This is a genomic window from Moraxella sp. CTOTU47724 (assembly GCF_032014955.1).
GTDB lineage: Bacteria > Pseudomonadota > Gammaproteobacteria > Pseudomonadales > Moraxellaceae > Faucicola > Faucicola tetraodonis.
On the sequence record NZ_DALZSV010000009.1, the window covers coordinates 8,952 to 62,637 of the forward strand.

Here is a 53,686-nt window from a genome sequence, read left to right on the forward strand (position 1 = left end):
GGGATTAACGGACTTGGCTCTTTCAGTAAACCATTTATTAATGTCTTGAGACATACCAAATTGACTAAGCTTATAATCATTAACACCTAAAAAAAATTCGCCTATTAGCTTTGAAAAAATCTGTTTTCGTTGATTAACTTCTCCAAATGGTTCTTGAGAATAGCGATTTTTATGTACGTCAGAACGGCTATTAGCACCTAAATAGGCTATGGCTAGAAATTCTTTATTAGAAATTTTATCAAATAAATCATTTGTTAGATGATCGGTAAGATTCATAATATCGTTATTAAAATAAATATTTTCAAATAACTTTTTATGAAATTTCGAGTAAAAAGGTGTTGAAAAGTCTTTAACTTTTCCTAGTAAAAATAAAAACAAAGCTTCTAACGTTTTAGTTTTCCCAACACCATTGGACCCAAAAAAAACAAAAACTCGCTTAGTATCGTCAAGATTTAGCTCAACGTCACCCACCCCTCGCAAGTCTTTGATTTTAATTTCGGTCATATAAATCTCAAATTTTATCTTTAAAAAAGTGCAATTAATGCACTTTAAAATTAACCTTTCGCCTTTACCATCATAGCTGCGAATTTATCAAATAATGGCGCACAGTCATGGGGTCCTGGGCTTGCCTCTGGATGTCCTTGAAAACTAAACGCAGGCTTGTTAGTGAGCTCAATGCCTTGATTTGAGCCATCAAATAACGAACGATGCGTCACTTTCACATTGCTAGGAAGCGTACTTTCATCCACCGCAAAACCGTGGTTTTGTGAGGTAATCATCACCGTACCTTGCTCGATATCTTGTACAGGATGGTTGGCACCGTGGTGACCAAATTTCATTTTGACAGTTTGCGCGCCGCTAGCCAGTGCCAATAGCTGATGACCTAGACAAATCCCAAACAGCGGAATATCAGTTTGGGTAATGATGTGTTTGATCGCATCAATGGCATAAGTACAAGGTTCAGGGTCGCCAGGACCATTGGACAAGAAAATACCATCTGGGTTGTGTTTGAGTACCTCGTTGATAGGCGTTTGGGCTGGCACAACGGTGACATGACAGCCGCGGTCAACGAGCATGCGCAAAATGTTGGTTTTGACGCCAAAGTCATACGCCACGATGTTAAATTTTTGCTCAATGTCAGTGCCCAATTCTTTAAAGTGACCACAAGTTGGGCTCACTTCTGGACTCACCAATTGCCATGAGCCTTGCGTCCAGGTAAAACCCGCTTGGTCACAGCAGACTTTCGCCAAGTCCATGCCTTTGATACCGGCAAAGCTTTTGGCAAGTTCGATTGCTTTGGCTTCATCCAGATGACCGTCGCTATCGGCGGTCATAATACAACCGTTTTGTGCGCCTTTTTCACGTAGTAGGCGAGTGAGTTTACGGGTGTCGATATCAGCGATGGCAACGGTGTTATGGTTAATCAGATACTCATTGAGTGATTGGCTTGAGCGAAAGTTACTGGTCGCCATGGTCAAATCACGGATAATCAATCCATTTGCCCACACTTTGTGAATACGACCTGACTCTGTGTCTTCATCGTTGGTACCAGTATTACCGATATGCGGGTAGGTTAAGGTGACGATTTGCTGGGCATAGCTTGGGTCAGTCAAGATTTCTTGGTAACCTGTCATCGCTGTATTAAACACGACTTCACCAACGGTGTGTCCGCTAGCACCGATGCTGCGACCATAAAAAACCGTACCATCTGCCAATGCCAAAATTGCTTTTGCGTAATTCGTGTTCACCTAGTGCCTCCGCTCGTATCCTGTGTTCTACCCATGTGTGCGACGGTAAATTATGCCCAGTCAATGCACATACCGTAAAAAGTATCGCCCACAAAAAAGCGAGAAGACATTGATTTTAAAGAAAATAGCTAACTGGTTTTAATGCGTTACCAGTCTGTGCCATTAACTTTATCATGCCAACTCGCTAAGGTTTGATTTTGCCTATTTTAACAGAACCTCACAAAAAAAGGTAGCCAAAATTTTTGTCGAAGTCAGTCTAAAAAGTACGTAAACTTGGTTGAAACAAACCGACCACAAACCAAATCGTTTCAACAATCCAAATGATCAGTACATACAAGCGGATTTGCTCAGCGGTCCAATCTAGCGAAAACCAGCCAATTAGCCACCAAGATAGCCAGCCTTCTAGCCATTTTGCGCCATTTCCCAGCAGCACCCAACTATAAAATATACTGCTAAGCAAAAACAGCAATAACCACTGTAATAGCGACATTTTGCTTAGTCCTTTAACATTTGCTTTATGGATTTTACCCAATTGCCGCCACAAAGCGCGTAAGGATTTGTGCTAAACTGGTAAAAAATTCTGATAAGGTGCGATTTAACCGCCCTTTAAAAAAGAGAACAATCATGAATATTCTTACCCCCCAAACTGTGGTGATTATCGGTGGCGGCAATGTTGGTTTATCCTTTGCTTTACTGCTTGCCGACAAAGGCATCTCAAGTACGTTACTAGAAAAAGCCAACTATCCGACCATCAGCCCTGATGATGACTTAGACCGCGCGCAATTTGACAGCCGTAACATCGCGCTGTCACGCCGTACGGTACAAATTTATCGTGGTATCACCTTTAATGGCAAAGCGCTATGGGATGATTTACAAAGCCATGCCTGCCGCATCGATGAAGTTAACATCAGTGAAGAAGGTAGTTTTGGTAAAGCGACGCTCAACAAACACGCTGAAGGGGTGGAAAGTTTTGGACAAGTGATGGAAAACGCATGGCTTGGCAAAAAATTACTGCTCGCCGTGCAAAACAATCCGCTGATAACCTTGCTAGACGGTGCCACTTTGACCGATATACAACAGACGGCAACCGATGTCACCATTCGCTTTGACCAAGCCCACCAAGCTCGCCAAACCTTAACAGCTGATTTATTGGTGGCTTGTGATGGTCAGCACTCGCCAAGCCGGCAACTACTGGGCATTGGCGCAACTGCACACGATTATCACCAAGTAGGTGTCGTGGGCGTGGTCATGACGGACAAACCGCACCAGCATCAAGCGATTGAACGCTTTAATAAAATGGGCGCAGTTGCTGTGTTGCCTTTGGTTGATGCGTTTGATATCAGTCAAGGGGATGGACGACAAGCCCAGCAAGGCTACCGCCGCTCTGTGGTGTGGGTGTGCCCAAAAGGCGAAGAACAGCGCTATTTGGACGACGACCAATACTTTCTTGACACCATTCAACAAGCCTTTGGCAGCTTAGCAGGCAAGTTTGTCAAAGCCGGTAAACGCGGCGCGTATCCACTGGTCAAAATATTGGCAGATAGCCAAGTCAAAGGTCGCTGCGTTATCATGGGCAATGCCGCCCACACCTTGCACCCTGTGGCAGGACAAGGCTTTAACCTATGTATGCGCGATGCTGATACGCTCGCCAAAATGCTGGCACAGCAAGTGATGCGCGGCGAAGATATTGGCGATAGTCGCATGCTACAAACTTATGCCAAACGCCGTAAAGCCGACCAAAAACGGGTAGAAATTTTCTGCGATACAGTAGTGTATGGTTTTATGCACCAAAATCCCTTGCTCAAAATTGCGCGTAATGTCGGACTCATTGCCTTTGATAAAGTGCCGTTTGTGAAGCCAGCTGTGGCTACCTTTGCGATGGGACTGAAGAGTTGATTTTTGTAGATAGAATTTCTTGCCAAAATGTTACTGTTGAGTGATAATTGTTTAACAAGGTAGGTTGTGTTAGCCCTTCTTTTTGGGTGTAACACGACTTATAAAATCATGATGGCAAAGGGTAATTGGTATGAAAAAATTAGGCGTGGTCTTATTAGCGGTCATGGCAGTTAATTCGGCAGTTGGGGCGAATTGGGTGAATTTGGGTGAAACAGACAATAAAGAGTTTATACACTCACTCGATTTCGATTCTGTGCGAAAGCTAAACACTTATAGCAAACAAATCTCTTATTTTACCAAGACAGATTATAGCAAAGCCCAAAAAACCACCGATGGTAAATATTATAATTACGAGAAAGTGCAATGGAAAGGCGATTGCGAAAATAATCGAACTTCATTAATGGGTGCTATTGCAAATACCAAAAACGGCTCAGCTGTTTATTCATACAATATCCCCTATGATAATTGGCAGCCTGCCTTTCCTGATACGGTTGCGGAAATCCGATTAAAAATAGCTTGCTATCTGGCAGGTTATCGGGATACGCTTTAATCAATTTTAACGAGCTGTGTATAAATAAGCCGTGTTTTAACGAACATGGCTTTTTTGCTATAAACCCACCACTATCTAGCGTATAATTTTGCCATACCAATTTCAAAATTATACGCAAAAAATGAAAAATAATACTCTCATCATCGGCGGTGGTGTTGTTGGCGCGACATTGGCATTAAAGCTCGCCCAAGCGCGCCATCCTGTCACCTTAATCGATGCTCGCCCAAAACTTTTAGCAGCCGATTGGCGCGACAAACTCACCGAGCGTGATGCTCGTGTCTATGCCCTAAGCGTTGCCAGTATCAACCTACTCAAAGAGGTTGGCGCATGGCAGCGTATCGAACAAAGCAAACGCAAAGCCGACTATACCCAAATGCAGGTATGGCAAACCAATGGCGTGGGCGAGCTAAATTTTGGTGATGCTCAAACACCGCAATTATTGGGTAGTATGGTTGAGCCCTTTATCATCGAAAAAGCGCTGTATGACGGTTTTGACGATGAGCGGCTTGTCCATCAGGGTCAATCCTATTTGCGCCATATTGCAGGGCATAAGGTCACTGATATTGCTTGGCAAGGTGAAGATTTGGGGTATCAAGTTAGCTTAGATAATGGCACCACGCATCAAGGTAAGCTATTAATCGGTGCTGATGGGCGCGGCTCTATGGTACGCCAAACGGCAGGGATTGGGTTAGATACGTTGGCGTATCAGCAAACGGCAATCTGCTGCGCCATCAAAACCGAGCAGCCACACAAGGCGACAGCCAGACAAGTGTTTTTGCCGACAGGGCCTTTGGCACTATTACCGCTGGCAGATGTGACCGCTGACGATCAGGCAAATCCGCAACATTGGCAATCGGTGGTATGGACATTGCCGACCAATGCTGCCCTTGATTTACTCACGCTCACGCCAAACGAGCTTGGCAAAGAACTCGCCTTTGCCAGTGGCTATGCTTTAGGGGATATCACTGAAATTGAATCAATCGCCAGTTTCCCACTGGGTGCCCAACATGCCAAAAATTATGTCAAAGCCAACTTGGCGTTGATTGGCGATGCCGCGCATGGGGTGCATCCTTTGGCGGGACAAGGCTTAAATTTGGGTATGCTCGATGTCATTGCCTTGAGCGATATTTTACAAAAAGATTATCAGCGGTCAGGCAACAAGCTGTGGGCAAGTTTTGCCACCTTACAGCATTATGAGCGTCAACGCTATGCTAATAACGCTATGATGATGCACAGTTTTTCAGGGATTAATTGGCTTTTTGGCACACAGTTGCGTCCGATTCAGCAGCTACGCAGTGAAGGCGTGAGCATGGTTAGCAAAATCACACCCTTGATGAAATTTTTTACCCAAAAAGCCAGTGGCATTTAAAAATTTTTAACAGCAAAAAAAATCCTCGATAACTTATCAAGGATTTTTAACGATGAATCAACCGTAAAAGGTGATTTATTTCGCTGGGCTTGCAACGGTTGTAACAGTTGTGGTGCCAGTGGCAGGAACAGCATTGTCATCAACAATGTATGCATCGACACGGCGACCTTCTTGGTCTTTACCCGCAGCACCTGTCGTGTCTTGTGGTTTGATCAATTCAAGTTGTGATTGTGGCACACCATTGGCTACCAAGAATGATCTAACTGCTTGGGCACGCTCTTTTGCTAACTTCTCATTGGCAGCAGCATTACCTGTGCTGTCAGTATAACCACTGATACCGATTTTTTTGCCTTGTTTAGCGGCTTCAAGGATATCATTGGCTTTTTCTTTAGCATTACCAGCAACTTGTGCTTTACCCGTAGCAAAGTAGAAGCTTAAGCGACCATTTTCAAATACCACTGAAGGCTCAGTGCTAGAGATAGTTGTTGCCGTGGTTTCAGTGGTAGTCATCGTGGTGCCAGATGCCATTGGCATGCTTGCTACCGCCATGTCAGTGGTTGATGCTACAGGCATTGCCATGCTATTGGTTGCACTTGCCGCAGAGACTTCAGTTGTGGTAGTGGTTGTCGTTGTTGAAGCAGTGGTAGAAGCCACAACTGGCGTCGCGACTGGCTCAGTTTTATTACATGATTTTAACAATGCCCAAGCAAGTGCGCCTAAAATTAATAAACCAATGATTGGCAGTAACATTTTCATCAAGCCGCCTTCATCGCGTTTAGGCGTAGCAACCAAATGCTCCTCTGTACGAGTGGTCGTTTGGACAGTAGGCGTGGTGGCTGCATGCGCAGGCGACAAATTCAACATGGTCAAAATGCCCGCTGGGATAAATGCATATGCCCAAGCAGGAATCACAGAAGCCACAGACGCAATATTGTTTGATAAGAAAGTATTGAGCGGTGTCGTACCTGCAAGTGAGCGTAATTCACGCAGTACCAGCGGCGCAGCACGGCTTACCAACGAACTAGTTTCTTGCTCTGGTACACTGTAATGACGTGAAAGCTGTTGGACTAGCTCTGTACGGTGGGTAGTATCTGGTAGTACACGATCAAAAAAGCCATGGTCATCATCAGCGATGGTTGCATTAGCAAAGCTGTTGGAGATGGTACCGTCAGCAAGACGGGCAACCATAATAGCGTATAATTTTTCTAATAAAGATGAGCGGTTTTCGTCAGTTGCATTATTTAAAAGAACGGGTGTTACTGTACGGGTTAAATGTTCAATGATATTCATAATTCAATCCTCAAAAAAATAAAGGGTTATCAACCACCATAAAACCAATGTATTATTGTTATATCCAGCACACTAGCCAATAATTCTATTATATGTTTTCAAAAATTATTATTTATGGTTGTTGGGTTTGTTATTGCATTGCTATTTAGTTTACGCTTAACAATACTGAGAAAGACTGCCGCAATTCAACAGATTTTGTTAAGTCTTTTGCAGTATTACTCAAATATAGCTAATAAATTAAAGCAAAATCGGCACGCCTTCAGTTATGTTAAGGTAACTATTGCGTAAATATTGTGTTAAAAATTCAAATCTTCCCCATTTTGGGTAAACTTGGGTAAAGGTGTGTTGCTAAAATTTGAAGGGTTTGTCATTAGTTTCATACGGCAAATTGAACGTTATACTGCAAGGCAGATTTATGTATTACCTATCATCAATAAATTCACATTTGGCTTATTGAGATAATACGCTATCTTTATCATAATCCTACTTATCATTATTTATTGCTATTTTGAGGTGCTATGTCACTTTTTTCTAACCATACTTTATTTATCATTATCATTACGGTGGTTGTCAGTTTATTAGCTTGGCAATCACCCCAACTGATGCAAAGGTTAATTTTTTATCCGCCTGCGGTGAAGCGAGGGCAAGTCGATCGCTTTGTCACCCATGGTTTTATCCATGCCGATGGGATGCACTTATTTTTTAATATGTTTACCCTGTATTCGTTTGGACAAGCGGTGCAGGGATTGTTCATGTCCAAACTCGGCAGTCTAGGATTTGTGCTGTTTTATCTTGCCGCTTTGGTGGTGGCGATTGTGCCAACCTATCTAAAACAAAAGAACAATCCTCGCTATAGCAGTCTAGGCGCATCGGGCGCTGTTTCAGCAGTAATTTTTAGCTATATCTTGATGAATCCGTGGTCGACATTGTTGCTGTTTGTGATTCCTGTACCTGCGATTGTGTTCGCGGTGGCGTATGTGGCGTATAGTGTGTGGGCGGATGGGCAAGGTCGCGGTAGTATCAATCATTCGGCACATTTGGTGGGTGGTATTTTTGGTATGTTAGCCACCATTGCCATTGAGCCCGGTATTGTGGCGCATTTCTTTAACCAATTAATGCACCCTAGATTTTTAGGCTTTGGTGGCTAACATTTAGGGGCAAAAAATTGCGTGGCGCCGCTTGCCTGATTACAGCTTGCCCATTCATAGGTTGTACAGCCACAGGTTGCCTAGTTAACAGTCGCTTGGCTGGTTAACGGTAAAGTCGTAAAAAGCAGTAAAAGGTAAAAAATATGATTTATGATGTGATTGGTGATGTGCATGGTCAGGCAGATAAACTCATTGGGTTACTGACGCAGTTGGGCTATCAACATGATGGTCAGTGTTTTCAAGCGCCTCCTAATCACCAAGCGATTTTTATAGGCGACTTGATTGATAGGGGCAGTCAACAGCTGCAAACCTTATCTATCGTATTTGCGATGATTGACCACGGGCAAGCGCTCGCGGTCATGGGTAATCACGAGTATAATGCGTTAGCTTACGCAACACCCGATGCCCGCGATGCAAGCCAATATTTACGACAACATAATGATAAAAATACCTCGCAGCATCAAGCGTTCCTTGATGAAGTAGGGTTTGGTAGTGAGTTGCACCAGTTTTGGCTCAAGCGGTTTTATGAATTACCGCTGTGGCTAGCATTGGATGATGCGTGTTTTGTGCATGCTTGTTGGGACAGTGATGCGATGGCGATTTTAAAACCGTTATTAACGACCGACAATCGCTTGACGCCCGTTGCGCTACAAAAAACCAGTGAGGAAGGCACGCCACCTTTTGAGGCACTGGAAAGAGTGCTTAAAGGTGTGGAAGCACCGCTACCTGAAGGCATTCATTTGGTCGATAAAGAAGGTCATCAACGTAAAAATGTACGCGTGCAGTGGTGGCAGCCTAGTTTGTCGTTTCAGCCGATTCACCAGATTGCGCGCGCCAGTCAAGAGGATTTGATTCATATCCCTAAAGACACGCTGAGCGCTGAGATTTTGTTTGGTCTTGACCACGACAAACCTATTTTTGTCGGGCATTATTGGCTCAATGGCACGCCTGAGCTACTTAGTCATCAAGTGGTCTGTGTGGATTATTCTGCTGCCAAAGATGGGTTTTTGACGGCTTATCAATTTGATACCGATCATCCGGCTTTGAGCTCAGCGAATTTTATTCAATATCAGCATTAACCCAAGGCTAAAATGGGTGTAACATAAATTAAAATATTTGTTTAAAGCTTACGGCTAATAATGATAGCCAGTGAGCAAACGATTAAGATGGGTTAGGTATGATTCGACGTCCGATTGAGCCGCTAAAGATGCTATTTGTGCTGCAAGGCTCGTACTTTAAACGGCTGATTGTGCCACAAGTTTTGTTGTTTATTTTCTCCTTTTTCATCTATTTTTATCAAACCCATATCGCCACCGAGCCTGTACCGCTCAATCCTTCGGTGTTTGCGATACTCGGTATCTCACTTGCGATTTTCCACGGGTTTTGTAATAACGCAGCGTATGATCGATTTTGGGAAGGGCGCAAGCTGTGGGGCACGCTGGTTTGGCTAAGTCGCAACATCGCCCGTCAAGTGATGACACTGCCGAATGTCAGTATGGCGGAAAAACAAGCCTTTATCCGTCATCAAATCGCTTTTGTCCACAGTCTACGCCAACAGCTGCGGAGTGAGGATAATACAGCAAACCTGCAGCGGCTATTAACGGTTGAAGAACAGCAAGCCGTGGTTGGGCAAAACTTTATTGCCTTACGCTTGACCCAAATCATGGGGCAGATGCTCGCCAACTGGCAAGCCGAGCAAAAAATCGATGTTTGGCAGTGGCAAAGCTTAGATAACACCTTGGGTGAAATTGCCCATATCCAAGCGGGCTGTGAACGCATTAATAACACACCGATTCCGTATGCCTATTTTGTGCTGCTGCATCGCACTGTGTATCTGTATTGCTTTATGCTGCCATTTGGACTGGGCAATGCGATTGGCTGGGTAACGCCATTTGTAGTCAGCTTTGTTGGCTACACCTTTATGGCGCTCAATGAAATCGTCGATGAAATCAGCGAGCCGTTTGGTACGGGGGAAAACGAATTGCCCTTAGGGATGATGTGCGATACGATTGAGACGCAGCTGGCCATGCTTAGTCATCAACAATTTGCCCCTGAGCAAAAGCCGCGAGTACCCGCCAATGTGGTGATATAGTTGCCGCATAGATTTTGATTTTCAAGGGTAAAAAATCATGCTATATTAAGTTTTAACCGTGCATTTCATGCACGTTTTTTTATTTTAAGTCCGTCAATTTTTTGGCAAAAGGAATTTTCCATGTCAGCAAGTCAGCCAAACGCCCAAACACACCAGCTACCACCTCCCATCCCATCGCCACAAGGTCAAGTCAAAGTCGGTATCATCATGGGTAGTCAATCTGACTGGGAAACCATGCAAAACGCCGCGCAAATGTTAGCGGATTTTGGGGTGCCATTTGAGTGTGAAGTGGTATCGGCACATCGCACCCCTGATAGATTGTTTGACTATGCCAAAACTGCCAAAGCTCGCGGCCTGTCTGTGATTATCGCAGGGGCAGGCGGCGCGGCGCATCTGCCCGGGATGTGTGCGTCTCAGACGGATTTGCCTGTGCTTGGTGTACCTGTCAAGTCCTCCATCCTAAGCGGTTGGGACAGTTTGCTATCCATCGTGCAAATGCCCAAAGGGGTGGCGGTGGGTACGCTTGCCATCGGGGCAGCGGGTGCGGCAAATGCAGGGCTACTGGCAGCGCAAATTTTGGCGATTGGTGATAGCACCCTTGCGCAAAAAATCAGTGATTTTCGCGCCAAACAAACCCAAACAATTTTGGATAATCCTGTGCCTGGTAAAATGGATTGATTTTAATAAAAACCGCCCTTTAAAATGGCGGTTTTTTGCTTTATCCAAATGTGGTAATAAGCCAGTTTTTAAAATTTTGGTAGGTAGCGGTGTTTGGGTCAGCTAGTGCCAAGGCTTTTGATAAATCTTGGGTGGGTTTTGATTGGGTGGCAAGCCATGTATAAATCCGTGCTTTATCCAGTGATGTGGTAGGATTTTTAAAATGGCTTGTTCCAAGGCTATGGATAAAGTTTTCGATTTGTCCAAAATGATTTTGTTCATTCGTTGGCATCGTCATTTTTATCCAAGTTTCGAGATAGCCTTCATCTTGATTATTTGGCATTAGCCAAACGCCAATTGGGTTATCGTAATCTAAATTTTCAAAATAAATACCTAATTCATCATTTTGTTGTGGGAATTGATAAAATCCTAATGGGTTTAATCGCTCGCTAATTTGCCGTAGATTTTGGGTTTTAATATCGGTTTTATCAGTAAAATCCATGTCAACCAAAATACCAATATGGCTTACTTGTCCTGTTTCTAAAAGTTTTACTAACCTTGGCAGCTGTTGCAATACTGCTTGTTTTGTCGTGTAGGCGGTTGGCTCAAGGTCTTGGGGTGTTGCTACGTCAATGTTTAATTGAAGGTTTAGATTTTCATGACGCAAAAAAGTTTGGATAAATAATTTATCTGATTCTGCTTCAACAATAAGGTGCTTTATCATTATCTAACCTCAATATTCATTTTGGTTAGATTGTATAAGTCATCTTCATCAAATACGGTGGCGATAAGTTTGCCTTTATCAGATTTGCGGACGCTGTGACCCATGCGAAATAGTACGCCTTCCATGTCGGTGCGGTCTTTGGCGACTTGGGAAAAACTTTCGATACAGTCCCAACTGTGGGTAGTGGCAAATACTTGGATGTTAAAGCGGTGGGCGAGTTCAAAGATAAGTTCCCAAACTTTGGGCTGAACGCTGTAATGTAGTCCGTTTTCAAATTCATCTATTAAAAGGATACTATTTTTTGACTTTGGAATTTCTAAAATAATCTGTAATAGTCTGAAAATTCCATCACCCATTTGATGTAATGGTATTCTTCTTTCAATATTTTTAAGTCTAACAAATGGTATTCTTGTTTCAGAATCCACCAAACTTAGAAAAGCCAAGTTAGTTATATCGCTATCAATCAACTTAAGCATTTCCAAAACTAAATTTTCATCATCTGTTAATGCAATTTTATCCCATGAAGAAGCAAACAAATTTAAGTCAATGTTATTAGTAGTGATATAACCAAAATTAAAAGCTTTCTTTTTCATATGATGTGAATTTTCGGACATATCCATAAATAAAGCTCTATTACTTATAGCTTTGACTTCAAAGTTCATAAAATTTCTATCATCAATAAAATAGGTAAATGAATATCCTTTTTCTCTATCTATGTCCAAATTATTATTTTTACCATTCTTAACATAACCAAAAGTTAAATAATGGCTTTGATTTCCAATATAAGTCCAATTCAAAAAGGGGTCTTCATTAGATTTACTTATAATATTTTCAATTGAAAATACCTTAGATTCTATGTCTTTTGTATTTAGATGACGATATACATTTCTATTATTTGAAATAAATAGCATTACTTCAGGATTAAACCCACTTGCTAATAAAGCTAAGGCTTCAAGAACAGTACTTTTCCCCGAATTATTTTTTCCCACAATCAAATTCACATGACCCAATTTCTCAATCGTCACATCTTCCAAAATCCGAAAGTTCTTAATCGTTAGAGAGTCTAAGTGCATAACGCAAACCTTACGAGTTATTAACCCATTTATTATTTTATCAACCGCTATCTTACCCACAAAATACTCTACAATCTAGGCAATTTACGGTAAAATCCGTTAATTATCTTTTTGACATTCCTTCCTTTTTTATTGCAAAAGTTGAACATCTATGAGCACGCAACATCAAATCGCCCAAGCCTTAACGTCTTTAGAAAACGCTTACAACCCAAGCGACGTCGAAAACGGCATGTACCAAGTGTGGGAAGACAAAGGCTACTTTCAGCCAAGCTATGATAAACAACAATCGTTTTCTATTGCCCTGCCACCGCCGAATGTCACAGGCTCACTGCACATGGGGCACGGCTTTAACAATGCCATCATGGACACGCTCACCCGCTATCACCGAATGCTGGGCGAAAATACCCTCTGGCAACCAGGCACCGACCACGCAGGGATCGCCACGCAAATGGTCGTTGAGCGTCAATTAAATGCCCAAGGCATCAAACGCCATGATTTAGGTCGTGAAAAATTCCTTGAAAAGATTTGGGAGTGGAAAGCCGAGAGCGGTGGCAACATCACCCGCCAAATCCGCCGTCTAGGAAGCTCGGTGGACTGGAGCCGTGAGCGTTTTACCATGGATGATGGCTTGTCCAATGCCGTCAAAGAAGTGTTCGTGCGTCTGTACGAAGATGGGCTGATTTATCGCGGTAAACGTCTAGTCAACTGGGATACCAAGCTACAAACTGCGTTATCCGACCTTGAAGTAGAAAATCATGACGAGAAAGGCTCACTGTGGCATTTTCGCTATTATTTGACCGATAAAAATGCTAAAACCCAAGACGGTAAAAATTACCTTGTCGTTGCCACCACCCGCCCAGAGACCTTGCTCGGTGATACCGCCGTTGCCGTGAACCCAGAAGACGCACGCTACCAGCACCTTATCGGGCAAACCGTGACGCTACCGATTACAGGTCGCATTGTGCCGATTGTGGGCGATGACAAAGCAGTGGACATGGAATTTGGCACAGGCTGTGTCAAAATCACGCCTGCCCATGACTTTAATGACTACGAAACAGGCAAACGCCACAATTTGCCGATGATTAATATCTTTGATAATTCAGCGCATATCTTGCCAGAGATGCAGATTTTTACTGATTTGCAAACCAAAGAGCCACAGCTTGAGCCCACGCCTAGCGAGTATGCAGGACTTGAGCGGTTTGCCGCGCGTAAGAAAATGGTTGAGCAAAGCGAGGCTGAAGGCTGGCTTGAAGAAATCAAACCGCATGATTTAAAAGTGCCCAAAGGCGACCGCAGTAACACCATCGTTGAGCCGTGGCTCACTGACCAATGGTATGTATCCATCGAAAAACTGGCAAAACCTGCCATCGAGGCGGTGGAAGACGGGCGCACCGAGTTTGTCCCTGCCCAGTACAAAAATATGTATATGGCGTGGATGCGCGATATCCAAGACTGGTGTATCAGCCGTCAGCTTTGGTGGGGACACCGTATCCCTGCGTGGTACGATGACGAGGGCAATATCTATGTCGGGCGTGATGAAGCGGAAGTCCGCCAAAAATACCACCTTGCTGATAGCCTAGCGCTGCGCCAAGATAGTGACGTACTAGACACTTGGTTTAGCTCGGCATTGTGGACGTTTAGCACCCTTGATTGGACAGGCGAGCTAAACTTTGACGACTATAGCCAAGCACTCAAAACCTTCCACCCAACCAGCGTATTGGTCACTGGTTTTGACATCATTTTCTTCTGGGTTGCCCGTATGATGATGATGACCCTATACTTTATCAAAGACAAAGACGGCAACCCGCAAGTGCCGTTTAAGACGGTGTATGTCCATGGCTTGGTGCGTGATGGACAAGGGCAAAAAATGTCCAAATCTAAAGGCAACGTACTTGACCCGATTGACCTGATTGACGGCATTGATTTAGAAACCCTAGTCGCCAAACGCACCACAGGTCTTATGAACCCGAAAGACGCGCAAAAAATCGAAAAAGCCACGCGCAAAGAATTTGCCGACGGTATCCCTGCGTTTGGCACGGACGCGCTGCGCTTTACTTTCACGTCGCTTGCCAGTACGGGACGCGATATCAATTTTGACCTCAAGCGCATTGAAGGCAACCGCAATTTTTGTAACAAAATTTGGAACGCCACCCGTTTTGTGCTGATGAACTGTGTCGATAAAGACGGCAATGCGCTAAACATTGATAAAACCGTCAATACCGCACTGTGGGAATTGCCAGAGCAGTGGATTATGAGCCGTCTAAACTCCACGGTGAAAGCCATCCATGAGCACATGAGCCAGTACCGTTTTGACTTGGTGAGCCAAGATATCTATGAGTTTATCTGGAATGAATACTGCGACTGGTATGTCGAGCTTGCCAAATCGAGCCTAAACGATGAGTCGGTGAGTGCGGAGCGTAAAGCCCAAATCCGCTATGTGCTGCTCAACTGTCTTGAAGTCGCCATGCGCTTTACCCATCCGATTATGCCGTATATCACCGAGAGCATTTGGCAAACCATTGCCCCTATCATCGATAAAAAAGCGACTGACAGTATCATGACGGCTGCCTTCCCAACAGCGGATGACAGCCTAATCAGCCTACAGACCGAGCATGACATGACGTGGCTACAAGCGCTGATTGGGGCGATTCGTAACATCCGCGGTGAGATGAAGCTTGGCAATGCGGTGCGTCTGCCTGTGCTACTTGATAACATCAGCGATGAGGAAACCGCCCGTCTTAGCCGTATTGAAAATCAGTTCAAATCGCTTGCCAAAGTCGATACGCTGACTATTGTGAATGCGGGTGACGGCTCTGATAAAGAGTTACCGTTGTCGTCATCGAGTATGGTCGGGCAGTTAAAAGTGCTCGTGCCGATGAAAGGCTTGATTGACCCAACGGCGGAGCTTAATCGCCTTGCCAAAGCGCAAGAAAAACTTACCAGACAAGCTGAAAGTCTGCGTAGTAAGTTGTCGAATGAAGCATTTGTGAGTAAAGCCCCTGCCAATGTGGTGGAAAGCGAGAAAGCGAAATTGGCAGAGATGGATACGCAACTGGCGGAAATGCATAAGCAAATTGAGCAGTTAAAGGCGATTTGATTTTAACAAAGATAATAAATGAAAAGCATATCCGAAAGGATATGCTTTTTATTTGTTAAAAAGTTTAAAATCCATTTTCCATATTTTTTATTTCAAAGAGATTTATTTGGTCAATTTTACTCTCATGAATGATAATAGATAGTTTGGCAGGATGTTTAAATCTAGTTTCACTAATTCGAAATGTCCAAAGCATGATTTTCAATAATTCTTCATCTGAAATAGTCTTATGCTCTTTAATTCTAGTAATACCAGAACCTATTATTGGAACACTAACACTTCTTTGAGCATAAACACTATTAATTTCATCCCATAATTTTACTAAAAAGCTAACATATTCAGGCATAGTAAGAACTGCTTCATTATGCTTATTAAATCTTGAGAAAGCTGTTAATAAGTACTCATTATTCCAAACGCAGATAGTACCTAATAAATACCTTTGTTTTTTTCCCACGGGACGAGAATGATTCTCTGAAGAAACATTCTCTGGCTTAAAACTATATGATTTAATAAAGTCATCAAGTGTATTTACATTATTTGGAAAAAAATTATTAATAAATTTTCCATTTAATGAATTTTTAGCAATAATAATGTCATCTACTTGAGTATCAAAATATTCATTAAAAGCAATAACTTTCAACCCGCTTTGAGAAAAAATATCACCCGTTATTATATCAACAGAAGTTTTATCTATATCAAGACTAACTTTCGTTAAAGTACACGCTACGTACCAACATATACAATATAAAATTATCAGATATATTACCGCATAAAGCAGATACCACCAGTTTTTAAACACTTCATCATCAATAAAAATAATCAACAATGAAATTAAAGTTAGCAATCCAGATACTACAATTACATATTGTTTTATTATATTTTTATCAAAGAAACTAACTTTAGGCATTTTTAAGTTATCCGATTTTTAAAAAATAGGCAATTAATTAAAATTTGTTTAAATATTAGACTTTGTAAAAATACCGACCTCTGGTACTTCCTTTCCCATTAATTGTAAACCTTATGTCATTAAGTGACTGTGCTATCAAATTTTTATTCATTGGAATATGTATAGTCGGAACTTTATCCATATTGTCTTTTAAAGTAGGCAGTTTATTCCATAAAGATTGAATGCTTTGATTAAAAGTAGTTCCTGTGCTATCTAATAATTGAGCTTTTTCATTATAATCTGGGTAAACTATAATAATTGGCAAACCACTATTAATCCCGTATTCAATTTCTTCATTCACTGCTCTTGAGTTAGCAGTCTTACTGCTTAAAAAAAGTATAATATTCTTGGAAACATCTAACCTTGCACGTAGTCGGGCTTTAAGTGTCTCCCATGTACTACCGTCTCTAACGCTATATGTTTTACTATGAGAGTCGATAAATGGAAAACGCAGATCTTTTCCTTTCCACATCCTCAAAGTATTGTAATAAACAAAATCATGAGTTGCATTTGCATTTAAATTTGACTCACTAAAAGGCTCAGCCACATAAAATGCACAATAATTACCAGTTCTATTAACTGCCATTCTAAAATCCCTAAATGTAGTAATGATTTAGTTACATATGGTTATTAGTTTAGAAATTTTCAAGTAACATTTAGATATTTTTTAAATTTTTGAGTTTAATTAAAAACCCACAAAATCTGTGGGTTTTATTTTTATCACCAAAAGTTTATTGGTATAAATTTCTTTTTATAAGAATATTTATTTAAGTCAGCTATAATCCTTTAAATTATAAATGCTTAAACCACTAGTTAAAGGACTAGCAATGAAAAAAACAGCCTATACATTCTTATCGACCTTATCAATGGTATCGCTATCACTTAGCACTACAAGTTATGCTGATACAGCCCTAAATTCAGTAGCACCCGTCGGCGTCAAAGACACACTATCCCAAGTCATGACAACCAAAAAACTACGCGTCTGTTCACCAGGCGATTACAAGCCATTTAGCTATGATAATAACGGCAAATTCGAAGGGATTGATAATGACTTGGTAAATGGCTTAGCAAAAAGTCTTGGCACAGATGTGGTGATGGTAAAGACCAGTTGGTCGAATTTATTAAGTGATTTTAACGCGGATAAATGCGATATTGCCGTTGGTGGTATTTCTATCTCACTACCACGCCAACAGCAGGCATTATTTACTGAGCCTTATTTCGTCAATGGTAAAACGCCCCTAGTACGCTGTCCCGATGTTAAAAAATACCAAACCATCGACCAAATCAACCGTCCTAACGTACGTATCGTTGCCAATCCAGGCGGTAGTAATGAAAACTTTGCAAAAACAGCATTGAGTAATGCCAATTTAACAATGCAAAAAGACAATCTCGTTATCTTTGATGAAGTCGCGCAAAGACGTGCTGACGTATTCGTGACAGAAGCGGCAGAAGCGAGAGTCAAACAACATGAATACAAAGGCGTACTCTGCGCCGTTAATCCTGATAAACCATTAAAATCAGCATTAAACGGTTGGCTTATCCCAAATAATGATTTTCGCTTCAAAGCCTATGTTGACCAATATCTCAATCTAGAAAAATTATCGGGCAATCTCGATACAACCATCAATAAATGGATACCAAAAGATTAATTAAATTTTTAAAATGCTAAAAAACCCACAAAATTTGTGGGTTTTCTTTTACGCTTTAACAATCAATGCGCCTCATCCCAATTATCACCAATGCCTACTTCAACGACGAGCGGCACCGCAAAATCCACATCCCAGCCTTTATCTTTGGCTGTCTTAGATAGCACCTCTTGCATGGCGTTCTTAATCAACTCGGCAATCGCCTCGGCTTTATCCTCATCGGCTTCAAACACTAGCTCATCATGCACTTGCAAGAGCATTTTAGCGTTTTCTTTTGGCAATACCTCATTCACCGCAATCATAGCAAGTTTGATGATATCGGCAGCACTGCCTTGTAGTGGCGCATTAATCGCCGCGCGTTCTGCCGCTTGGCGCACGCCGCGATTGGGATGCTGCATATCGGGGGTAAATAGCTTACGCCCCAAAATCGTGGTGATATAGCCTTGGTTTTGGGCAGCCGTGCGGGTGGCTTGCATATAGGCACGCACCGTAGGGTAGCGGGCAAAGTATAGCTTGATATAGTCTTGCGCTTGCTGGCGAGTGAAGCCCAACTGCTTGGCAAGCCCAAATTCACTCATGCCATAGAGTAGCCCAAAGTTGACCGCTTTGGCTTGGCGGCGTTCTTCGCTCGTCACATCATCAAACGCCTTGCCCAAAATCTCAGCGGCGGTGGCGCGGTGAATGTCATGCCCTTCCTGAAACGCGCGGATGAGCACAGGATCATTGGCAAAGTGTGCCATTAGCCGAAGCTCGATTTGCGAATAGTCCGCCGATAGCACTTTGCGACCTTTTGGGGCAATAAACGCGCCACGAATGAGCCGCCCAGTATCGGTGCGAATCGGGATGTTTTGCAAATTCGGCTCAGTCGATGACAATCGTCCTGTGGTCGTCAACGCTTGATGATAACTGGTATGCACACGGTCGTTGCTGTCCGCCACGTTTGCCAACGCGTCTGTGTAGGTGCTTTTAAGCTTAGACAGACTGCGATGCTCAAGCACGGTTTCAATTAGCGGATGGTCGATGGTGGCAAGCACCGCTTCACTGGTGGAGTATTGCCCGGTTTTGGTTTTTTTACCGCCTGTGATGCCTAAGCGGTCAAACAGCACTTCACCCAACTGCTTTGGACTGGCAAGGTTAAAGGTTTCGCCGGCTTGCGCAAAGGCGACTGTTTCAAGTGCTTGGATTTTTTCATCAAAGCGCGCGGATAGTTCCCCCAAAAACCCTTTATTGAGCAAAATCCCGTCATGCTCCATTTGGCACAGGATTTGGGCAACAGGGATTTCTAGTTCATGCAGCAGCTTGGCGTTGTTCGGTTCGGCTTTGAGTTTTTCGCTAAACAGTTCAAATAGCTGATAGGTGATATCAGCGTCTTCACAGGCGTAGTCACTTGCCACATTTAAAGGGACTTTTTCAAAGGTGATTTGCTTGGCGCCTTTGCCTGCCACATCTTCAAAGGTGATGGTTTGGGTGTGTAGATAGTGGCGTGCCAAGTCGTCCATACCGTGACGGGTGGCAACAGCATTAATCACATAACTGGCAAGCATGGTGTCCATTGCCCAGTTGCTCGGCTCGTTGATTAAGTCGATATGGTAATTTGCCAAAATATGCGCGTCGTATTTTAAGTGCTGACCGATTTTGCCGATTTGTGGATTTTGCAAAATCGGTTTTAACTGGGCTAAAACATCCTCGCGGGTAAGTTGTTCAATCCGATTGCCCAACTCATCAACGTGGGCAACAGGCACATAATAGGCTTCATGCGATTGCAGCGCAAATGACAAGCCGACAAGCTTGGCATGTTGCCAATTCACATCGGTGGTTTCGGTATCAATGACAAAATGCTTTGATGCGCCAAGGCGCTGGATTAACGTATCAAAATCGGCTTGGGTGGTGACAGTATGCCACTGCTTTTTGGCAGTATTTTTGCTATCTTGGCTAGCTTTAATCGCTTCGACCACAGCATTTTGAGCAGGCTCAGCAGCTTTAAAATTGCCGTTATTTGATGGGTGAAACGGATGGTTGAGCGACGCGATTTCGCTTTTAAATTCTAATTCGGTAAAAATTGCGCGTTTTTCTTCTATGTTAAAACTTGGGTCAGTCGGTAGTCGCAACGTCTCCCAGTCAGGCACGATATCAAGGTCGGTGATAATGGTTGCCAAGCGTTTATCCAGCGCAATGCTGTCGGTGCTTTGCAAAAAAGTTTGTTGTTGCTTGCCTTTTAACTGGTCGACATTGGCAAGGATATTGTCAATGCTGTCGTATTGCTCAAGCAGTTTTTGCGCGGTTTTTGCGCCGATGCCTGCGACACCTTTGATACCATCCGACGCGTCGCCCATGAGGGTGAGATAGTCGATGATTTGACGGGGCTCAACGCCAAATTTGTCTTTGACCCCTGCGATGTCGTAACGCTTGTCATCAAAGCTGTTTTCCACGATGACGCAAGGATTGACCAATTGGCACATATCTTTGTCGCCTGTGGAGATGATGACATGATGACCTTCTAGGCAAGCACGGTGGGCGAGTGTACCGATGATGTCGTCAGCCTCTACGCCTTCAATGGCGAGGAGGGGTATGCCCATCGCTTGTATCATCTTGTGAATGTAAGGGATTTGTTCGGCAAGCTCGGCGGGCATTTCTGGGCGGTCGCCTTTATAAATGGGGGAAAGCTTGTGGCGAAAGGTCGGCGCTTTGGTGTCAAACGCCACCGCCATGTGCGTCGGGCGGTATTTTTCCATCAGTTTTTTGAGTGCGTTGAGCGTGCCGCGGATGGAGTTGGTGTGCAAGCCTTGGGTAGTTTGCATGGTGACAGGCAAGGCATGAAAATTGCGGAACATATAATACGAGCCGTCCACCAAGATAAACGGCGGCTTGTCGGTGTTGATGTGATCGGTATCAAGTAAGGCAGTTGCAGTCATAGGATTACTTATCTTTATGTTGTTAAAATATGCTGTCAAAATACAGGCGAGTATCAAAATATAAGATAGTGTCAAAATACAGGAAAAAATTTTATATTATCCGCATATTATACTGGCTTTTTGCGGCTAATCGTTAAGCATTTCAAACTCATCGATTGGCAGAAGGTGAATAGATTTTGGCGGATGCAAATCGGGTGTATGCTAAGCGCGTGCGAAGTTTGGCGGGTTGTCATGGCGGCAACTTTGCAAAAATTCCACCAATAGCCGATAGCCAATGTGCTACAATTTTTTAGCAATTTTAGGCACTTTACCAATTTTTAGGCACAACCAATTTCTATGGATAAGCAATTTTTAGTCACAAAAGGGAACTTTATGGGCAATACCTATTACACACTGCTTGACCGCACCATGACCGATGATATCACCACATCAAACTACCGCTGCAATATCCACTGCCAAGGCGCATGGAATGACAACGAACAACACATGGCGGCAGCGACCGGACTGTTGGCTTACGAGCTTGAACAATTCAAACCGCGCAGTGATATGCGTATCGGGCGCATCAGTCTGGATATTTTTGGGCTGATTCATTTTGGCGATGTTAGCGTGACCACCCACATCATCCGTCCGGGTCGCACTATCGAACTGATCGAAACCACCATGGCGGCCAATGGCAAAACCTGTATCGTTGCCCGCGCGTGGCGTATGCAAACCAGCGACACATCAGAGATTGCTGGGCTGGAAGATGAGCGAATCGGTCATCCAGAAAGCTATCCGAACTGGGACGGCATGAAGCATTGGGGTGGTGGCTATATCGACAGTATTTATCTTAAAGCTGACCCCGACAACCGCCAAGGCGACGGCATCGTGTGGATCAATACCGATATCGACATGGTCGAAGAAAACGGTCAAGTACCGCCCACATCCGACTTTGTGCATTTGATGGGTATGGTCGATACCGCCAATGGCGTGGTACCGCGTATTCACCAACCCAATACCATTGAATGGTTTTTCCCCAATTTAGATTTGCAAATCCATCTGCACCGTATGCCCGTTGGGCGTTGGCTGGGGCTTGAGACCGTGCAACAATTTGGGGGCGATGGCGTAGGTCTGACCAGTAGCGTGCTGCATGACGCACACGGCGCATTTGGTCGAAGCGAGCAAATTTTAACCATTCGAAAAGCCTAAAAAACTATCAGGAGCAGCAATCATGGAAGATAACAACACGCTAACTGAACACTCGGTCAACGACGCCGAATTTTGGCAAAAACGCTATGATAATGGCTATACTGGGTGGGACATCGGTAAAATTTCGCCACCCCTGCAAGCCTATATCGAGCATTTACTCGACAACGGCGTGAGTAAATCGGTGCAGATTTTAATCCCTGGGGCGGGCAATGCTTACGAGGCAGGCTATCTTCATGAACAAGGTTTTAGCCATGTTTATGTGGTGGATTTTGCCAAGCTCCCTTTGGATAATTTTGCCAAGCGTTATCCCAGTTTTCCCAAAGCGCACCTGCTACAAGCGGATTTTTTTGGCTTAGACCCTGCGCAGTATCAGTTTGATTATATTATTGAGCAGACGTTTTTTTGCGCGATTGACCCTAGTAGACGCAGCGATTATGCCAAGCAAATGCAAAAGCTCCTCAAACCTACGGGTAAATTGGTGGGCGTGTTGCTAGATAAGCATTTTGAAAGCAGTCCACCGTTTGGTGGGGATAAGCAAGAATATGAAACATTATTTCAGCAGTTTTTCACCATTGATAAACTGGCGCCTTGCTATAATTCAATTAAGCCCAGACAGGGTAGCGAATTGTTTTTTATCCTAAGCCAAAAGAAGGTAGAGAACGCAGGTGTCCTCTAAGAACCTGTATTCATAAATAAAAATAATATATTTCATTAAATATATTAACTTGTTATGTTAAAATCTACGGATGACAAATAAGAGCTATCCAACCGACCTAACAGACGAACAATGGCAACTCATCGCACCACATTTTAGCAACCAAAGACGCTACAAATGGGAAAAACGAGAGCTTATCAATGCCGTGCTTTATATTACCAAAACAGGCTGTCAATGGCGAATGTTACCCAATGATTTTCCACCATACGCGACAGTCTGGAGTTTCTATCGCAGAGCCAATCAAGCAGGGCTTTGGGATGAAATACTACAAACATTGGTTAAAAAAAACGATTGAGCGTTGGTAAAGAAGCAACACCCACGTATGCCATCATTGACTCTCAAAGTGTTAAAACCACCAGTAAATCAGAGCAAAAGGGCTTTGACGGTGGTAAAAAGGTTAAAGGTCGAAAACGACATATCCTTGTTGATACTATCGGTAATCTACTAGGCGTTGTTGTTCATGCGGCTAACATTCATGACACTAGAGCGGGTATTATGGTTGTTGATAAGGCATTAAAAACCTATCCAACCATTGAAGCTATTTCAGCAGATGCAGGTTATCGCAAAACCTTTGAGCAAGATGTTATGAACAATCATAATATCCCTGTTGATATTTCTACAAAAATCAATGGTGAGTGGAGAATCATTGCTAAACGTTGGGTGGTCGAGCGTAATTTCGCTTGGTTAAATAATGCTCGTCGTCTCGCTAAAGATTTTGAAATTACGGTTTTATCTGCTGAATCTTTTATTAAAATTGCTCATATCACTCAATTGTTGAGAAATATGTGCTTGTGAATACAGCTTCTAAGGGTTTATACTACTAATCGTTAAACCACTAATTTTTCAACTGCTAATCGTTATACTAGCATTTTTTTGGCGATACACACTGGTACACATTGAGGCAATCAAAATGATGTTTCTTGAACTTCATGAAGGCACGATTGGTTTGGACGATATAAAGCGTATCGTCCACAAGTTACTTGAGAACAAGGCGGTGTTTAGACAGTTAAGTCCACAACTTTACAATGATTTGGCTTATATCATCACCCCGACGCTCGCAAGCGACCACAATGAAGCCAATATCCGTGCCAAATTTCACGAAGTTGTGCAAAATTTTGTGATTCAAGGCGACAGTGGTCAGCCCATGCGGTTTTATCGTGATGAACAATTTAATCGCTTGTACTTTGCTGATGAAGCAGGCTGGAAAGAAGCGCAGGGTTTTGAAGCGCGGGAAATGGATGCAAGCTTACTGAAAAAACAATTACCTAAGCTTTAAAATCAGCTTTAAAAAAAGCTGTTAACAAGAGATTAGCAAAAGGACGGGCAAAGTGCCAAAACACTTCACATCCGTCCTTTCGTTTGCTACGGTCAACTAAGTACGCTCTCGCACAATGAAGGGACGAGTCAGCAAGTCTTCATACGTGCCTTTGATGAGGATATCTTTGCTCACCTGTTGGATATTGGTATAGCCACCAAATGCCATACTGATGTCCATCTCGTTGTAGATAATTTCAAGCGCGCGGCGCACACCGTCCTCGCCATATGCCCCCAAGCCATACAAAAATGCCCGACCAATCATGGTGGCTTTTGCACCAAGGGCAATGGCTTTGAGCACCTCTTGACCTGAGCGTACGCCACTGCCCAAGAAAATCTCGCAGCTAGTGGCATGGCGTTGATGATAAAAAAATCTGCCAAGACATAATGAATTAAATTTTTAATAGTATGCCAATAATCTATATGGGCTTTTCAGCTTAACGCCATAACATCCATGATGGAAAAAGGATAATATAACGTCTTGGTAGCGGTGACCAACACAGGTATTTTATCAGCAAATTCCAGCATCTCTTGTTCTGGCAGCTCGGCAATATCAATCGACTGCCAGCGTATATCGGCAACGGCTTGTGCTTGCAGCAATAAGCTTTCAGCGATTTCACACAGATGACACCCGACTGTGCCATATAATCGCCAAGTAGTTGGGTCAGCCATCATGTGATCGTGCGGATTTGTCATGTGTTGCGCGTCGAAGTCGGACATATTCTGCCTTAGCATGTAGCCAAAAATGCCATAATACGTTATATTTTTAGCTTAAGCCATCGCTGCTTTTGCCCCCGCCGTTAGGAATACACCGTGACCAAACCCGCTACCAAAATGTCGTTAAAGCCCAAACCTGTCAACACAGCTTTACCACCCACCAACCGCGGTATCGGGTTTGGCGGCTGGTTCAAGCGTATTTTGCTCATAGTCATTGCCTGTTTTGTTGCGTTTCATGTAATAGTTGCAGCCTTATTGGTTGTCTGGAAAACCCAGCCTATCAATAACAGTATGTTCATGATACTGTATCGCTTGGGCAATTTTGCCCCTGTCAGCCAGACGTGGGTGGATGATAATCAAATTTCGGTGAATGTAAAACGCGCGGCGATTGCCAGTGAAGATGCCAACTTTGTCAATCATGCTGGCTTTGATGTGCAGGGCATTGAGAATGCGATTAAGAAAAATGAAAAAGCGGGGGCTATCAGCGCGGGCGGCTCAACCATTAGCCAACAGCTTGCCAAGAATTTATTTTTATACCCCAATCGCTCGTATTTTCGCAAAGGCGAAGAAGCGTTAATTACCTTGATGATTGAAAATATGTGGACCAAAGAGCGGATTTTGCTTGCTTATCTCAATGTCGCAGAGTTTGGCAAAGGCGTGTATGGCATTGAAGCAGCCGCTCAGCACTACTACCATAAGTCGGCAGCGCATTTGACCAAGCGACAAGCCGCATCTTTGATTGCCATGCTACCTAACCCCAAATATTTTGAAGACCACCGTAACGACCGCCGCCTGCTTAACAAAACCCAAATTATTTTACGGCGCATGGGTGCGGCAGATTTGCCCGACACGGAATAGTCAAGAAACTCATTTATCATTACACGCTTATCATTACATTGTTAACTTTACACTGTTAAAAATGCTTGACCATAAAAGGACTGTGCTATGCCAAACACTGCTAAACAAGATAGACCCAGCGAAGAGTATGTATCAGAAATTAATCCGATACTAGGCTTTAACAGTATTTGCTACCCAAACGTGTTTGAATACAAACAAGACGATAGCGAGCTGTATTTTAATCGTGAATTGTCACTGTTACAGTTCCATCAGCGGGTACTCGCCCAAGCCACCAATCCCCGCCACCCACTGCTTGAAAGACTATTTTTCTTGATCATTTTTTCATCCAATTTAGATGAATTTTTTGAAATCCGTGTCGCAGGCTTGATGCAAAAAGTACAAATGGGCGATGTGGTGAGCAGTATCGATGGTATACGCCCCAGTAAGGTTTTGTCATATATCTCTGAAATCGCCCATCATGCGGTAGATGAGCAATACCGTATTTTGAACGATGAAATTTTGCCTGCACTGGCGGAGCAAGACATTCGCTACTTAAAACGTGATGAATTGACCCAAGAGCAAGCCGCATGGGTAAAAAAATACTTTGCCGAACAAGTCGCGCCGGTGCTGACGCCGATTAGTATTGACCCTGCGCATCCTTTTCCTAGATTGGTCAATAAAAGCTTGAATTTTATGGTGGGCTTAGAGGGCAAAGATGGCTTTGGTCGCGATATTAACATGGCAATTGTCCCTGCACCCCGAAGCTTACCGCGGGTTATTCGCTTACCCAATGAACTGACAGGCGGTAAAGAACATCATATCATGCTCACCGCAGTGATTCACGGGCATATCGAAGACTTGTTCCCTGGCATGACGGTCACTGGCTGCCACCAATTTCGTTTGACCCGTAACGCCGATTTAGATTTATCCGATGATGTCGAAGACTTGGCGAAAGCGTTGGAAGGTGAGTTAGAGAACCGACGATTTGGTGCCAAAGTGCGCTTAGAAGTGACGACCTATTGCCCACAGCCGATGGTGGATTATCTACTTGATGAGTTTGGTTTAAGCCAAGAGCAGCTATACCGTGTCAATGGTCCTGTCAATTTGACGCGCTTGTTGTTTGATTTTAAAATCCCAAATTTGCGTTATCAGTCGTTTAATCATGCCATTCCCAAAGCGTTTCGCCGTGATAGCTTGGATAAAAATGAAAACGTGTTCCATGCCATTCGTAAGCAAGATGTATTGGTGCATCATCCGTTTCATTCGTTTTCACCTGTGGTCAACATTTTGCGCCAAGCCGCCAATGACCCGCATGTATTAGCCATCAAACAGACCCTTTATCGCTCAGGGACAAACTCTGAAATTGTCCAGGCACTTGCCGAAGCTGCGCGTAAAGGCAAAGAAGTCACTGCCGTGATTGAGCTACGCGCGCGCTTTGATGAAAAATCCAACATTGAAGTAGCAAACTTTCTGCAGCAGGCTGGGGCAGTGGTGGTGTATGGCATCGTAGGCTACAAGACCCACGCCAAGCTGATGATGATTGTACGCCGTGAGGAAGATAAAATCCGCCGCTATGTGCATTTGGGCACGGGCAACTACCATGCGGGCAATGCCAAAGCTTATACCGACTATGGTCTATTTACCGCCAATGAGGCAATCACCGAAGATGTGCATAAAATCTTTAACGAACTCACAGGCATGGGCAAACCAGCCAAAGTGCAAAAACTACTGCATGCACCCTTCACCTTGCATGACAGACTCATGGGCTTTATCGACAACGAAATTGCCCATGCCAAAGCAGGCAAAGAGGCGCATATCATCATCAAGGTCAATGCGATGACCGAAAAACTACTGATTGACAAGCTATATGAAGCATCGCAAGCAGGCGTTAAAGTCAATCTGATTATCCGTTCGATGTGCTGTATTCGTCCGCAATTACCCGGCATATCCGACAACATCACCGTGCGCTCTATCGTCGGGCGTTTTTTGGAGCATACCCGCGTGTATTATTTTGCCAATGGGCATCAAAATCCCAATGCTAATGGCAAACGCACCCACCGTTTATATTGCGCCAGTGCAGACTGGATGGATCGCAATTTATTTAGCCGTGTTGAAGTGGCTTTCCCCATTGAAGACCCCATCGTCTTCAAACGCATTATGGAAGATTTGCACAATTATCTCAAAGACAATGTCAATGCATGGGAGCTTGATGCCAAAGGCACATGGCGAGCGATTACCCCTGGTGAAGGTGAAGCAGCGTTTTCGGCACAAGATTATTTATTGACCAAAATTACCAGAAAAAGCTAATTTTGCTAGTTATAGGTTTTGAGTCAATTACACCGCTATCTACAGAAGATAGCGGTTTTTTTGTTGATGAATGCGCTGATTTACACCTAGAGTTCAAAATTTACCGAATAGTAATAAATCTGCCAAAATTTCACACAGCTAAACACTTATCACATAGTGATAACAGCTTGTTACGCGAACACTTATCATAGACTGGTTTTATTTGCTACTATCGAACTTATAAAAGCAAAAGTATGAAAGCGATTGAATTGGCTATTTTTTACATAAAAATTTAATCGCGCTCTGTTTAAAAGTCTTTGATTAAAATCATTGACTTGAATTGATACTAAAAAATCATAAGGAAAATTACCATGTCACAGAATCAAGCACAAAACCAAAAACAGAATCAGCCAAGCAACCAAACCGAGATTCAAAAAGCGACAGAAAATGTGGATCCCAGTCAATTATCAGAAAATTTAGATAAACAAAATAGCGTGAAAGGTGAGCCACAAGACTTAGACAAAAGTGAAAATACCCCGTTTATTGACGACTCATTGCGTACTGACAACCATTAAAATTTTAATTGTTAAACTTTTAAATACTAAGCTTTTAATCATTCAGTTTTGATTGACTAATTTATGCAGATCAACTGATAAAAATAATAACTTATTGAGCGATAACAATTAATTAAAGGAATAAAAAATGCAAAATCAAAATAACGTAGAAATTGTAGACCCAAAAACGGGTGTTGCTGTGACCCCGCAAGCCGTCACAGTAGAAGACAGTGTCACCCACCAATCAGGGGATGGTGTGACTACAGGCATGTCACCCTCAATGGAAACGCCTGATATTTTTGATAATACCCCACAAGCGGCGGTGAAAGTCCAATCTGCAGAAGACGTGGCGAATGGCGAATTATCGGATGAAAATGTGGCACGTATTTCTGAGGAAGAGGCGCAGAAATTACAGCAAACTGCCCAAGCCAATCTCAATGCAGAAAATTCACTGCATACGTTATCAGATGGTAGTGTAGATATCGACCGAGATCACTAATTTTCGATATCATTAAGTTAAGTTTAAGCATTTTATTGGGTTGATACCGAAAAAGGAATGACCATGAATTCACCAGAAGCACAAACCAAACACGTCAATTTAGGCGATAAGTCTGCCGAGTTTGTCGATCGTCGTAACCAACCGGGACAAGCGTTCGATGATAATGTCAATGAACATACCATTGGCGGGGACGCGGTTGGTAATGACCAGCTAAAAAGCGACACTATTAATGAGCATAATCTTTATACTACCCCAGAAAATGCCCAAAAACGCACTATTAATCCTGATGGTTCTATTCCAAGCGTTGGTAGTGAATGACAGTAAGTTGCAGTGAGTCAGTTTAAGGATTAAATTCTAATAGCTAACCATAACAGCTAACCATCCACCCCATTTGACGGTTAGCTTTTTTTATCGTTACAGTCTACAAAAACCTCACGCAATCCAACCTTACGCAATCCAACTAGGTACGCCACTATGAAAGCGTAATTCATCATCTGGTTCATCGATAAGCTGCGCCTCTACTTGACGAAAAAACGCCACCCGCGCATCAATCGGCTCGTCACTGATACTTTGTGCCAATGCCAGATAATCTTCAAAATGACGACTTTCTGATTTTAGCAAATAGCAATAATATTTTGCCAAACGCTCATCCTCAATCACTTGTGACAGTGCCCAAAAACGTTCACACGATCGGGCTTCGATGAAAGCACCAATAATTAACGTGTCTATCATCGCTTGCGGCTCATAAGTGCGTTTATGTTTGAGCATACCTGCAGCATAGCGACCTGCAGCAATATGTTGCCATGCTTGTCCACGCTCTGCCATCAATCCCGTCACTTGCTCATAATGGAGCATTTCTTCTCGAATCAGCTGAGCAAGCTTTAATTGCAGCTCAGTATGCGACATATAGCGAAAAATCAAATTCATCGCAGTGCCTGCGGCTTTTTTTTCACAATTGGCATGATCTTGGATGATAGTCGGCAAATCTGCCATCGCAGCTTTTAGCCATTTATCCGACGTCGTACTACCCAAAAACGCCAAAACAGGGGTGATATCAATGGGCTTTGGCTGATAGACAGAGTTATCGTTATCCAAGTCGATGACGGCTAATTCATCAAAACTGCCGTCCGTTTGTAGTGGGGTATTGATAAGAGCGGAATTTGACAAAGAATTACTCACTTATTGACACGTTAATAAAGTGATATTTTACCAAAAATCAGTAATAAAACCCTTGGCACAAAAATTTATATATAACGATTATTTAAAAAATAAATAGTTTTTATTTCTTTATTTTTATAAATGATGTTCGTATAATCAAATGTGAATTTTTTGCTATTTTAGGTCAAAACATAAGGAAAAATGCCATGTCAGAACGCGTTCAAAAGGGTAGTCTAGCGATTGATAAACAGCTTTATAACTTCATTGCCAATGAAGTTACGCCAGTCGTGGGCATCGATAACGAAAAATATTGGCAAGAATTTGAAAAAATTGTCCAAGCATTCCAACCCCGTAATAAAGCATTGTTGGCAAAACGTGACGAGATTCAAACCCAAATCGATGACTGGCATGCCAAAAACCCCGCTAGCAACGGTCAAATCGACAAAGCCGCCTATACCCAATTTTTAAAAGACATCAACTACATCGTCCCAGAAGGCGATGACTTTTTGGTTGAGACCCAAAACGTGGATGACGAAATCGCCCATATCGCAGGCCCACAGTTGGTGGTACCTGTACGCAATGCCCGTTATGCGCTAAACGCAGCGAATGCGCGTTGGGGCAGCTTGTATGATGCGCTCTACGGTACTGATGTCATCGATGAGAGCAATGGCGCAGAAAAAGGCAAAGGCTACAACCCTGTTCGTGGCGGCGAAGTCGTAAAATACGCCAAAAACTTCTTGGATAGCAACTTTGCCTTAGCGGAGGGCAAATATGCTGACGTCACCGGTTTTAAAGTTGAAGACGGTAAATTAGTGATAGTCCAAGGTGACAAAACTACCTCATTAGCCCAGCCAGAAAAATTCGCAGGTTTCCTAGGCGATGCGGCAAATCCAACGGGTATTTTACTGAAAAACAACGGCCTACATGCCGAAATCCAAATCGACCCATCAAGCCATGTGGGTAAAGATGACCCTGCAGGCATCAAAGATGTCTTGATGGAAGCCGCGGTTACCACCATTCAAGACTGTGAAGACTCAGTCGCTGCCGTTGACGCTGAAGAGAAAGTAGAAGTATATCGCAACTGGTTTGGGTTGATGAAAGGCGACCTGAAAGACAGCTTTGAAAAAAATGGCAAACAAACCACACGTACCATGAACCCTGACCGTGAATACACTGCGCCAGATGGTGGTAAAGTTACCTTGCACGGCCGTTCAGTGATGCTGATTCGTAACGTCGGTCACTTGATGACCAACCCCGCGATTTTAGTCGATTTTGAAGGCAAACAAGAAGAAATTTATGAAGGTATCATGGATGCGCTAATCACACCACTATGTAGCCTGCCAGATATCTTGGGTAAAAACAGCTTAAGCAATTCACGCACAGGTTCAATGTATATCGTAAAACCAAAAATGCACGGTCCAGAAGAAGTGCAATTTACGGTGGATTTATTCTCTGCAGTAGAAAAAGCGTTAGACCTACCTGAGAATACTTTAAAAGTCGGTATCATGGATGAAGAGCGCCGTACTACCGTTAACTTAAAAGAATGTATCCGCGTTGCTAAAAACCGCGTTATCTTTATTAACACAGGCTTTATGGATCGTACCGGTGATGAGATGCACACCAGTATGAAGGCGGGTCCCTTTGTCCGTAAAAACGACATGAAAAATACCGATTGGCTCAATGCTTATGAGCGTTGGAACGTAGACATGGGCGTCAAATTAGGCTTACCTGGTAAAGCGCAAATCGGTAAAGGTATGTGGGCAAAACCTGACAACATGAAAGAAATGGTTGCCACCAAGTCCAATCATCCAAAATCAGGCGCGACTTGTGCTTGGGTACCATCACCGACAGGCGCGACGCTTCACGCCATGCATTACCATGAAACCAACGTCATGGACGTGTTAGATGATATCAAAAACCGCGAGCCCGCCAAGCTTGATGACATTTTGACCGTGCCACTTGCTACGGATACCAACTGGACAGATGAGCAAAAAACTGCCGAGCTTGAAAACAATATTCAAGGTATTTTAGGATATGTAGCGCGCTGGGTTGACCAAGGCGTTGGCTGTTCTAAGGTACTAGATATTGATGACGTTGCCTTGATGGAAGACCGTGCTACCTTGCGTATTTCTAGCCAGCACGTTGCCAACTGGCTAGCGCATGGGGTTGTGACGCCACAACAAGTGGATGACGTACTCAAACGTATGGCAAAAATGGTCGATGAGCAAAGCAAAGACGATCCAGCCTATATCCCAATGGCAAATGACTACAATACTTGGGCATACAATGCAGCGCGTGATCTTATCTTTAAAGGTACCGTACAACCCAGCGGATATACTGAGCCATTGTTACATCAAGCCCGTCTTAATCTCAAAGCTAACTAGATTTTAGCCATTCAAACCTATCAATTATTCAAAAAACCATCAGATTTGTAACTGGTGGTTTTTTTATGGCATAAAAATATTGCAAAATGTTTCAGAGTGAATTACTCTAATTTCACAAAGAAAGTTTTAGATTCTGTTAACTTTTTCATTGTTTTGTAACAAATTGTTGGCAAAATCTATCTATACAAAAGAATTGCTACGCATCTGTGTAGTTTCACCTAGGATACTGTGGAGAAATCCTTATGAAAAAAATCGCTCTAGCTTCTGCTATCGCTCTAGTTTCAATCACTGCTGCCCATGCTGCACCGACTGTATATGGTAAAGTCTTATTAACTGGCGAATATACAGATGTTGATGATAAAACTGCTAAAAATGATGATACTTCTAGTACAAAATTAGTTTCTAACTCTTCACGTATTGGTTTTAAAGGTGAAGATGATCTTACTGATACTACTAAACTTGTGTATCAATTGGAATACGGTATTGATGTTGATGCTGATAGCAATGCCCGTAAAACCAACCAACAATTTTACTCTCGTAATACATTCATCGGTTTAGCTCATAACACTATGGGTACTTTACTTGCCGGTCGTCACGACACACCATTTAAACTAACTAAAGGCAGTGTTGATGTATTCAATGATTACGATAACGTAGCGTTAGGTAAGCTAATGGCGGGTGAACAACGCGTTGACAACGTGATTGCTTATAAATCACCAACATTGGTAGGTATGCCAGTTACCTTTTTAGGCGCGGTGAGCCTCGATGAATGCTCTAAAAATGATGATGATAAATGTGTAGCTACGCCAGCTGTTGCAGCCGTTGCACCACAAGCGATTTATGATGTGACTGGTAAAAATATTATTGGTTACACTAAAGGTACACCAGCAAAACCTGCCGTCTATCGTGACAAGAAAAATGCTTACTCTGCAATGGTAAACTATGACCAAAATGGTGTATATATCGGTTTAGGTTATGACAATTCAGTATATGGTAAAGATACAAGTGGATGGCGTTTAGCGGGCTCAGTAGATATGGGCAAAATGAACATGGTTGATGGTCTAACACTGGGTGCGCTATATCAAGATTATGACTTTAACACTGATGATAATGAGAAATCATGGCTGTTAAGCGGTAAATACAAAATTGGGGCAACGCCATGGGCGGTTAAAGCACAATATATTGACACTTCAAACCAAAATGGCGTGAAAGACCGTGACGCTACTGAAGTTGCGTTAGGTGCTGAATATAGCTTTAACAAAGCTACCAAAGGTCACTTGTACGCTGCACAAATCGATACTGATAATGTTTCAGATAGAACAATCGTGGGTGGTGGCTTAGAATATAAGTTCTAATATATCTAACTTTTAGATTGCTGTAAAAGCTAACTAATTTTTTAGTTAGCTTTTTTATTTTCATTAACGCTAAAAAATTAATTAAAAAAAATATGATTTAATACTAGAAAGAATATTATGTCACTAAGATTAAAAATAAACTTACAATCACGTAAAAATTAAAAAAACTATTGCAAAATATTTCAAAATTGTTATCCTAGTAGTTAGAAGTAGGTTTTTAGTAATTAGTACGAATAAAATGTAAATATATTCATACTTTATTGCTAGACTTATACAGTTAATAGTTGACGCTATTAATAATAATCAAAGTAAAGATTTTCTTGCTTTGGTCGTTCGGAGAGGTAGTGGTGCTGACAAGTCACCAGTTATCTAAAATTTGTTTTTCCTGATAGAGATGTCCTATGAAAAAATTACTTTTAGCCACAGCCGTCGCTGCACTTTCAGTTTCTGCTGCCCATGCTGCTCCAACAGTTTACGGTAAAGCGTTAGTTACAGTTGATTATTCTGATTTTGACGATGAATCAACTACTAAGTTGAATTCTACTGCCTCGCGTATTGGTTTTAAAGGTGCCGAAGCACTAACAGCTAATACTGACTTGGTATACCAATTAGAGTATGGTGTTGAAATTGATAGTGACAACGGTGGCACTGTGAAAGGCAAATCACAAAATCAATTTCATTCACGTGACACTTATTTAGGTCTATCTAACAAACAATATGGTACTTTGGTTGCTGGTCGTTTGTCTGCAATCGATGACAACATCAATTACGTTAGCCAAACTGTAGGTCAATACGACGGTTTCAATGCGGCCTCTTGGGATGGTGACCGTGTAAACAATGCGATGGCTTACTTTTCACCAGCCTATAACGGTCTTCAATTCATGGGTATGTATGCATTTAAAGAGGATAACGCATCTGATTTACCCACAGATGCAGAAGCGTTTGGTGTAGGTGTGAAGTATGAGCCAGCAAATCAACCATTCCGTGCTGGTGCAACCTACATCAAATCAGGTGATTTCAATACTACTCGCTTAAGCGGTGCCTATGACTTAAATAACCAAATTGGTCTTGGTGCATTGTATCAAATCAGTGATTTAGACAAAAGTGACAAAGAAAACTTGGCTGCAGTAAGCGCAACCTACAAAACTGCAACGCCTTGGACAGCCTACGCGCAAGCTGAAATGACCTCAAATGTTGACGGTGTTGATGGTAAGGACGCACAGCGTTTAGTATTAGGTGGTAAGTATGCATTCAATGCCAATGCAACGGGTCATGTATACGCTGGCTACTCAAATCTAGAGCAAGAAGGTCAAGATGATAGAGACGGTTTTGGTATCGGTACTGGTATCGAATACAAATTCTAATCTTTACTAGAATTTGTTATAAAAAAATCCACTCAGCGATGAGTGGATTTTTTTATGAGTGAGCGATTTATTGATAAAAATAATTTTTTGCTAAACCTAGGCATTTTCGAGTAAAATTCTTTTTTACCAACGAGCGAAATAGATAACATGACAAAATTCATCTTTGTAACTGGCGGTGTCGTTTCTTCACTTGGCAAAGGTATCACCGCTGCATCGGTAGCCGCGATTCTTGAGGCACGTGGTCTGAAAGTCACCATGACCAAAATGGACCCTTATATCAATATTGATCCAGGTACAATGAGCCCATTTCAACATGGTGAAGTATTTGTTACCGAAGATGGCGCAGAGACTGACCTTGATTTGGGCTATTACGAGCGTTTTTTGCGCCACTCAAAAATGACGCAGCGCAACAACTTTACCAGTGGGCGTATTTATTCGGCAGTGATTGAGAAAGAACGTCGCGGTGATTATTTGGGCGGTACGATACAGGTCATTCCGCATATTACCGATGAAATCAAAGCGCGTATCCGTGCCAGTGGCGAAGGCTACGATATTGCGATGATTGAAATCGGTGGTACTGTCGGTGATATTGAAAGCTTGCCATTCATGGAAGCGGTGCGTCAAATGCAAGTTGAACTCGGTCGCAACAATGCGATGCTGATGCATTTAACCCTCGTGCCTTATATCGCGAGTGCAGGCGAGAGCAAAACCAAACCAACCCAGCACTCAGTCAAAGAATTACGCAGCATTGGCTTGCAGCCTGATGTGCTAATTTGCCGTAGTGAACACGCGATTAGCGATGATAATCGCCTAAAAATTGCATCGTTTACCAATGTTGAGCAACGTGCCGTTATCCTTTGTCCAGATGCCAAATCCATTTATCAAATTCCCAGTATCCTGCATGCCCAACATTTAGATGATTTGATTTGTGAACGCTTTGGGTTAGATACCCCAGAGGCGGACTTGAGTGATTGGCACCAGTTTACCCAAGCGTTGTTAAATACCCAAGAAACCGTCACTGTGGCGATGGTGGGTAAATACGTCGAACTGCCTGATGCCTATAAGTCAATCAATGAAGCCTTGCTACATGCGGGCGTGGCAAATAATGTCAAAGTCAATATTGACTATGTGGATGCCGAAAAACTTGAAAACGATGACAGCCTGTTTGAGCATATTAAATCTGCCGATGCCGTGCTTGTTCCTGGCGGATTCGGTGAGCGCGGCACTCTGGGTAAAATGAAAGCGATTCGCTATGCCCGCGAAAACAATGTGCCTTATTTGGGGATTTGTTTGGGTATGCAATTAGCCGTCATTGAGTTTGCGCGCAATGTATTGGGTCTTGATGCCAACTCAACAGAGTTTGATAAAAAAACCAAAGCGCCATTGATTGGTTTGATTACAGAATGGTTTGATGAAAAAGGTGAACTACAAGTGCGTAGTGACGCCTCAGATTTGGGCGGTACCATGCGTTTGGGTGCCCAAAAAGCCGAGCTTGTGGAAGACAGCAAACTGCGCCAAATCTATGGCAGCCCTGTGATTACTGAGCGCCATCGTCACCGTTATGAAATGAATGGTCGCTATATCGAACAGCTGGAAAATGCTGGTATGAAAATTTCTGGTTATTCAGCCAAACAGCATTTGGTCGAGTCAGTAGAAATTGCCAATCACCCTTGGTATATCGCGGTACAATTCCATCCAGAATTTACCAGCCAGCCACGCGGTGGTCATCCATTGTTCAATAGCTTTGTTGCAGCGGCGAAACAAACCAAAAAATAGTATTTATGGCGCATAAGAAAACCATCTGTTACAGGTGGTTTTTTGTTTTTAGCTGGCTTTGTATCTAGCCAATTATGCTATAGTGATAATCAATAACAACTTTAACAACATACTGAGAGCCCTATGACCACTAACTTACCGACACCACAATCCCATATTCAGCTCAATGATATCACCATCGGCAATGATCAACCGTTTGTGCTGTTTGGCGGCATGAATGTACTAGAAAGCAAAGATTTGGCATTTGAAATTGCTGAAAGTTATATTGACATCTGTAAGCGCTTAAATATCGGCTATGTGTTTAAGGCAAGTTTTGATAAAGCCAATCGCTCAAGCTTGTATTCATTTCGTGGTCCAGGTCTGGAAAAAGGTATCGACTGGCTAAGCGATATCAAAAAAGCGTTCAATGTGCCCATTATCACTGACGTACACGAGCCGTACCAAGCTGAGCCTGTGGCAGCAGTGGCGGATATTATCCAGTTGCCCGCGTTTTTGAGCCGACAAACCGACTTGGTAGCAGCGATGGCAAAAACCGGTGCGATTATTAATGTCAAAAAAGCACAGTTTTTGGCACCTCATGAGATGAAGCATATCATCAATAAATGCCTTGAAGCTGGTAATGATAAAATCATCTTGTGCGAGCGTGGCAGTGCGTTTGGTTATAACAATCTCGTTGTCGATATGCTTGGCTTTGACACCATGAAAAAAATGCAGGTTCCCGTGTTTTTTGATGTGACCCATAGCTTGCAGCAGCCGGGTGCAAGAGCAGACAGTGCAGGCGGTCGCCGAGAACAGATTACCACGTTAGCACGCGCTGGCATGGCAACAGGATTGGCAGGGTTATTTTTGGAAGCGCATCCAAATCCTGATGTTGCCAAATGCGATGGTCCTTGTGCGCTGCGGCTGAGCCAGCTTGAGCCGTTCTTAGCCCAGTTAAAACAGCTTGATACCTTAGTCAAAGGGTTTGAGGTGTTAGATACCCACTAATTTTTACTCGACCTTTTAACACAAATTTGCAACGCCTCGTTATTAAAATGTTATCAATCGATAACGAGGCTTTTTTTGGCTACGTTATAGTGCTAGGTTATAGAACTAGAACAATATTTTATAACCCACAGCATAAATACAGGAATAACCATGGCAATTCAAACAGTCGCGTACGATTTAAAAGGCATTCATGACCCTGCAGGCTATGAGGAAGTCATGAAAGCTTTAACCACCATCGGCGGGGTGCAGGCAGTACATCTTGAGCCTGAAAATCATCGCGTGATTGTCAGCTTTGATGATACACAGACGTCAGTTTTTGCCTTCAAAGCTGCGCTGACCAATGTGGACTATATCACCGAGCCGTTCCCGATTGAAGCACCTGCCAACCCTGCCAACAATCGCACTTTAGCGGGTGATTTGGCAAAAGATGGTAGACTTTCCTAAATCGCTTGTTCAGTGGCTACGCTCGATGTGGCAAGCGTGCTTGGTCACTGAACCATCTTGTACGCCATCTTGCAAGCCCTCTAAAATGCTACAGGTAGGCGAGCCATCTCCCAAACAACTATCATGCCATCCTTGCAGGGTGGTTTTCATTGATTGTAACCGCTGTATTTTATCGCTTAGTTCATCGATGTGATTGCGGGTTAATGCTTTGACTTGGGCATTGCTACGCTGCTTGTTGTCTTGTAGAGCCAATAACGCTTCAATTTGCGCTAACGAAAATCCCACATCACGGGCATGTTTGATAAATTTTAGACGCTGTAATTGGGTATCGCTAAAGACACGGTAACCACTGTCCGTGCGCTGGATGGTCTGTAATAAACCGAGTTTTTCGTACTCACGAATTTGTCTGGGCGATAACTCAGTCAATTTAGCGACTTCATTAATATTCATTTTTTGCTTGACCTTGACCTAATGTTAAGGTTTATAGTAATACCACAGTGTGATAAATCAATATTTTTTTCAAAGAAAGTAAAAAATCAACCTGAAGGATATTAATATGAATAACATCATGGGTTTGTCATGGGTGGTGGCATTGGCGCTAGGTATGACGGCGTGTACAAAAAATGACACTACCCAAACTGCAACGACAGCATCAAGTACCGATTCAATGAGTATCGATGCGAGAAGTGCCGATGCGAGTATGACCCAAGCACAGTCAATGCATCATATGGCTTCGGCAGCGGATACGCAGTCACAATCACAGCCGCCGCATATCATGGCTTATATGGATATCATGAATAAAATGCACCAAGCCATGTCAGCAGGGGTGCAAGCTAAGAATGCCGATGTCGGGTTTGCCAAAGGCATGATACCGCATCATGAAGGCGCAATTGCGATGGCAAAAGTGGAGCTGCAATATGGCAAAGATGCCGAGATGAAAGCCCTTGCACAAAAAATCGTCGATGCCCAGCAAAGTGAAATCAGCGTGATGCAAAACTGGTTGGACAAAAACGAATCAAGTCAGGTAGCGGCGAGCAATGCCAAAGAAATAACGCAAGCCTATCAGCAAAAAGACATGAGCAACCACGATGCCATGATGCAAGGAATTATGGACGCCAATCCTGATATCGCCTTTGCCAAGGGTATGATACCGCATCACCAAGGCGCGATTGATATGGCAACGATAGAGCAAACCTATGGTAAAAATCCAGCGATGCTAACACTCGCCAAGCAGATTAAACAAGCGCAAACACCAGAAATCAAACAAATGCAAGATTGGCTTAGCAAACAAGCCCATTAATTAAAAAAATAGCCACGTAAACGTAAAAAAGGAGCGTAGTATGACAACCCAAACCATCACCTTAAATATCCAAGGCATGACTTGTGGCGGCTGCGTCAAAAGCGTAACCAATGCCCTCAATCAAGTGACAGGGGTACAATCTGTCGATGTCAGTCTTGACCATAACAACGCAACCATCAGCTTTGATGACAGCCAATTACAACAAAGCGCGCTTAAAGAAGCGATTGAAGACGCTGGCTTTGACGTAGTATAACGACGCCATACAAAGACACCATACAAGGACTCCATACAAGACAGACACTATAATGACTACCCAATCGATCACCCACGTGTCACATAACACCCATACCGAGCAAGTCATTCTTGATATCGATGGCATGACTTGTCAAGCCTGTGCCAGCCGTATCGAAAAAGTGCTCAATAAAAAGCCTGCGATAGTGCAAGCTGATGTCAATTATGCCAATGAAGTGGCGCAGGTGCGGTTTGATGCATCACAAACCAACGCCGAGCAGATTGCAGAATGGGTGAAAAAGACAGGTTATGAGGCAAAAGTACAGCCGCAGAACGCGCTATTTGCGCATGAAGCCTATGAGCAGAAAGTGCCCTATACCTTGCTTGCGGTCTGGATTTGCTTGCTGCCTTTTTTGATTGGCATGGCGGGCATGATGATGGGCAGTCATGCACTGATGCCGCCGCTATGGCTACAATTTGTGTTGGCAACTATCGTACAGTTTGGCTTGGCGATACCGTTTTACAAAAGTGCGTGGGCGAGTATCAAAGGCGGTCTTGCCAATATGGACGTGCTGGTGGTGCTCGGCACACTGACAATTTGGGCGTATTCGACCTATAGTTGGTTGAGCTATCTGCAAACCACCGCCCAAATGGGGCATGATGGGATGGCGCATAGCATGCCCCATGTGTATTTTGAAGCCAGCGTGATGGTGATTGCCTTTGTCAAAATGGGGAAATACCTAGAAGCCCGTACCAAAAAACACAGCCTAAATAGCATCAATTTGCTATTAGCGCTCACCCCTGAGCAAGTGGAAGTTAAAAGCCCCAATTCACAAAGCCAAGATGCGCAGTGGCAAATCCTGCCCCTTGAGCAAGTCACGGCTGGTCAAATTTTACGTGCTAAAGCAGGTACTCGCATTGCCACTGATGGCATTGTCACCGCTGGCGAAGGTTGGTGTGATGAAAGCCATTTGACGGGTGAGTCGGTGCCCCTCTCTAAACATATTGGCAGTACGGTGCTGGCAGGTGCCATGGTAGAAAACGGCAGCTTTGAATACCAAATCACCGCCAAAGGTAGCCAAACACGGCTTGGCGACATGATACAAGCGCTCAACGACGCGCAAGGCAGTAAAGCCCATATCGCCCGTCTCGCAGATAAAGTCGCAGGTATCTTTGTGCCAGTGGTGGTTGCCATCGCTTTGTTAACTTTTTTTGCCAATTATTGGTTCTTAGGCGCGTTTGACACGGCACTCATGCGCGCGGTGTCCGTGTTAGTGATTGCTTGTCCCTGTGCATTGGGACTGGCGACGCCGGCAGCCATCATGGCGGGCATGGGGGTGGCAGCACGCTCAGGGGTTTGGTTTAAAGATGCGCAAGCCTTAGAAGCGGCAGGCGCAATTGATACAGTAGTACTTGATAAAACCGGCACCATAACGCAAGGTAAACCCCAATTATCTGCAGCGTACCTAATAGATGACAATCTAAAACTGTTTAACTTAGACAAAGCAGCACTGCTGCAGCTCGTTGCCAGTGTCGAGCGTCATGCGAATCACCCGCTTGCGACCACGCTAGTCAACTATGCTGAAGCCTACAATAAACAGACTGACACGCCTCAAAGTCCAGCGGCATTTACCATAAGCCATGTAGAGACAGTGCTGGGGCAGGGGATACAGGCACAGGTAGCCACGATTGGGCGGGTGAAAATCGGCACGCCAAGTTTTGCCAATCTTCAGTTGCCTGCAGCGACTATCCAAGCCAATCCCGTTTGGCAAATTGCCAGTCAAGTGGCGGTAAGTATCAATAACACCCCTGTGGCAGCCTTTGCGTTGGCCGACGAGCTTAAACAAGACAGTGTAAAGGTGATTGCGTCGCTGCAAGCCCATCATCTAGATGTAGTAGTGATGAGTGGTGACAAGCAATCGGTGGTGGATTATATAGGTCAGCAGATTAACGCCAGTAAGGCACTTGGCGAGCTGTCGCCACGTGACAAAGCGCAGCGCATTGATGAATGGCAACAACAAGGCAAAAAAGTAGCAATGGTGGGGGATGGGGTGAATGATGCGCCTGCAATGGCAACAGCGACCGCAAGTTTTGCGGTAGAAGGCGCAACCGATATTGCCAAACATAGCGCCACGGCAAGGCTAATGGGCGAGTCGCTCAAACATGTCGATTATGCGGTCACAATTGCCCGCGCAACCCTGCTTAATATTAAGCAAAACCTATTTTTTGCGTTTATCTATAATTGCCTTGGTATACCGTTAGCAGCGTTTGGGCTACTCAATCCAATGATTGCGGCCGCGGCGATGGCGCTGAGCTCGATTTCTGTACTACTCAATGCTTTGCGACTGACCCGCATGAATGTCATTTCCTAACGGCTTATGGTTGTTTTGACAACCTGTTGGGGCTAATTTTACTTGGCTAGGCATGACTATGCATCACCTATAGGCGATAGTGATAAGCTGCTAAAACCTGTTAAAATATGCTATGATAAACCCACCCCATTTGTATTTTAACAATCCCATTGTTGATTGTGACAGCCAAGGAAAATACCATGTACGCTGAAGAAACCACCACCAATAACCAAATCAAAGATATCATTGCCCGCGAAATTTTGGACTCACGCGGCAACCCAACCATTGAAGCCGATGTGATTTTAGCGGATGGTACTATCGGTCGTGCAGCAGCACCATCGGGGGCATCGACAGGTTCACGCGAAGCGCTTGAGCTGCGTGATGGTGACGCATCACGCTATCTGGGTAAAGGGGTCAAAAAAGCCGTTGCCAACGTCAACAGTGAAATTCGTTCATCACTCGTTGATATGGACGTATCAAAACAACAAGACATTGACAACAAATTATTAGCGCTTGATGGCACAGAAAACAAAGAAAAATTGGGCGCCAATGCCACCTTAGCAGTATCTTTAGCAGCAGCCCGTGCCGCCGCACAATCACAAAAACTGCCGCTTCACCAATACATTGCTAACCTGCGTGGGCAAACATCACTATCGATGCCTGTGCCGATGATGAACATCCTAAATGGGGGTGCCCACGCGGACAACACCGTTGATATCCAAGAGTTTATGATTGAGCCTGTTAATTTCACCAGCTTCGGTGAAGCGTTGCGTGCGGGTACAGAAGTATTCCATAGCCTAAAATCTGTGCTAAAAAAACAAGGCTTAAACACCGCAGTCGGTGATGAAGGTGGCTTTGCACCAAACTTACGCTCAAACGAAGAGGCGATTACTGTCATCATGCAAGCGATTGAGCAAGCAGGGTATACCGCAGGTAAAGACATTTACTTAGCGCTTGATTGTGCCTCATCAGAGTTCTACCATAAAAATGAGCAAGGGAACGGTCAATACGTACTTGAAGGCGAAGGCAATAAAGCCTTTAGTTCAGAAGGTTTTGCGGATTATTTAGCAGGTCTTGTGAGCCAATACCCAATTATCTCGATTGAAGATGGTCTAGATGAAAGCGATTGGGATGGATGGGCGTACTTAACGCAAAAATTGGGCGACAAAGTACAGCTCGTGGGTGACGATTTGTTTGTGACCAATCCAAAAATCCTACAAGAAGGTATCGATAAACACATTGCCAATGCGATTTTGATTAAATTCAACCAAATTGGTACTTTATCAGAAACTTTAGATGCCATTTATCTAGCGAAGAAAAATGGCTATGCCACCGTCATCTCACACCGCTCAGGTGAGACTGAAGACAGCACCATCGCTGACTTAGCCGTGGGGACAGCTGCAGGTCAAATCAAAACAGGCTCACTGTGCCGTTCTGACCGTGTTGCCAAATACAACCAACTGCTTCGTATCGAGCAGATGGTCACTGCAAGCTACCACGGTGCTGACGAGTTTATCGGTTTACGTAACCCAAAAGCCTAACTTTAAAAGCCTAACTTTAAAAGCTTAGCGCCAAAAGCTTAAATCCAAAAGCTTAAATATTAGAGCTTGATAAAGCATTGAAGTGATAAAAACCTTAACCCATGACATTGAATTTGCTACAATGCGTGGGTTAAGGTTTTTTTATGCCAAAAGTTTTTATTATTGAGTGCTGTCATGACTTATTTGCGTCAACTGTTTATGATTATTTTTGCGGTGATTGTGTTGTTATGTCTACAATACCAGTATTGGTTTGGCACCAATGGTCGTGGCGATTTGGCAGCGTTAAATAAACAAATCAGCGAACAGCAATCCATCAATACCGATCAGCAAAAAGCCAATGAGGTATTGCTTGCCGATGTCAAAGACTTAAAAAACGGACTTGAAGCGGTGGAAGAACACGCTCGCTCTGATTTAGGCTTAATCAAACAAGGCGAAACTTTTGTGCAAATGTCGACCGCTAGCAGTGTGTACAGTACCGATGTGGTCACACCGACCGCCCACAATACCGCCACGCCTCAACCATAAAAACGCATAAAAACTGCCAAAGTTATATTTGTCTCAATTTTTACTGTCAACTGTTTACTTTATTGTTGAAAAGACGCCATGTCAGAATTTAACGCGATAGCCGCCAATTTATCTAACAACCTTACGATTGACGTCGTGGTCGTCGCTGCAGGCGTTGGCAAACGCTTTGGTAGTCAGATGCCAAAACAGTACACCCATATTGGCAGTCAGACGGTGCTACAACACAGCATAGCGGCGCTAAGCAAAGTCCACCAGCTAAGCACTTGCTATTTGGTAATTTCTGAGGAAGATACAATTGCCAAAACACTGGGCTTTAGCATGCCAATCGAGTGGGTGATAGGTGGCAAGGAGCGGATGAATTCGGTGTTTAACGCCGTGCAAACGATTTGGCAACAATATCAAAATCCCCTCAGTGACAAGGCCTTCAGTGATAAGGACAGTCATCATGCGTATGATAATCATTGGGTGCTGATTCATGATGCTGCGCGTCCTTGTGTCAATCCGAGCGATATAGAAAAATTGATCACGCAGACTATGCAGCAATTTTCGCAACAGTCGCATCGACAGTCACAGCAAAAGCAAGGGCAGGAGTCGGCGGGTGGCTTATTAGCAGTACCGGTGCGCGATACGGTCAAACAAATCATCCATGCACAAGACAAAGTATTGGCACAAAAAACGCTTGATCGCAGTCAGTTGTGGCTAGCACAAACCCCGCAGATTTTTCCATTGGCAACACTGTATGATTATCTAACCCAAGCCATTGAGCAAACGATTGCGTTTACTGATGAAGCCAGTTTATTTGAGCATTTTGGCAAACAGCCGTTATTGGTGGAAGGCAGTCATAGCAATATCAAACTGACGTTTTCAGAGGATTTGCAGTTTGCGCAGGTGTATTTGGCAAAACCTTAGCAAAAATCGCTTGGCAAAAAATTGAGGTTACCGCTAAAAACCGCATAAGAAAAGAAGCCCATAACAAAAAAAGCGCACGAGCAAAAAACGGAAAAGAGAATTTATAAAGCTACAAAAACAAAAAAGCCATACTAAATTAGCATGGCTTTTTAACTGTATTTTTTAGCGTTACCACTAAAAAAATTGGCGTCCCCACGGGGATTCGAACCCCGGTTACCGCCGTGAAAGGGCGATGTCCTAGGCCTCTAGACGATGGGGACACTAGCACGCTTAGTTTATAGCGTGACCTCGACCGCTTTCACCGTTAATGTCGAAGTGGAGCGTATAATATATATTTTTATTTTTGCCGTCAACTGTTTTTTATGTATTTTTTTATATTTTTAACAATTAGCCCATCATACGGTGACCCATGATGGTTAATAGAGCGGCATGACAAGCGCATTAGCCAACTAATGCGCTTAATTACAGTGTTTTCTAAAAAGTGTTGTCTAAAAATTTCACACCGTGCTTATGAGTGATTTTTCTGATGCGACTCAGATGTTGTATGAGCACGCGTCGTATGAGATTGCGGCGGCAGATTAGCGGCTTTATTTTTTAAGTGATAGCGAATCCAAAAATGGGTTACGATGCTAATCACAATCGATAAACTGATAAAACCTAAAATGGTCATCCAGATTTGACTATCTACTTGCATACTTGATCCTTGTGAGACAATCTAAGTTAACGCTGATTATCGATGCGCTGGCTATCAATACTTTGATTAGCTCCCATTGTTTGATTACGAATCGCATCATCGCGCTGTTTTTTCTTGAGTCGGAACGTTAGCCATAAATATGTTAATATGCCTAAGATTACGGCAGCAATCATATACATAATAATAGTAGTCCAAATACTGTTATCTACGCCCATGAAAGAGTCCTTTTTATAATTGTTAGCATTAGTGTAACAGGTCTTAACAGCTATTTTACGTCATTCACGTAATGATGTGTGGTAGCGATGTTACTGGCTATTTTCAAACACTGTAATAAGCGTCTACAAAAGTACTTTTTTGCACTTTTTCATATTTTTACGTTAAGATAATTGTCTAAAAAACGCTTTGGCAACTGACACGGTTGCAGCAAGGAAAATAATTATGAAAGTAGTCATCAGTGACGGCATCGAATACGCCCTAAATCTTAATTATCGTACCATCGATATTGAATCGACCGACTATACCAATATTGCAGCAATTGTGGTCACGATGACAGACTTGCCTCGTGTGTATCAAGATATTGAAGATTTGGGGTTTGCTATTCCGATATTTGTGGCGATTGAATATGGTGATGTAGTGCCTGATGAATGGCTACCCAATGTGTATGGTGTGCTAGAGCTGGCAGATGATCAAAAGTTTTATAACGGACAATTGGTCAATGCGGCAGCGGCGGATTATATCGCCACGCTCGATCCGCCTTTTTTCCAAGCCCTGATGGACTATACCGACTATGGCAATGCGGCGTTTGACTGTCCTGGACACCAAGGCGGACAGTTTTTTCGTAAGCATCCTTCTGGCAGACGCTTTTATTTATACTTTGGGGAAACGTTATTTCGTGCCGACTCCTGTAATGCCGATGTCCGTCTTGGCGATTTGCTAATTCATGAAGGACCAGCTTTTGAGGCACAAGCGCATGCGGCGAAAGTGTTTAATGCCGATAAAACCTACTTTGTGCTCAACGGTACTTCCTCTTCCAATAAAATTGCGATTGGTGCCTTAGTGGCGCATGGTGATTTGGTACTGTTTGACCGTAACAATCACAAATCTGTGTACCAAGGCGCCTTAACCATGGCAGGTGGTACGCCTGTGTATTTAGAGACCGACCGCAATGCTTATGGTTTGATTGGCGGCATTCCCGCCCATTGTTTTGAGGAAGCCGAAATCCGTGAGCGTATTCGTGAAGTTGCGCCCGATAAAGCCGATGATGCCCGCCCATTTCGCTTGGCGGTAATTCAGCTGGGCACGTATGATGGCACTATTTATAACGCACGCCAAGTAGTAGATCGCATCGGGCATCTGTGTGACTATATTTTGTTTGACAGTGCTTGGGTGGGTTATGAGCAGTTTATCCCGATGATGCGTGATTGCTCGCCACTGCTGCTTGAGCTGGGTGAAAATGATCCTGGAATTTTGGTGACCCAATCGGTACATAAGCAACAAGCGGGCTTTTCTCAAGCCTCACAAATCCATAAAAAAGATAACCATATCAGCGGGCAAGCCCGTTATGTCAATCATAAACGCTTTAACAACTCGTTTATGATGCACGTGTCGACCTCGCCTTTTTACCCGTTGTTTGCCTCACTTGATGTCAATGCCAAAATGCATGAAGGTAAAGCCGGTCAGCGCATGTGGCATGAGTGTGTCATCGGCGGTATCGAAGCTCGTAAAATGCTGCTAGACACTTGTACCATGATTTTGCCGTTTGTTCCGCCTACAGTAGATGGGCAAGCTTGGCAAGACTACGATACCGAAACCATTGCCCATGATATTCGTTTTTTCCGCTTCGAGGCAGGGGCGCGTTGGCATGATTTTCAGCATTATGCCGATGACCAATACTTTATCGACCCGTGTAAACTACTACTGACCACGCCAGGCATTGATATGCAAACGGGCGAGTATGAAGCGACAGGGATTCCTGCCGCGATTTTGGCGCATTATCTGCGTGAAAGCTCGGTCATTCCAGAAAAAGCCGATTTAAACTCGATTTTATTCTTATTGACGCCTGCCGAAACTTTGGCAAAATTCCAGCACTTGGTCGCCCGTATCGTCAGTTTTGAAAAGCACATTCGCGAAAACAGCCCCGTCACCCAAGTGTTGCCGACACTGGCTAAGGCATATCCGCAGTACCGAAAACTGACCATCAATGAACTTTGCCAACTCATGCATAACTTCTATGCCAAGCATCAGCTGAATAAGCGACAAAAACAAATGTTCGAGCGCGAACATCGTCCCAAGGTTGCTATAAGCGCATTTGATGCCCATAATGCCTTTATCCGTAATGAGGTTGAGCTGGTTGCGCTAACAGAAATTCGCGGACGGGTGGCGATGGAAGGGGCGCTACCATATCCACCAGGGGTGTACTGTATTGTACCCGGTGAAGTGTGGGATGGGGCGGTGCTTGATTATTTCTTGGCACTGCAAGAAGGGGTTAATCGCTTGCCAGGCTTTGAGCCAGAAGTGCAGGGCGTGTACTGGGAGTATGACGACCAAGGTAAAAAGATTGCCTATGCCTATGTTTTAAAACAGTCTCACCAAATTTGATTGACGGTTTTTGATTCATAGGCTTTCTCGGTGAAGTCTATATTTGGCGCGTTTGCAGCAGTAACCAATGACGCAAAAATTGGTCTGTATAGATAGGTGCGATGTTATTTAATTAAATGATAATCATTATTATTTACATTCTCAATCTATTATTGGATAATGACGGCTCAATTTTTTAAGAGGCAGTCAAACAATGACAATGAAAGATTTTCGTCTCTACATGAGGCTTGGGCACCGCTATGTTGGATTCTTTATGGTTGGCATTATGCTGGTCTATTCGCTAAGTGGCATGTTGCTGGTATTTCGCGACACTGATTTTTTAAAATCTTCAAAAACTGTCAAGCAAGTCGTGGCAACCAATCTTGATGAGAAAAATTTAGCCAAAACCCTAAAAATGAAAAACATCGATTTTAGGGAGCAGCAGGGTGATATACAGCTTTTTAAAGATGGACAGTACAATACTAAAACAGGTGAGGTGACTTATACCAGCAAAAAGCTGCCTGTGGTATTAGATAAAATGGTGAATTTTCATAAAGCCCCGTCAAAGGGCAGTATGGGCGGATTGAATACATTATTTGGGTTGTCGTTACTATTTTTTGTGCTATCGAGTTTGTTTTTATTCACCCCAAGTTCCAAAATCTTTAAACGTGGTTTGGCGTTTGTTGCCGTTGGGGTGGTGTTGTCGGTGATTTTGTTGATGTTGTAAATTATCCTAACAAAAAGTTTTTCAGCAGCGTTTTGGCGCCTTCGGTGGCGAAGGATTCTGGGTGATATTGCACCCCTTGAATCGGATAGTCACGGTGGCGAATACCCATGATTTCATCGCCTGCTAGGCTGGCATCTTTGAGGTTTTTATCACTATGTTGCTCACTAGATACCACGCTGGTCACTACCAAACAATCGGGTAGTGAGGCGGCGTCGACCATCAGTGAATGATAACGCATGATGTCAAGCTGCTGTGGCAAACCTTGATACACGCCTTGACCATCGTGACGAATCGGTGATGTCTTGCCATGCATTGGCACATTGGCTCGCACCACTTGACCACCAAAAAAATGTGCAATCCCTTGCATGCCAAGACACACGCCTAGCAGCGGTATGGTTTTGCCAAGCTCAGTAATGACCTCACCACACACACCAAAATACGCAGGGTCATCGGGCGAACCTGGACCTGGGGAGATGATAATGCGGTCAGGATTCATGGCTTTGACGTCATCTAGCGTGATTTCGTTGTTGCGTTTGACCGTGACCTGAAAAGCACCTGGATATTCAGAGGATAGGATTTCACCAATATATTGGTATAGGTTAAAGGTAAAAGAATCGTAGTTATCAATAATTAACACTTGCATAGTTAACTCTAAAAATAGGTTTGGCGGTTATTTTAAACGTTTAAAATACTGCTGATATACATCGCTATCATGCGTATCTAGTTGGCGTATCGTCATGATGGAGCAGACTTTACTGCACTGGCGCAAAATTGGACAGTACAACTTTCATCGCAGACAGTTTTCGTACGATTTCTTCATATTCGTCTTCAGGATTGGAATCATACACATTGCCGCCGCAAGTTTGCGCATACGCTTTTTCGCCGTTGATAAACAGCGAGCGAATCGGGATAGCAAAAATACAATCCCCATTAAAACAAAACTGACCGAGTGCGCCACCGTAAGCGCCGCGACCATCGGGTTCTAGCGTATTTATAATTTTCATCGCTTCAATTTTGGGTGCGCCCGATAGCGTGCCTGCGGGAAAATTACTGGCAAGCGCGGTAAACATATCATGATTAGGGTCAAGAATACCGACGATTTCACTGGAGATATGCTGGACATGTGAAAAGCGCTTGATATCCATTAAGTTACGCACTTTAACCGTCCCAAAGCGTGCCACCCGCCCGATATCATTACGATGTAAGTCCACCAACATATTATGTTCGGCGATTTCTTTGGGGTCATTGAGCAAGGCGCGCGCTAATTGGCGATCTTCGGTCGCATCCTTGCCACGTTTGGTAGTACCCGCCAGTGGGAAGGTTTCCATCTCACCATTGCGCAATCGGAACAACAACTCAGGCGATGCGCCGATGATTTTTTGGGCACCAAATTTGACATAGTACATATGCGGTGACGGGTTGACTTCGCGCAGTTTACTATAAATTGGCATGCTATCGCCTTGGATGCGATAATGCGACTTGAAACCTACTTCACACTGGAAAATTAGCCCAGCTTTAATGTCTTCTTTGACTTTCATCACCGCTGCCGCATGTTGCTCGCGATTCATCCCATCGCCTAGATGCTCAGCAGTGGGCTCGGTATAGTCAGGCGAAATAGCGGTCAATAATGACTTGATTTCGTCAATACGATTGCTTTGGTGGTCGGTATGGTAATAATAATAAAAAATTTCACCGGTCATCTTATCAAGGCTTAACCCATCTAAGTAGACCCCGAATTTGAACGGCTCGAAATCATCACTGGTTTGAATATTCAGGGTCGGCTCAAAAAAATTGACACTATCAAATCCCAAAAAACCGACCAATCCGCCGGTATGGCTACGTGAAATCACATGCTGTGGGGTGATTTCGCGCAGTAGTTGGTAAGGATTGTCACAGGTATAATCCGTGCTTTCCCCCGTGCGATTGTTGATGATAGTTAAGGTATGGCGGTCTTTTGCCAACACCGTCATCGCAGGGTCAAAGCCGATGGCATGATGACGTGAGATATAGCTTTCTTCGCCCAACGATTCCAGTAAAAAACAAGTAGCGTATTTGGCTTCGATGCGTTTAAAGAGTTCAAAAAAATCAATGTCTTGTGCAAGTTTAATCAGGCTTGGTTTGCTGGCAAGGGCGATTTTTGGCGGTTTGGCGTGTGTAGTCATCATGGTGTCTTAAATTTATAGTGTCCTAAATTTACATTATCTTAAATTTATAGCGGCTTAAATTTACCCTATCTTAAATTTTAATCAATGTTTCAGTGTTCTAGTATGATGATACATTGTAATCAGATTAACCCCTGCTTGCAACTCTTTTATGGCATGACAGTTATTTTCACACGGATTTTCATCACTCTTCTAATCACCCCAAAGTATGTCACCCCAAAGTATGCTACTGTGATGGGGTTATTTGCGCTTGAAGCCATTATCACAAATTTATAAGTTTAAATGACTCAGATTTGGCAATAATTGGTTGATATCGTGTTGACCATATGCTTTGGCGCCCCGTGATACGGTTGCAATGCCCACCCCCAAGCGCTCAGCGATTTCGCGTTGTGGTAGCGCTTGCTGAAACAAGGCAAAAATCTGGATGCGGTTGGCGATTTCTTTTTGTTCTTTTTCAGTCAGTAGCGCTGCCAAAATTTCGCGGATAAAGTCACTATCATCGGTTTGGCTCAGTAGCTCAACCAAATAATCATAGGCGGGTAGGAATGATGGCGAAGTGTGCGGCATAGTAGGTTTTGTTTGAGTAAAAGAGGACAAGTAAAGCATTTCAGTGTTCTAGTATAGTGATACATTTTACGGCGTTTAGCAAGTGAACTCAATCGATTTTTATTCCTTTACAAAGCTAAAGAGGTGCGATGACTGGTTACGTTTGATTACAAAAGCGCAAATAACTGAATATTTAATCAAAGGTTATTCGACACAAAGTCGCTTTAGCGAGGTTCTATAATGTGGTTATAATAAAATTGCTTAGTTAAAAATCTAAGTGAGTTTATTAATTATAAACAATGACTATCAATCATAATTATTATAACCGCGCCGTTGTCTTTGGTTATTGTGTAGCAGTCTTAATGGGCAATTAAGAATGGGCAGTTAAGGTCAATGTCAAAAGGTAGCAGCGCGGTTTAAAGAGTTAGCTAACGCTAATGTTATTCAATACTAATCTTATGCAAAATAGGGCACTTCATTATGACAACCAACGCTAAAAACAACAGTGAATTTTTGAAAAATATGGCTTTTAAAAAGGTCGAGCACCAACCACAGCGGGAGGATTATCAATCTAATCAACCTGGCAATTCGATGCCGTTTAGTGATGCCCGAGGTAACTATCAGCGTAATATCGGTTTTGATACCGGGCGGTTTAAAGACAGTAAAGTCTATATCGTCGGCGGCGGTATTGGCGGGTTGGCAGCGGCGTATTATTTTATCCGAGATGCCCATATCCCAGGCGAGAACATTACTTTTTTAGAAGAATTAGCGGTGCAAGGCGGCTCACTCGATGGCGCTGGTAATGCCAAAGACGGTTATATCATGCGCGGCGGTCGTGAGATGATTACCACCTACGAGAATTTTTGGGATATGTTCCAAGATATACCTGCGCTAGAGCTACCAGAGCCTTATTCAGTGCTTGATGAATACCGCCTGATCAATGACAATGACCCCAACTATTCCAAAGCACGGTTGATTCATAACAAAGGCGACATCAAAGATTTTCACAAGTTTAATCTTAATAAAGCCGACCAACTTGCTATTGTTCGCTTATTACTAAAAAATCAAGACGAACTCGATAATCTCACCATCGAAGATTACTTTAGCCAAAGTTTTTTGGACAGTAATTTTTGGACGCTATGGCGTAGTATGTTTGCTTTTGAAAACTGGCACAGCTTACTTGAGTGCAAGCTTTACATGCACCGGTTTTTGGAAGCCTTAGATGGCATCAAAGATATGTCGACCCTGTTATTTGCCAAATACAACCAATATGACAGCTTTGTGGTACCTGCGCAAAAATTTTTGATCAATAAAGGCGTTAACCTACAAAGTGACACGTTAGTGACAGCGGTTGATTTTGAGCAGCAAGGCGACAAAAAAATCGTTAAAGGGCTGACAAC

At 43.4% G+C, this 53,686-nt stretch carries 51 protein-coding genes, 1 tRNA gene and 1 pseudogene; 34 read left to right on the forward strand and 19 right to left on the reverse strand.

Annotated elements, in window-relative coordinates; all coding sequences use genetic code 11:
- From RTR63_RS03405 to RTR63_RS03415, 3 genes are all read right to left on the reverse strand, one after another.
- Positions 1–504 (reverse strand): AAA family ATPase (locus RTR63_RS03405; protein WP_312522666.1); only part of this gene is annotated, 504 nt, incomplete at its 3' end.
- Between the two features lie 50 nt (positions 505–554).
- Entirely contained in the window at positions 555–1,748 is a 1,194-nt protein-coding gene (gene carA, locus RTR63_RS03410) for a glutamine-hydrolyzing carbamoyl-phosphate synthase small subunit (protein WP_312522668.1), read from the reverse strand.
- A 256-nt stretch (positions 1,749–2,004) separates the two neighbouring features.
- Positions 2,005–2,238 carry a hypothetical protein gene (locus RTR63_RS03415; RefSeq protein WP_076774895.1) on the reverse strand — a complete coding sequence of 78 codons (234 nt, stop codon included), beginning with the start codon at positions 2,236–2,238 and terminating at the stop codon, positions 2,005–2,007.
- A 134-nt stretch (positions 2,239–2,372) separates the two neighbouring features.
- Between RTR63_RS03415 and RTR63_RS03420 the strand changes: the two genes are divergently transcribed.
- The 3 genes from RTR63_RS03420 (at position 2,373) to RTR63_RS03430 (ending at position 5,563) form a co-directional block, all read left to right on the forward strand.
- Positions 2,373–3,644, forward strand: coding sequence for an FAD-dependent monooxygenase (locus tag RTR63_RS03420; RefSeq protein WP_312522669.1), 1,272 nt, complete (start codon positions 2,373–2,375; stop codon positions 3,642–3,644).
- 130 nt (positions 3,645–3,774) lie between these two features.
- Entirely contained in the window at positions 3,775–4,194 is a 420-nt protein-coding gene (locus RTR63_RS03425; protein ID WP_312522670.1) for a surface-adhesin E family protein, read from the forward strand.
- A gap of 121 nt (positions 4,195–4,315) precedes the next feature.
- Entirely contained in the window at positions 4,316–5,563 is a 1,248-nt protein-coding gene (locus RTR63_RS03430) for an FAD-dependent monooxygenase (protein WP_312522672.1), read from the forward strand.
- 75 nt (positions 5,564–5,638) lie between these two features.
- Here the strand turns inward: RTR63_RS03430 and RTR63_RS03435 are convergent, their stop codons facing one another.
- On the reverse strand, positions 5,639–6,853 hold the full coding sequence (locus tag RTR63_RS03435) for an OmpA family protein (RefSeq protein ID WP_312114737.1): 1,215 nt from the start codon (positions 6,851–6,853) through the stop codon (positions 5,639–5,641).
- Positions 6,854–7,371: 518 nt separating this feature from the next.
- On the opposite strand from RTR63_RS03435, the gene RTR63_RS03440 reads away from it, so the two are divergent.
- The 4 genes from RTR63_RS03440 (at position 7,372) to purE (ending at position 10,771) form a co-directional block, all read left to right on the forward strand.
- Positions 7,372–8,001 carry a rhomboid family intramembrane serine protease gene (locus RTR63_RS03440; protein WP_060995078.1) on the forward strand — a complete coding sequence of 210 codons (630 nt, stop codon included), beginning with the start codon at positions 7,372–7,374 and terminating at the stop codon, positions 7,999–8,001.
- 143 nt (positions 8,002–8,144) lie between these two features.
- Positions 8,145–9,080: a metallophosphoesterase gene (locus RTR63_RS03445; protein WP_312522674.1), complete on the forward strand. Its 936-nt coding sequence runs from the start codon at positions 8,145–8,147 to the stop codon at positions 9,078–9,080.
- A 98-nt stretch (positions 9,081–9,178) separates the two neighbouring features.
- Complete coding sequence (locus RTR63_RS03450) at positions 9,179–10,093, forward strand: bestrophin family protein (protein WP_203171454.1); 915 nt, start codon at positions 9,179–9,181, stop codon at positions 10,091–10,093.
- 120 nt (positions 10,094–10,213) lie between these two features.
- On the forward strand, positions 10,214–10,771 hold the full coding sequence (purE, locus tag RTR63_RS03455) for a 5-(carboxyamino)imidazole ribonucleotide mutase (RefSeq protein WP_203171455.1): 558 nt from the start codon (positions 10,214–10,216) through the stop codon (positions 10,769–10,771).
- Positions 10,772–10,811: 40 nt separating this feature from the next.
- Here the strand turns inward: purE and RTR63_RS03460 are convergent, their stop codons facing one another.
- Complete coding sequence (locus RTR63_RS03460) at positions 10,812–11,474, reverse strand: DUF3226 domain-containing protein (protein WP_060995081.1); 663 nt, start codon at positions 11,472–11,474, stop codon at positions 10,812–10,814.
- Positions 11,474–12,547, reverse strand: coding sequence for an AAA family ATPase (locus RTR63_RS03465; protein WP_312522676.1), 1,074 nt, complete (start codon positions 12,545–12,547; stop codon positions 11,474–11,476). The genes RTR63_RS03460 and RTR63_RS03465 overlap by 1 nt, the downstream gene beginning before the upstream one ends.
- Before the next feature lie 151 nt (positions 12,548–12,698).
- On the opposite strand from RTR63_RS03465, the gene RTR63_RS03470 reads away from it, so the two are divergent.
- Positions 12,699–15,644, forward strand: a complete 2,946-nt coding sequence (locus tag RTR63_RS03470) for a valine--tRNA ligase (RefSeq protein WP_312522678.1) — start codon at positions 12,699–12,701, stop codon at positions 15,642–15,644.
- Between the two features lie 64 nt (positions 15,645–15,708).
- On the opposite strand, the gene RTR63_RS03475 is transcribed toward RTR63_RS03470, so the two are convergent.
- The gene (locus tag RTR63_RS03475) at positions 15,709–16,548 is read right to left on the reverse strand and encodes a macro domain-containing protein (RefSeq protein WP_312522680.1); all 840 of its coding nucleotides are present in this window, start codon (positions 16,546–16,548) and stop codon (positions 15,709–15,711) included.
- A 55-nt stretch (positions 16,549–16,603) separates the two neighbouring features.
- Positions 16,604–17,173, reverse strand: coding sequence for a TIR domain-containing protein (locus RTR63_RS03480; RefSeq protein ID WP_312522682.1), 570 nt, complete (start codon positions 17,171–17,173; stop codon positions 16,604–16,606).
- A 241-nt stretch (positions 17,174–17,414) separates the two neighbouring features.
- Between RTR63_RS03480 and RTR63_RS03485 the strand changes: the two genes are divergently transcribed.
- A complete protein-coding gene (locus RTR63_RS03485) occupies positions 17,415–18,236 on the forward strand; it encodes a transporter substrate-binding domain-containing protein (protein ID WP_312522683.1) in 822 nt (273 codons plus the stop codon).
- 62 nt (positions 18,237–18,298) lie between these two features.
- Here RTR63_RS03485 and polA read toward each other — a convergent pair whose 3' ends face one another.
- The gene (gene polA / locus RTR63_RS03490) at positions 18,299–21,145 is read right to left on the reverse strand and encodes a DNA polymerase I (protein WP_312522685.1); all 2,847 of its coding nucleotides are present in this window, start codon (positions 21,143–21,145) and stop codon (positions 18,299–18,301) included.
- 408 nt (positions 21,146–21,553) lie between these two features.
- On the opposite strand from polA, the gene RTR63_RS03495 reads away from it, so the two are divergent.
- The 5 genes from RTR63_RS03495 (at position 21,554) to RTR63_RS03515 (ending at position 24,324) form a co-directional block, all read left to right on the forward strand.
- Positions 21,554–22,333 carry a thioesterase family protein gene (locus tag RTR63_RS03495; protein ID WP_409418191.1) on the forward strand — a complete coding sequence of 260 codons (780 nt, stop codon included), beginning with the start codon at positions 21,554–21,556 and terminating at the stop codon, positions 22,331–22,333.
- A 22-nt stretch (positions 22,334–22,355) separates the two neighbouring features.
- A complete protein-coding gene (locus RTR63_RS03500; RefSeq protein WP_312522689.1) occupies positions 22,356–23,009 on the forward strand; it encodes a methyltransferase domain-containing protein in 654 nt (217 codons plus the stop codon).
- Positions 23,010–23,079: 70 nt separating this feature from the next.
- Entirely contained in the window at positions 23,080–23,343 is a 264-nt protein-coding gene (locus RTR63_RS03505) for a transposase (protein ID WP_050325022.1), read from the forward strand.
- Positions 23,340–23,843 carry an IS5 family transposase gene (locus RTR63_RS03510; protein ID WP_050325023.1) on the forward strand — a complete coding sequence of 168 codons (504 nt, stop codon included), beginning with the start codon at positions 23,340–23,342 and terminating at the stop codon, positions 23,841–23,843. The genes RTR63_RS03505 and RTR63_RS03510 overlap by 4 nt, the downstream gene beginning before the upstream one ends.
- A 115-nt stretch (positions 23,844–23,958) precedes the next feature.
- On the forward strand, positions 23,959–24,324 hold the full coding sequence (locus RTR63_RS03515) for a hypothetical protein (protein WP_050325813.1): 366 nt from the start codon (positions 23,959–23,961) through the stop codon (positions 24,322–24,324).
- 96 nt (positions 24,325–24,420) lie between these two features.
- Here the strand turns inward: RTR63_RS03515 and RTR63_RS03520 are convergent.
- Positions 24,421–24,702 (reverse strand): annotated as a pseudogene (locus tag RTR63_RS03520) (alpha-hydroxy-acid oxidizing protein); the annotation flags it as partial.
- 92 nt (positions 24,703–24,794) lie between these two features.
- A complete protein-coding gene (locus tag RTR63_RS03525; protein WP_312522692.1) occupies positions 24,795–25,082 on the reverse strand; it encodes a glutaredoxin family protein in 288 nt (95 codons plus the stop codon).
- A gap of 114 nt (positions 25,083–25,196) precedes the next feature.
- Between RTR63_RS03525 and mtgA the strand changes: the two genes are divergently transcribed.
- From mtgA to RTR63_RS03550, 5 genes are all read left to right on the forward strand, one after another.
- Positions 25,197–25,937: a monofunctional biosynthetic peptidoglycan transglycosylase gene (gene mtgA, locus RTR63_RS03530; RefSeq protein ID WP_083710758.1), complete on the forward strand. Its 741-nt coding sequence runs from the start codon at positions 25,197–25,199 to the stop codon at positions 25,935–25,937.
- A gap of 87 nt (positions 25,938–26,024) precedes the next feature.
- A complete protein-coding gene (ppk1, locus tag RTR63_RS03535) occupies positions 26,025–28,223 on the forward strand; it encodes a polyphosphate kinase 1 (protein ID WP_312522694.1) in 2,199 nt (732 codons plus the stop codon).
- Between the two features lie 350 nt (positions 28,224–28,573).
- Positions 28,574–28,777: a hypothetical protein gene (locus RTR63_RS03540; protein WP_099833492.1), complete on the forward strand. Its 204-nt coding sequence runs from the start codon at positions 28,574–28,576 to the stop codon at positions 28,775–28,777.
- 127 nt (positions 28,778–28,904) lie between these two features.
- A complete protein-coding gene (locus tag RTR63_RS03545; protein WP_312522697.1) occupies positions 28,905–29,255 on the forward strand; it encodes a hypothetical protein in 351 nt (116 codons plus the stop codon).
- 63 nt (positions 29,256–29,318) lie between these two features.
- The gene (locus RTR63_RS03550; RefSeq protein ID WP_159675883.1) at positions 29,319–29,573 is read left to right on the forward strand and encodes a hypothetical protein; all 255 of its coding nucleotides are present in this window, start codon (positions 29,319–29,321) and stop codon (positions 29,571–29,573) included.
- A 129-nt stretch (positions 29,574–29,702) separates the two neighbouring features.
- On the opposite strand, the gene RTR63_RS03555 is transcribed toward RTR63_RS03550, so the two are convergent.
- Positions 29,703–30,350, reverse strand: a complete 648-nt coding sequence (locus tag RTR63_RS03555) for a MiaE family protein (protein WP_409418192.1) — start codon at positions 30,348–30,350, stop codon at positions 29,703–29,705.
- 269 nt (positions 30,351–30,619) lie between these two features.
- On the opposite strand from RTR63_RS03555, the gene RTR63_RS03560 reads away from it, so the two are divergent.
- The 6 genes from RTR63_RS03560 to RTR63_RS03585 all read left to right on the forward strand — a co-directional run bounded on the left by RTR63_RS03560 (position 30,620) and on the right by RTR63_RS03585 (position 38,723).
- Positions 30,620–32,797, forward strand: a complete 2,178-nt coding sequence (locus tag RTR63_RS03560) for a malate synthase G (protein ID WP_312522698.1) — start codon at positions 30,620–30,622, stop codon at positions 32,795–32,797.
- Between the two features lie 242 nt (positions 32,798–33,039).
- Entirely contained in the window at positions 33,040–34,152 is a 1,113-nt protein-coding gene (locus tag RTR63_RS03565) for a porin (protein ID WP_050325806.1), read from the forward strand.
- A gap of 401 nt (positions 34,153–34,553) precedes the next feature.
- The gene (locus tag RTR63_RS03570) at positions 34,554–35,516 is read left to right on the forward strand and encodes a porin (RefSeq protein WP_144918341.1); all 963 of its coding nucleotides are present in this window, start codon (positions 34,554–34,556) and stop codon (positions 35,514–35,516) included.
- A gap of 147 nt (positions 35,517–35,663) precedes the next feature.
- The gene (locus tag RTR63_RS03575) at positions 35,664–37,292 is read left to right on the forward strand and encodes a CTP synthase (protein WP_312522699.1); all 1,629 of its coding nucleotides are present in this window, start codon (positions 35,664–35,666) and stop codon (positions 37,290–37,292) included.
- 123 nt (positions 37,293–37,415) lie between these two features.
- On the forward strand, positions 37,416–38,279 hold the full coding sequence (kdsA, locus tag RTR63_RS03580; RefSeq protein ID WP_007116110.1) for a 3-deoxy-8-phosphooctulonate synthase: 864 nt from the start codon (positions 37,416–37,418) through the stop codon (positions 38,277–38,279).
- Positions 38,280–38,429: 150 nt separating this feature from the next.
- Positions 38,430–38,723 carry a heavy-metal-associated domain-containing protein gene (locus tag RTR63_RS03585; RefSeq protein ID WP_007116109.1) on the forward strand — a complete coding sequence of 98 codons (294 nt, stop codon included), beginning with the start codon at positions 38,430–38,432 and terminating at the stop codon, positions 38,721–38,723.
- Positions 38,724–38,732: 9 nt separating this feature from the next.
- Here the strand turns inward: RTR63_RS03585 and RTR63_RS03590 are convergent, their stop codons facing one another.
- Positions 38,733–39,173: a MerR family DNA-binding protein gene (locus RTR63_RS03590; protein WP_062333779.1), complete on the reverse strand. Its 441-nt coding sequence runs from the start codon at positions 39,171–39,173 to the stop codon at positions 38,733–38,735.
- Positions 39,174–39,279: 106 nt separating this feature from the next.
- Between RTR63_RS03590 and copM the strand changes: the two genes are divergently transcribed.
- From copM to ispD, 6 genes are all read left to right on the forward strand, one after another.
- Positions 39,280–40,023, forward strand: a complete 744-nt coding sequence (copM, locus tag RTR63_RS03595; protein ID WP_312522701.1) for a CopM family metallochaperone — start codon at positions 39,280–39,282, stop codon at positions 40,021–40,023.
- A 40-nt stretch (positions 40,024–40,063) separates the two neighbouring features.
- The gene (locus RTR63_RS03600; RefSeq protein WP_312522702.1) at positions 40,064–40,276 is read left to right on the forward strand and encodes a heavy-metal-associated domain-containing protein; all 213 of its coding nucleotides are present in this window, start codon (positions 40,064–40,066) and stop codon (positions 40,274–40,276) included.
- 52 nt (positions 40,277–40,328) lie between these two features.
- On the forward strand, positions 40,329–42,626 hold the full coding sequence (locus tag RTR63_RS03605; protein ID WP_312522703.1) for a heavy metal translocating P-type ATPase: 2,298 nt from the start codon (positions 40,329–40,331) through the stop codon (positions 42,624–42,626).
- 179 nt (positions 42,627–42,805) lie between these two features.
- The gene (gene eno, locus RTR63_RS03610; protein ID WP_065262635.1) at positions 42,806–44,146 is read left to right on the forward strand and encodes a phosphopyruvate hydratase; all 1,341 of its coding nucleotides are present in this window, start codon (positions 42,806–42,808) and stop codon (positions 44,144–44,146) included.
- Between the two features lie 174 nt (positions 44,147–44,320).
- Positions 44,321–44,671: a septum formation initiator family protein gene (locus tag RTR63_RS03615; protein ID WP_282842299.1), complete on the forward strand. Its 351-nt coding sequence runs from the start codon at positions 44,321–44,323 to the stop codon at positions 44,669–44,671.
- 78 nt (positions 44,672–44,749) lie between these two features.
- Positions 44,750–45,580, forward strand: a complete 831-nt coding sequence (ispD, locus tag RTR63_RS03620; RefSeq protein WP_312522704.1) for a 2-C-methyl-D-erythritol 4-phosphate cytidylyltransferase — start codon at positions 44,750–44,752, stop codon at positions 45,578–45,580.
- A gap of 184 nt (positions 45,581–45,764) precedes the next feature.
- On the opposite strand, the gene RTR63_RS03625 is transcribed toward ispD, so the two are convergent.
- From RTR63_RS03625 to RTR63_RS03635, 3 genes are all read right to left on the reverse strand, one after another.
- Positions 45,765–45,840, reverse strand: a tRNA-Glu gene (locus RTR63_RS03625).
- 248 nt (positions 45,841–46,088) lie between these two features.
- A complete protein-coding gene (locus tag RTR63_RS03630) occupies positions 46,089–46,274 on the reverse strand; it encodes a hypothetical protein (protein WP_007116100.1) in 186 nt (61 codons plus the stop codon).
- 26 nt (positions 46,275–46,300) lie between these two features.
- Positions 46,301–46,489 (reverse strand): hypothetical protein, encoded by a 189-nt coding sequence (locus RTR63_RS03635; RefSeq protein WP_007116099.1) that lies wholly within the window; start codon positions 46,487–46,489, stop codon positions 46,301–46,303.
- 223 nt (positions 46,490–46,712) lie between these two features.
- On the opposite strand from RTR63_RS03635, the gene speC reads away from it, so the two are divergent.
- Positions 46,713–48,872, forward strand: a complete 2,160-nt coding sequence (gene speC, locus RTR63_RS03640; protein ID WP_312522706.1) for an ornithine decarboxylase — start codon at positions 46,713–46,715, stop codon at positions 48,870–48,872.
- 193 nt (positions 48,873–49,065) lie between these two features.
- Positions 49,066–49,578, forward strand: coding sequence for a hypothetical protein (locus RTR63_RS03645; RefSeq protein WP_312522707.1), 513 nt, complete (start codon positions 49,066–49,068; stop codon positions 49,576–49,578).
- A 1-nt stretch (position 49,579) separates the two neighbouring features.
- On the opposite strand, the gene RTR63_RS03650 is transcribed toward RTR63_RS03645, so the two are convergent.
- The 3 genes from RTR63_RS03650 to RTR63_RS03660 form a co-directional block, all read right to left on the reverse strand.
- On the reverse strand, positions 49,580–50,221 hold the full coding sequence (locus RTR63_RS03650; RefSeq protein WP_312522709.1) for an anthranilate synthase component II: 642 nt from the start codon (positions 50,219–50,221) through the stop codon (positions 49,580–49,582).
- Between the two features lie 109 nt (positions 50,222–50,330).
- A complete protein-coding gene (locus RTR63_RS03655) occupies positions 50,331–51,743 on the reverse strand; it encodes an anthranilate synthase component I family protein (RefSeq protein WP_409418190.1) in 1,413 nt (470 codons plus the stop codon).
- Between the two features lie 267 nt (positions 51,744–52,010).
- Positions 52,011–52,307: a Trp family transcriptional regulator gene (locus RTR63_RS03660; RefSeq protein WP_007116094.1), complete on the reverse strand. Its 297-nt coding sequence runs from the start codon at positions 52,305–52,307 to the stop codon at positions 52,011–52,013.
- Between the two features lie 459 nt (positions 52,308–52,766).
- On the opposite strand from RTR63_RS03660, the gene RTR63_RS03665 reads away from it, so the two are divergent.
- A partial coding sequence (locus RTR63_RS03665; protein WP_312522711.1) for an oleate hydratase occupies positions 52,767–53,686 on the forward strand: 920 nt, incomplete at its 3' end.

What these genes read in the sequence shown, in the direction of transcription:
- RTR63_RS03470 (WP_312522678.1), top strand. Translation starts at nt 12,699, where the DNA reads ATGAGCACGCAACATCAAATCGCCCAAGCCTTAACGTCTTTAGAAAAC.
- RTR63_RS03635 (WP_007116099.1), bottom strand. Translation starts at nt 46,489, where the DNA reads ATGGGCGTAGATAACAGTATTTGGACTACTATTATTATGTATATGATT.
- RTR63_RS03440 (WP_060995078.1), top strand. Translation starts at nt 7,372, where the DNA reads ATGTCACTTTTTTCTAACCATACTTTATTTATCATTATCATTACGGTG.
- RTR63_RS03445 (WP_312522674.1), top strand. Translation starts at nt 8,145, where the DNA reads ATGATTTATGATGTGATTGGTGATGTGCATGGTCAGGCAGATAAACTC.
- RTR63_RS03515 (WP_050325813.1), top strand. Translation starts at nt 23,959, where the DNA reads ATGATGTTTCTTGAACTTCATGAAGGCACGATTGGTTTGGACGATATA.
- RTR63_RS03655 (WP_409418190.1), bottom strand. Translation starts at nt 51,743, where the DNA reads ATGATGACTACACACGCCAAACCGCCAAAAATCGCCCTTGCCAGCAAA.
- RTR63_RS03600 (WP_312522702.1), top strand. Translation starts at nt 40,064, where the DNA reads ATGACAACCCAAACCATCACCTTAAATATCCAAGGCATGACTTGTGGC.
- RTR63_RS03465 (WP_312522676.1), bottom strand. Translation starts at nt 12,547, where the DNA reads ATGCACTTAGACTCTCTAACGATTAAGAACTTTCGGATTTTGGAAGAT.
- RTR63_RS03435 (WP_312114737.1), bottom strand. Translation starts at nt 6,853, where the DNA reads ATGAATATCATTGAACATTTAACCCGTACAGTAACACCCGTTCTTTTA.
- speC (WP_312522706.1), top strand. Translation starts at nt 46,713, where the DNA reads ATGAAAGTAGTCATCAGTGACGGCATCGAATACGCCCTAAATCTTAAT.
- copM (WP_312522701.1), top strand. Translation starts at nt 39,280, where the DNA reads ATGAATAACATCATGGGTTTGTCATGGGTGGTGGCATTGGCGCTAGGT.
- RTR63_RS03480 (WP_312522682.1), bottom strand. Translation starts at nt 17,173, where the DNA reads ATGGCAGTTAATAGAACTGGTAATTATTGTGCATTTTATGTGGCTGAG.
- mtgA (WP_083710758.1), top strand. Translation starts at nt 25,197, where the DNA reads ATGTCGTTAAAGCCCAAACCTGTCAACACAGCTTTACCACCCACCAAC.
- RTR63_RS03645 (WP_312522707.1), top strand. Translation starts at nt 49,066, where the DNA reads ATGACAATGAAAGATTTTCGTCTCTACATGAGGCTTGGGCACCGCTAT.
- RTR63_RS03460 (WP_060995081.1), bottom strand. Translation starts at nt 11,474, where the DNA reads ATGATAAAGCACCTTATTGTTGAAGCAGAATCAGATAAATTATTTATC.
- RTR63_RS03660 (WP_007116094.1), bottom strand. Translation starts at nt 52,307, where the DNA reads ATGCCGCACACTTCGCCATCATTCCTACCCGCCTATGATTATTTGGTT.
- RTR63_RS03505 (WP_050325022.1), top strand. Translation starts at nt 23,080, where the DNA reads ATGACAAATAAGAGCTATCCAACCGACCTAACAGACGAACAATGGCAA.
- RTR63_RS03425 (WP_312522670.1), top strand. Translation starts at nt 3,775, where the DNA reads ATGAAAAAATTAGGCGTGGTCTTATTAGCGGTCATGGCAGTTAATTCG.
- RTR63_RS03615 (WP_282842299.1), top strand. Translation starts at nt 44,321, where the DNA reads ATGACTTATTTGCGTCAACTGTTTATGATTATTTTTGCGGTGATTGTG.
- ispD (WP_312522704.1), top strand. Translation starts at nt 44,750, where the DNA reads ATGTCAGAATTTAACGCGATAGCCGCCAATTTATCTAACAACCTTACG.
- RTR63_RS03495 (WP_409418191.1), top strand. Translation starts at nt 21,554, where the DNA reads ATGACCGATGATATCACCACATCAAACTACCGCTGCAATATCCACTGC.
- purE (WP_203171455.1), top strand. Translation starts at nt 10,214, where the DNA reads ATGTCAGCAAGTCAGCCAAACGCCCAAACACACCAGCTACCACCTCCC.
- RTR63_RS03630 (WP_007116100.1), bottom strand. Translation starts at nt 46,274, where the DNA reads ATGCAAGTAGATAGTCAAATCTGGATGACCATTTTAGGTTTTATCAGT.
- polA (WP_312522685.1), bottom strand. Translation starts at nt 21,145, where the DNA reads ATGACTGCAACTGCCTTACTTGATACCGATCACATCAACACCGACAAG.
- RTR63_RS03585 (WP_007116109.1), top strand. Translation starts at nt 38,430, where the DNA reads ATGGCAATTCAAACAGTCGCGTACGATTTAAAAGGCATTCATGACCCT.
- kdsA (WP_007116110.1), top strand. Translation starts at nt 37,416, where the DNA reads ATGACCACTAACTTACCGACACCACAATCCCATATTCAGCTCAATGAT.
- ppk1 (WP_312522694.1), top strand. Translation starts at nt 26,025, where the DNA reads ATGCCAAACACTGCTAAACAAGATAGACCCAGCGAAGAGTATGTATCA.
- RTR63_RS03650 (WP_312522709.1), bottom strand. Translation starts at nt 50,221, where the DNA reads ATGCAAGTGTTAATTATTGATAACTACGATTCTTTTACCTTTAACCTA.
- RTR63_RS03415 (WP_076774895.1), bottom strand. Translation starts at nt 2,238, where the DNA reads ATGTCGCTATTACAGTGGTTATTGCTGTTTTTGCTTAGCAGTATATTT.
- RTR63_RS03560 (WP_312522698.1), top strand. Translation starts at nt 30,620, where the DNA reads ATGTCAGAACGCGTTCAAAAGGGTAGTCTAGCGATTGATAAACAGCTT.
- RTR63_RS03575 (WP_312522699.1), top strand. Translation starts at nt 35,664, where the DNA reads ATGACAAAATTCATCTTTGTAACTGGCGGTGTCGTTTCTTCACTTGGC.
- RTR63_RS03525 (WP_312522692.1), bottom strand. Translation starts at nt 25,082, where the DNA reads ATGTCCGACTTCGACGCGCAACACATGACAAATCCGCACGATCACATG.
- RTR63_RS03500 (WP_312522689.1), top strand. Translation starts at nt 22,356, where the DNA reads ATGGAAGATAACAACACGCTAACTGAACACTCGGTCAACGACGCCGAA.
- RTR63_RS03450 (WP_203171454.1), top strand. Translation starts at nt 9,179, where the DNA reads ATGATTCGACGTCCGATTGAGCCGCTAAAGATGCTATTTGTGCTGCAA.
- eno (WP_065262635.1), top strand. Translation starts at nt 42,806, where the DNA reads ATGTACGCTGAAGAAACCACCACCAATAACCAAATCAAAGATATCATT.
- RTR63_RS03565 (WP_050325806.1), top strand. Translation starts at nt 33,040, where the DNA reads ATGAAAAAAATCGCTCTAGCTTCTGCTATCGCTCTAGTTTCAATCACT.
- RTR63_RS03590 (WP_062333779.1), bottom strand. Translation starts at nt 39,173, where the DNA reads ATGAATATTAATGAAGTCGCTAAATTGACTGAGTTATCGCCCAGACAA.
- RTR63_RS03430 (WP_312522672.1), top strand. Translation starts at nt 4,316, where the DNA reads ATGAAAAATAATACTCTCATCATCGGCGGTGGTGTTGTTGGCGCGACA.
- RTR63_RS03605 (WP_312522703.1), top strand. Translation starts at nt 40,329, where the DNA reads ATGACTACCCAATCGATCACCCACGTGTCACATAACACCCATACCGAG.
- RTR63_RS03475 (WP_312522680.1), bottom strand. Translation starts at nt 16,548, where the DNA reads ATGCCTAAAGTTAGTTTCTTTGATAAAAATATAATAAAACAATATGTA.
- RTR63_RS03550 (WP_159675883.1), top strand. Translation starts at nt 29,319, where the DNA reads ATGAATTCACCAGAAGCACAAACCAAACACGTCAATTTAGGCGATAAG.
- RTR63_RS03570 (WP_144918341.1), top strand. Translation starts at nt 34,554, where the DNA reads ATGAAAAAATTACTTTTAGCCACAGCCGTCGCTGCACTTTCAGTTTCT.
- RTR63_RS03540 (WP_099833492.1), top strand. Translation starts at nt 28,574, where the DNA reads ATGTCACAGAATCAAGCACAAAACCAAAAACAGAATCAGCCAAGCAAC.
- RTR63_RS03420 (WP_312522669.1), top strand. Translation starts at nt 2,373, where the DNA reads ATGAATATTCTTACCCCCCAAACTGTGGTGATTATCGGTGGCGGCAAT.
- RTR63_RS03485 (WP_312522683.1), top strand. Translation starts at nt 17,415, where the DNA reads ATGAAAAAAACAGCCTATACATTCTTATCGACCTTATCAATGGTATCG.
- RTR63_RS03545 (WP_312522697.1), top strand. Translation starts at nt 28,905, where the DNA reads ATGCAAAATCAAAATAACGTAGAAATTGTAGACCCAAAAACGGGTGTT.